This window comes from Streptomyces sp. NPDC104313 (assembly GCF_055583985.1).
This window is the reverse complement of record NZ_JBVJMW010000008.1, coordinates 281,252-337,811: the sequence shown is the minus strand read 5'-3', so window position 1 is coordinate 337,811 and position 56,560 is coordinate 281,252. Positions and strand designations below refer to the sequence as shown.

Below are 56,560 nucleotides of genomic sequence, written 5' to 3'. Positions count from 1 at the left end.
TCGCCCCGGTCCGGACCGGCATCCGGTTTCCGGGCGAGGGCAAGCTTCATCCGCCCAGCCGCTACGCTGGACCCGTGGCAGTCGTCGATATTTCCGAAGAGCTGAAGTCCCTCTCCTCGACCATGGGGTCGATCGAGGCCGTCCTGGACCTGGATGCGCTGAGGGCGGACATCGCCGCGCTCGAGGAGCAGGCTGCGGCGCCGTCCCTGTGGGACGACCCGGAGGCGGCCCAGAAGATCACCAGCAAGCTTTCCCACCTCCAGGCCGAGGTCCGCAAGGCCGAGACCCTGCGCGGCCGCATCGACGACCTCGAAGTCCTCTTCGAGCTCGCCGAGGACGAGGGCGACGCCGACGCCCAGGCGGAGGCGGAGACCGAGCTGGAGTCGGTGAAGAAGGCGCTGGACGAGATGGAGGTCCGCACACTCCTCTCCGGCGAGTACGACGCGCGCGAGGCCCTGGTGACCATCCGGGCCGAGGCGGGCGGCGTCGACGCCGCCGACTTCGCGGAGAAGCTCCAGCGCATGTACATCCGCTGGGCCGAGCGGCACAACTACAAGACCGAGGTCTACGAGACCGCGTACGCCGAAGAGGCCGGCATCAAGTCGACCACCTTCGCCGTCCAGGTCCCGTACGCCTACGGCACGCTCTCCGTCGAGCAGGGCACCCACCGCCTGGTCCGCATCTCGCCCTTCGACAACCAGGGCCGCCGCCAGACGTCCTTCGCGGGCGTCGAGGTGCTTCCGGTCGTCGAGCAGACCGACCACATCGAGATCGACGAGTCCGAGCTGCGGGTGGATGTGTACCGCTCCTCGGGCCCCGGTGGACAGGGCGTCAACACCACGGACTCCGCGGTCCGTCTGACCCACCTGGCGACCGGCATCGTCGTCTCCTGCCAGAACGAGCGCTCGCAGATCCAGAACAAGGCGTCCGCGATGAACGTCCTCCAGGCGAAGCTCCTCGAGCGCCGCCGCCAGGAGGAGCAGGCGAAGATGAACGCGCTCAAGGGCGACGGCGGCAACTCCTGGGGCAACCAGATGCGTTCGTACGTCCTGCACCCGTACCAGATGGTCAAGGACCTGCGTACGGAGTTCGAGATGGGCAACCCCGAGGCGGTCTTCAACGGCGAGATCGACGGCTTCGTCGAAGCGGGCATCCGCTGGCGCAAGCAGCGCGAGAAGTAGCCTCGACGGTACGGAGGTTGGGCCCGGACGGGTGACTGTCCGGGCCTTCTTCGTTGCGGAGGACCTGTGCCCGATGCGTCACAGTCCGGCTTCCGCATAGCCGTCAGGAACCCCCATAAGGGTGTGTAGTGCACGGAACGGCCTTGACGTAACACTTAACTCTGGCCAGGGTGCTACAGCAGCATGCGTATGTCTGGGACGGGTGTGAACCGGGGGTGCCGGCGGGGTGACCGCGACACGACGTGGCCTTGCCAAGGGCGATTCCCCGCAGGCCCGCGACCCACATATGGCTGCTCCAATGACGAGATCGGCTACTGGGGGTAGCAACACATGACGAAGAAGACGCGTATGCGCGTCGCGCGGATCGCCGCTGGTGCGGTTATCGCCGCGGGTGCCTCGCTGACCGCAGCCGGTGCGGCGCAGGCGCTGGACATCGGCGTCGACACCGGCGTCGTCGACGCCAACGTCCAGCTGGGCGAGGGCGACGAGAACCCGATCGGCGGCGTTGACGTCGGCGGCGCTGCTGACGGCGGTGCTGATGGTGGTGCTGACGGTGGTGCTGACGGCGGTGCCGATGGTGGTGCTGACGGTGGCGCTGATGGTGGTGCTGATGGTGGTGCTGACGGTGGCGCTGATGGTGGTGCTGACGGCGGTGCCGATGGTGGTGCTGACGGCGGTGCTGACGGCGGTGCTGACGGCGGTGCTGACGGCGGTGCCGATGGCGGTGCTGACGGCGGTGCTGACGGCGGTGCTGACGGCGGTGCCGATGGCGGTGCCGATGGCGGTGCTGACGGCGGTGCTGACGGCGGTGCTGACGGCGGTGCCGATGGCGGTGCCGATGGTGGTGCTGACGGCGGTGCCGATGGTGGTGCTGACGGCGGCGTCGACGGCGGCTCCGGCAACAACGGCGGCTCCGGCAACAACGGCGGCTCCGGCAACAACGGCGGTTCGGGCAACAACGGCGGCGGCGACCAGGGCGGGACGAGCGCTTCCGGTTCGACCTCTGGTGGCTCCACCGGCGGCTCCACCGGCGGTTCGACCGCCGGTGGTTCGACCGGAGGCGGCTCCACCACCGGTGGCGACGCCGCCGGCTGCACCGTCGACCTCGACGGCGCGCAGTGCACCGACAACACCGACACCGACAGTGTCGGCAACAAGCCGGTCGAGCAGAGCAAGGGCAAGGAAGAGCTCGCCGAGACCGGTGCGGCCGAGACGACCTTCCTGGTCATCGGCGCCGCGACGATGATCGCGGGCGGCATCGGCTTCCGTATCCTGCCGCGCCTCGTCGGCGGCGGTCGCACGGTCGCCTAGGTCCGGCAACGCGCCGTAGCGGTCCGTAGCGGACCGTACCGATGCGTAGCGGGCGCTGTTCAGGCCCGTGCACGGCACGGCACAGTACGAGGAAGGGCCCGGGAGGGCTGGATCGCCTCCCGGGCCCTTCCGTGCGCCCGAACCGCTCAGGCGGCCGTACGCATACGTCTGTCAGCCCCTACGGGCGGATGTGGGGCGGCCCTGGGGGCCGTACGGGCCGGATCAGGCCGCTTGGTGCGCCAGCAGCGCGAGCGCGGTCAGCAGCACCACCATCAGGGCGATCAGCATGGCGGGGTTCATCCCGGCCAGCGGGCCCTGGCCCTGCTCCTCCAGCATCTGCTGTCGCACGGCACGGCAGACGCGGCAGCGGCCCTCGCTGACGGGGGACGCGCAGTTCGCGCACACCAGTCGGTCATAGGTCATGCGCATTCCTCCTCCCGCGCGGCGGAGCCGTTTGCCGGCCTTCTCTCCGCACAACGCTCACGGAAACGCAACCGTTCCCCCCACCACTGTGCCAGCTCGCGGCGATTTCGGCGCGGCCCGCCGGACAAGGTCCGTCACGACCCGGTTCGTTCCAGCGGCCGATCCGCCATAAAACGCCCATTGCCGGACGCCGCCTGCACGCGTGAGCCCGGTTCGCGTATGGTCACGCTCACCTACTCCCGGCCGACCGTGGTGCATCCGTGATCCGATTCGACAACGTCTCCAAGACCTACCCGAAGCAGACCCGACCGGCTCTGCGCGATGTCTCGTTGGACATCGAGAAGGGTGAGTTCGTCTTCCTGGTGGGGTCCTCCGGCTCCGGCAAGTCGACCTTCATGCGACTGATCCTGCGCGAGGAGCGCGCCAGCACGGGCATGGTCCATGTGCTCGGCAAGGATCTCGCGCGGCTGTCCAACTGGAAGGTGCCGCAGATGCGCCGCCAGCTGGGGACGGTCTTCCAGGACTTCCGCCTGCTGCCCAACAAGACGGTCGCCGAGAACGTGGCCTTCGCACAGGAGGTCATCGGCAAGCCGCGCGGCGAGATCCGCAAGGCCGTGCCCCAGGTCCTCGACCTCGTCGGCCTCGGCGGCAAGGAGGAGCGGATGCCCGGTGAGCTCTCCGGTGGTGAGCAGCAGCGCGTGGCCATCGCCCGCGCCTTCGTGAACCGCCCCATGCTGCTGATCGCGGACGAGCCGACCGGCAACCTCGACCCGCAGACCTCCGTCGGCATCATGAAGCTGCTGGACCGGATCAACCGGACCGGCACCACCGTGATCATGGCGACCCACGACCAGAACATCGTCGACCAGATGCGCAAGCGCGTCATCGAGCTCGAGCAGGGCCGTCTCGTACGCGACCAGGCACGCGGCGTCTACGGCTACCAGCACTGACCGAGGGGCTGCGGCCCTTCGTGCATGTCGAGCATCGAGTACTGAAAGGACGCCATGCGCGCCCAGTTCGTCCTGTCGGAGATCGGCGTCGGTCTCCGCCGCAACCTCACGATGACCTTCGCGGTCGTGGTCTCCGTCGCCCTCTCGCTCGCCCTGTTCGGCGGTGCGCTGCTGATGCGCGAGCAGGTCAGCACGATGAAGGACTACTGGTACGACAAGGTCAACGTCTCGATCTTCCTCTGCAACAAGAACGACGCCAAGGACATGCCCAAGTGCGCCAAGGGGGCTGTCACCAAGGAGCAGAAGGACCAGATCAAGGCCGACCTGGGGAAGATGGACGCCGTCGAGACGGTCCACTTCGAGACGGTCGACGAGGCGTACAAGCACTACCAGGAGCAGTTCGGCGACTCCCCGATGGCGGGCAACATCACGCCCGACCAGATGCAGGAGTCGTACCGCGTCAAGCTGGACGACCCGCAGAAGTACAAGGTCGTCGCCACGGCCTTCGCCGGGCGTGACGGGGTGCAGTCCGTCCAGGACCAACGATCCATCCTGGACCAGCTCTTCGAGCTGATGAACGGCATGAACGCCGTCGCGGTCTACGTGATGATCCTGATGCTGGTCATCGCGTTGATCCTGATCGTCAACACCGTGCGCGTCTCCGCGTTCAGCCGGAGACGTGAAACGGGCATCATGCGCCTCGTGGGGGCCTCCGGCTTCTACATCCAGGCCCCCTTCATCATGGAGGCGGCCGTCGCGGGCCTGATCGGCGGCGTACTGGCCTGCGCGATGCTGCTCGGCGGACGGTACTTCCTGATCGACGGCGGCCTCGCGCTCCAGGAGAAGCTGAACCTGATCAACTTCATCGGCTGGGACGCGGTCCTCACCAAGCTTCCGCTGGTGCTCGCGATCGGTCTGCTGATGCCCGCCGTGGCCGCTCTGTTCGCGCTGCGCAAGTACCTGAAGGTTTGAGTGCTCCACCGGCTGAAGCCGGAGGATTCCTGGCTCACGCTGCCCAGCAGCCCGGCGGGCTGTCAGGTCTTCCGCGATCAGCACCAGCCGGGTCCAGACCAGCCCGGACGAGCATCACGCGTGCGGAGTTCTTGTCCCTGGGAGACACGGCTCCGCACGCGGTGCAGGTGTAGGTACGTTCCGACAGCGGAAGTGCGTGCTTGGTTCTCGCTCCGCAGTGTCCGCAGTCCATGGTGGTGTGCGCAGGGTGCACCAGATGCAGGGTGCGCCGGTGCTTGCGTGCCATGTTGATCAGTTCGCGCTTGGTGGCCGAGATGGCCGCGTCGGCCGCTTTGCGGGCCATCGTCGACTTGGCGAGGAACTTCGGCCTGAAGTCTTCCACCGCGAGCTGGTCGAAGTCCATCACGACCTTCTTGGCCCACTTACGCGCGGTGTCCTGCCGTTGCCGGGCAACTTTCTTGTGCACCTTCGCGGCGTGCAGTTCGGCCCGGCCGTACCTCTTCGAAGCGGCCTGTCCTCGCCGGGGTTTCCGCCGTGCCATCCTCCGCTGATGGTCGGCCGGCTTCCCGGCTTCCTTCTTCCCGTGTTCGGGATGGGAAAGGTCGTGAGCGCCGCTGGTGGTGGTCGCCGTCTCCTTCACTCCCCAGTCGATGCCGATATTCCGGCCCGTCTCCGGTAGGGGCTGCGCTTCGGTTCGGACGACGAAGGACGCGTACCAATGACCGAGGCTGTCGCGGTGGACGCGGACGCTGGAGGGCTGGCCCGGCAGCCGGCGTGACCACACCACCGTCAGGACGATGCCGCCTGCGAGGTGCAGACGGCCCTCCTTGAGGCGGAAGCCGCGCCGGGTGTAGCTCAGCGTCGGGGCGGAGAGATCCTTCTTCTTGAACTTTGGCATTCCCGCACGCCGCTTGACGGGTAGCCGGGCCTTGATGTCCTTGAGTCCTTTGGCGCGCGACCCGGCGAAATCGCGGATGATCTGCTGCTGCGGTACCGACCCGCCCTGACGCAGCCACTCCTGCCCAGCACGCCAACTCGTCAACATCTTGTCCAACCGAGCCGGGCCGCACTTCTCTCCGGCCCGGTGTGCCGCGCGAGACTCTGCGACGCACTGGTTCCACACCCAACGGCACCGGTCCCATTCGGACATCAGCGCAGCGAGGGCAGTGGACGACACCCTGAGTCGGTACGCGTACCGGGCATACCCAATACCTTCGACTTCCAGTGGTGTCGTCATGGTGCAAATTTAACACCACCATGACACCATGACTCCATGGATTCCGATATTCGGCTCACCCTCCGGCTCCCAGCTGCTCTCCACGCTCGGTTGACCGAGCACGCCAAGAGCGAGCGGCGGTCGCTCAATGCCGATCTCGTCTACCTCTTGGAGGGCGTACTTCCGGCATCTGCAGGTGTCGCTGCTCCGACCGGATGCGAACTCGCTGCTCCTGCCCGGCCCGGTGGGTATCCCGGTTCTCCCGAGGCGTGAACGGCCCGGTGCCATCCTGCTTCTGGTGACGTACGCCTCCTGGGGCGCACGGGCGATCACCCGTGCGCCCCAGGGGGCTTGTCCTAGACTCGGCGCCATGTCGGGTTGTTCGCACCGCTTCCGGCCCCGAGGTCTCTGCCGCGGGGCGGCCCTGACATTGGTCTTCGGGTGTGCCCTCGCCACCGCCGCCGCGACCGGTTCGCTGCCGCAGGACCCCGATCCCGGGGCCGGTCCGCAGACCCGTGCCGTCTCCTCCACCGTCGCCCCGGTCGACCGCGAGGAGATCGAGGACGCCGCCGCCGAGGCCGAGGCCGACGGGAAGTCCGTGAAGGACGCCGCCGAGGAGGTCGTCAGCCGCAGCGGGGACCGCTGGGGCGCGGTCTACGACGAGCGGGAGTACGAGGAGTTCGAGCAGGCCCTTGACGGCACGTACACCGGGGTCGGGCTCTCGGCCCGGCGCACCGACCGCGGTGACGTCACCGTCTCCCGCGTGCAGGCCGGCGGCCCCGCCGACCGGGCCGGGATCCGGGCCGGTGATCTGCTGCGGACCCTGGACGGCCGCACGGTCGGCAAGCGCCCCGTCGCGGAGGTCGTCGCGCTGCTGCGCGGCGACGGTACGGGAGCGGCCGAGGGTAGCCGGGTGCGGCTCGGTCTCGTCCGGGAGGGCCGGGGCTGGACCGAGACCCTTCGGCGGGCCCGGCTGACCACCGAGGCGGTCACCGTGCGACGGCTGGGTGCCGAGCCGTCGTCGGCGGTCCTGGTCAAGGTCGGGGCCTTCACCAAGGGCGTCGGGGCCGACGTCCGCGCGGCGGTCCGCGAGGCTCCCGACGGGGCCGGGATACTGCTCGACCTGCGCGCCAACTCCGGCGGACTCGTCGCCGAGGCCGTCGTCGCCGCCTCCGCCTTCCTGGACGGCGGGCTGGTCGCCACGTACGACGTGCGCGGGGAGCAGCAGGCCCTGTACGCCGAACACGGCGGTGACACGGACCGGCCGGTCGTCGTCCTGGTCGACGGCGGCACGATGAGCGCCGCCGAGCTGCTGACCGGTGCGCTCCAGGACCGGGGCCGCGCGGTCACGGTCGGTTCGCCCACCTTCGGCAAGGGCTCCGTGCAGATGCCCAGCGAGCTTCCGGGCGGTTCGGTGGCCGAGCTGACCGTCGGCCACTACCGCACCCCGGGCGGCCGGACCGTCGACGGCAGGGGCATCACACCCGACCTGGTGGTGGGGGAGAGGGCCCAGCAGCGGGCCGAGACGGTATTGAGTGGCCTCGGGGGTGGGTCGTAGTGCGAAAATGACCGCACTATGGCGAAGGAAAAAGACACCGGGCGCAAGATGATCGCGCAGAACAAGAAGGCGCGGCACGACTACACGATCCTCGACACCTACGAGTGCGGTCTCGTCCTCATGGGCACGGAGGTCAAGTCCCTGCGCATGGGGCGGGCCTCCCTGGTCGACGGCTTCGTCCAGATCGACGACCACGAGGCGTGGCTCCACAACATCCACGTACCCGAGTACGTCCAGGGCACCTGGACCAACCACACGGCCAAGCGGAAGCGGAAGCTGCTGCTGCACCGGGCCGAGATCGACAAGCTGGAGTCGAAGTCGCAGGAGACGGGCCACACGATCGTGCCGCTCGCGCTGTACTTCAAGGACGGCCGGGTCAAGGTCGAGATCGCGCTCGCGAAGGGCAAGAAGGAGTACGACAAGCGGCAGACGCTCCGCGAGAAGCAGGACACGCGGGAGACCAACCGTGCCATCTCGGCGGTCCGCCGGCGGCAGCGCAGCGCCTGAGCGGCCCCTCGCGGGGGAATACGCTGGCATCGTCCGGCGTTGGTCACGTACGATGGGCCGTGCACCTCAGCGAAGGTGCGCGTTTTGAAAAATCCACATGGGGATGATCGGTTTCGACAGCGGATGTCGAAGCAGGGGAAGCGAGTCGAGGAAGCGGCAATGATCTCGTAAACCATATGTCGCAAACAATAATCGCCAATTCCAAGCGCGATTCCTCCGCCTTCGCCCTCGCTGCCTAATTAGCAGCTAAGCGAAGACTCTGCGGAGTGTCAGCCCGGGGGTGATCCCGACCCGGATCCTGGCATCAACTAGGGATCTAAACTTCTCGGCCCGGCCACGGGGCCGAGAAGGAAATCAAACAGTGGCTGGGCCTGTCGGAGGCTTGTTCGCGTGACCTCCGGGGCCGAGAAAAGCGTAGCGAACTGCACTCGGAGAAGCCCTGGTTCCGCACCGTTGGACGCGGGTTCGATTCCCGCCATCTCCACCACCCCATGTAAGCCTCCGCCCCGCGAGTCCACTCGCGGGGCGGAGGCTTTTTCGCGCCCGGAACCCCTGGCCTCCCCGTGTTCCGTTATCGCGCGCGGTTCCCCTGCCGCCCGGAGCCGGGCATACAGGTTTCCGGAGGCCGCCAGTTCCGCGTGCGTACCGCATTCCACGATCCGCCCGGCTCCATGACCACGATCCGGTCGGAGAGGGCGAGCCGGAGCGGGGGCGAGGTGCTGGGCGCGGGCGGCGGCGAGTCCGTGGCCGCCCGCGCCGCGCGGTCCGCCCGCGCCGCCCCGGGTGCCGGGGCCCTCGGGGAGCGCGTCGAGCCATCCCGTCTCGCAGGGCCCCCTCGTCATACCGCTCGGCTCCCTCGACGTACCGCCGTACCCGCTCCCGCTCCCGCGACGACCAGGGCGAGGGCCGCCGCGGACATCGGGGCCACGTAGCCGGTGACCGTGCCCGCGTGCTCCACCAGCCAGCCGCCGGCCGCCGCTCCGGCCGCGATCCCGCCCAGCAGCGCGGTCACCGCGAGCGTCATGCCCTCGTTCAGCTGCTCCGGGCGCGTGGACCGCTGGACCAGCGTCATGCCCGTCACCATCGTCGGCGCGGTCGCGGCCCCCGCCACCAGCAGGCAGAGCGCCAGGAGCGGCAGAGAGGCGGAGCCGGTGGCGGCCAGCAGCGGCAGGGACATCAGTGCCGTCATCCCGGCCAGGCACAGCAGCAGCCTGAGGCGGATGTTCCGGGCGGGCCGCAGCGAACCGTAGACCAGGCCCGCCACGCACGACCCGGCCGCCTGGAGCGCCAGGATCGCGCCCCCGGCATGCGCGATGGAGACCACCTCCAGCGCCCCGAACACCGCGCCCGTGGCGAGGAAGACCGCCAGCAGGGCGGGCATCCCCGGTGTGCGCAGGGGCGAGGCCACGGTCCTCGTACGGGGGGTGACGGGCGGTTCCGTGGCGCGCTGGGCGGCGAAGAGCAGGACGCCGCTCATCAGGAGCAACGCCCCCACCAGGGTGCCCGCCTCCGGGAACAGCGCCCCGCAGAGCGTCGCGGCCAGCACCGGGCCCAGCATGAAGCACAGTTCGTCGGCGGCCTGTTCGAAGGAGTTCGCGGTGTGCAGGGTCGCCGGGTCGCCCCGGTGCAGATGCGCCCAGCGGGCCCGCGACATCCCTCCGGTGTTCGGGGTCGTCGCGGTCGCGGCGTAGGCGGCGAACAGCGTCCAGGCCGGGGCCTCGTGGTGCACGCAGAGCACCAGGGCCAGTGACCCCAGCACGGCCAGCGCGGTGGCGGGCACCGCGATCCGCGCCTGCCCGTAGCGGTCCACGAGCCGGGCGGTGAAGGGCGCGACGACCGCCGTCGCGGCCAGCCCGGTCGCGGTGACGGCCCCGGCCAGGGCGTACGAACCCCGGGAGCCGGCGATCATGATGACCGCGCTGACGCTGAACATTCCCATCGGCAGGCGGGCGATCAGGTTGCCCGCCGTGAACGCCCGGGCCCCGGGCGTGGCCAGCAGTCGGAGGTAGGGGTTCGACGGCCGCCGTCGACCGGCTCGACCGGCTCGCCCGGGGCTTTCGGCGCTCCCGGGCGCGGAGCGCGGGGCCGCGACCAACTGGCCGCCGGCGACCGTGAGCAGGGGAGTGAGCGGCGGCGCGGCGGCCCGGTCCGGGCGGGTGGCGGGGACGGGCCGGGGAGACGCGGGCGGGCGGGCGGCCGGGAGGGGGCGCGGCGTGACGGCCCGGCGGGACGGGGCCGGCCGGGAAGCGGGCTCCGGCCGGGACGCGGGCTGCGGGTCGGCGAGCTCCAGGCCGGCGGGCTCCGGGCCGGTGGCGAGGGGTATCGGCATATGACCAGGCTGGCCGTGCCCCGCCGCCCGGGTCCAACACCTACTCCGCGCCGATTCACGCTTCTGTGTTGTGAATGCCCCCGGCGCTGTAGATTCGCGATGTGCCCCCAGCCGACACCGACCCCCGTCTCCTGCGCGCCTTCCTCGCCGTCGTCGACGAACTGCACTTCACCCGGGCCGCCGCCCGCCTCTTCGTCGCACAGCAGGCGCTGAGCCGGGACATCCGGCGGCTGGAGCGCGAGCTCGGCGTCGAGCTGTTCGTCCGCACCACCCGGCAGGTCGCACTCACCCCGGACGGCGAACGCCTGCTCCCGTACGCCCGCCGCGTGCTCGACGCGCACGCCGAACTGGCCGGGGCCTTCAGCGGCGCGCCCGCCCGGCCGCTGCTCGTCGACCTGAACAGCGACGGGGCGACCGCCGCCCGGGTGCTGGCGCGGGCCCGCGAACTGCTGCCGGAGTGCGAGCTGATGGCCCGCTTCGAGTCCGGTCTCACCTGGGCCGCCGGTGAGATCCTGGCCGGCCGGCTCGACGCCTCCTTCGGCCGGGCCGCCGGACTGGCTCCCGCGGTGCGCGCGGGACTCTCCGTGCACCCCGTGCGGTACGAGCCGATGGCCCTCATGCTGCCCGTCTCCCATCACCTCGCCGCGCGGGAGGTCATCGCCCTGGCCGAACTGTCCGGAGAGACCGTCTACGCGGGGGCCGGTAACGAGCGGACGCGGGAGTGGACGGACCTCGCCGCGCTGCTGTTCGCCGAGTGGGGCATCACCCTGGCTCCTCCCGTTCCGCTCGCCGTGGGCGTGGCCGAATTTCAACGGGTCATGTCGAAGGGAGGACACCCCGTGCTCGCCGTCGTCGACTTCCCGGCGATGCCCGGAACGGTGCTGCGCCCGCTCGTCGACCCGATTCCGCTTTCGCCGCTGGCGCTGGTCTGGCGCAAGGGTCTGAACCACCCCGGCGTGGACGCGTTGCGGAACGCTACTGACCAGTTGGCGCATGCCGAGGGGTGGATGATCCCGCCGGCCGGCTGCTGGCTTCCCGAGGGCGATCGGTCACTGATGCGCAACCGTTCCTGATCAACTCCGTTCAGGGGCACTTGGGCGTCAATGTCGTGCGCTACATTCATCGTCCGGGCGCGGGAAGGCCGGGTTCATGGACGGGTGGGGGCCCAGTCCGACAGTAAAGAACCAGTCAATTCCGTGCGCCTGATTCTTGAGTGGGGGATGGGCTGTACTTGTGGACAATTGGCGCGAAGGTCAGAGAACCGGGCATACGCATGAGCCCGACGACGCGACGATCCAGCTCGACGGGCTGGGCCGTCAGCTCGCCGAACCGCCCGGCGAACCCGCCCCGCCGGACGGCTCCGACGGCCCCGTCTTCGTCGACGAGAGCGGCCGTCGCGGCAAGACCTTCCGACGCCTCGGGTGGGTCCTGGCCTCGGTCTGCGTCGCCTACGCCGTGACGCTGGTCCTCGCCGTCCTCGGCGGGAACTCCAGCGCCCCCTGGCTGCCCCTGTCCGGGACCGAGGAGAAGGCGAAGGCGGAGCGGGCAGAGGAGGCCCCCGCGCCCGACGACACCGTCGGCGGCCGGTCCGGCGACTCCCCGGAGCCCGGGCCCAGCGCCTCCGGCTCCGCGGCGGCTGAGGAGTCCGGCGCGCCCGTCGGCGCGGCCCCGTCGGCCACCTCCGTGCTGGTGCCCGCCGGATCGGCGAGCAGCGCCTTTGCCTCCGCCTCCGCCGGCCCGTCCCGTTCCCCCGGCGCGGGCGGTGCGGGCGGCGTCACGAAACCGGTCCCCGCGACCTCGGCCGCCCAACCACCGGTCGACCCCTCGCCGCCGTCCCCCGAGCCGGAGCCGTCCGGCCCGACGACCCCTCCCGCCGAGACTCCCGCCCCGCCGGTGCAAGAAGAGAGCGCCCCGTAGATGAACTCCCCCGCCACGCGGGGCAGGAACGGCAGATCGAGGAAGGCACCACGCGGCCGGAGCCGGTTCAGGCTCCCCATGCGCTACCTCCTGCCGACGACGTTCCTCGTCGCCCTGCTCGCGATGCTGATGCTGCGCGGATACGTGCACAGCGAGATCCTCGCCGACCACCGGGTCCGCGACGCCGACCACAAAACCGAGGTGCCCAGGGACGTCCGCTCCGGCGGACCCGTCATCGACGCCCGTTCCGGTGACGCGAAGACCCTGCGCGTACCCGACCGCCGGGCCGTCCTGACCTTCGACGACGGTCCGGACCCGGTGTGGACGCCGAAGGTCCTCGACAAGCTGAAGGAGCACGACGCCCGCGGCGTCTTCTTCGTCACGGGCAACATGGCCGCCCGGTACCCGGACCTGGTCGAACGGATGGTCGCCGACGGGCACGAGATCGGGCTGCACACCTTCAACCACCCCGACCTCTCCTACCAGTCCACCGGCCGCATCGACTGGGAGCTGTCGCAGAACCAGCTGGCGCTGGCGGGTGCGGCGGGCATCCGCACCTCGCTGTTCCGGCCGCCGTACTCCTCCTTCGCGTACGCCATGGACAACAGGTCCTGGCCGGTCACGGAGTACATCGGCAGCCGCGGCTACCTCACCGTCGTCAACGACACCGACAGCGAGGACTGGAAGCGCCCCGGGGTCGGCGCCATCGTCGAGCGGGCCACACCGAAGGGCGGCAAGGGCGCGATCATCCTGATGCACGACTCCGGCGGCGACCGCTCGCAGACCGTGGCCGCACTCGACACCCTGCTGCCGGACCTCAAGGAGCGGGGCTACACCTTCACCCGCCTCACCACCGCCCTCGACGCCCCCAGCGCGCACACCCCGGTCACCGGGTTCGCGCTGTGGAAGGGCAAGGCCTTCGTCTCCGCCGTCGCCGTGTCCGAGCGGGTCACCGGCGTCCTGGTCGTCGGCCTCGCCGTCATCGGCGTCCTGGTCCTGGCCCGCTTCGGGCTGATGCTGCTGCTCTCCTTCCTGCACGCCCGCAAGGTCCGCCGCAGGAACTTCGGCTGGGGCCCGCCCGTCACCCGCCCGGTCTCCGTCCTGGTCCCCGCGTACAACGAACGCGCCTGCATCGAGGCGACCGTGCGCTCCCTGGCCGCCGGCGAGCACCCCATCGAGATCATCGTCATCGACGACGGCTCCACCGACGGCACCGCCGACCTCGTCGAGGCGATGCGGCTGCCCCGCGTACGGGTCGTGCGCCAGCACAACTCCGGCAAACCCGCCGCCCTCAACAACGGTATCCGGCACGCCCGTTACGACATCGTCGTGATGATGGACGGCGACACCGTCTTCGAACCGGCCACGGTCCGCGAGCTGGTCCAGCCCTTCGGGGACCCCCGGGTCGGAGCCGTCGCGGGCAACGCCAAGGTCGGCAACCGCGACTCCCTCATCGGCGCCTGGCAGCACATCGAGTACGTGATGGGCTTCAACCTGGACCGCCGGATGTACGACGTCCTCGGCTGCATGCCCACCATCCCCGGGGCCGTCGGCGCGTTCCGCCGCGAGGCCCTGGACCGGGTCGGCGGGATGAGCGAGGACACCCTCGCCGAGGACACCGACGTCACCATGGCCCTGCACCGGGACGGCTGGCGCGTCGTCTACGCGGAGAAGGCCCGCGCCTGGACCGAGGCCCCGGAGTCCGTGCGGCAGCTCTGGTCGCAGCGCTACCGGTGGTCGTACGGAACCATGCAGGCCATCTGGAAACACCGCCGCGCGGTCATCGAACGCGGACCCTCGGGCCGCTTCGGCCGGGTCGGGCTGCCGTTCGTCTCCCTCTTCATGGTGCTCGCCCCGCTGCTGGCCCCCCTGATCGACGTGTTCCTGCTGTACGGGCTGGTCTTCGGCCCGACCGGCAAGACCGTCGCCGCCTGGTTCGGCGTCCTGATCGTCCAGGCGGTCTGCGCCGCGTACGCGTTCCGGCTGGACAAGGAGCGCATGGTCCATCTGATCTCGCTGCCGCTCCAGCAGATCCTCTACCGCCAGCTCATGTACGTCGTGCTGCTCCAGTCCTGGATCACCGCGCTCACCGGCGGTCGGCTGCGCTGGCAGAAGCTGCGCCGCACCGGCGCGGTGGAGGCCCCCGGCGGCTCGTCCGCCCAGCGCCCGAGGCAGGCCGCCGCCACCGGACCCCTCAGCGGCGACAGCATGGACCGAAGGCCCCTCGTATGACCGCCCCGCCCCTGCCGAGGGCTGTCGCCGCGGACCCCGCGGTCCCGCCGCCGCCCGCCCCCGCAGAGGGCGTGAAGCCCGTCCGCGACCGGTACTTCGACCTGCTGCGGGCCCTCGCCCTCTTCCGGGTCGTCCTCTACCACCTGACCGGCTGGGCCTGGCTGCCCATCGTCTTCCCGTCGATGGGTGTCATGTTCGCCCTGGCCGGGACGCTGATGGCGCGCTCGCTGAGGCGGCCCGCCGTCCAGGTGATCCGGGGCCGCGTCCGCCGGCTCCTGCCGCCGCTGTGGCTGCTCGGCGCGATCGGCGTCACCGGCATGCTCGCCCAGGGCTGGGGCCCGGACGCCGAGGGCCACCCCGGCTGGTGGTGGCAGCACCTGATGTACTGGGTGCTGCCGCTCAGCGATCCGCCGTACGCCTACGACGTGGCGGGCATCGACGGATTCCTCGGCGAGAGCTGGCCCGAGGAACTGGCCGGGCCGCTCTGGTACATCCGGGCCTACCTGTGGTTCGTGCTGTTCTCCCCGCTGATCCTGCGCGGTCTGCGCAGGCTGCCCTGGCCGACGCTGCTCGCGCCGCTCGCGCTCGCCGTCGTCATGCGGCTGGAGCTGTTCTCCACCACCGACCGCCTCGACTCCGCGATCACCGACTTCTCCACCTTCGGCGCCTGCTGGGTCCTCGGCATGGCCCACCAGGAAGGCGTCCTGAAACGGCTGTCCGCCTACGTCGTGCCGTCGATCGCCCCGCTCCTCGCGGGCGCGGGGCTGTGGTGGGCGAGCCACGAGGGCTTCCGCAGCGGCTTCGACCTGGACTCCATCCCGCCGGCCCAGGCCCTGTGGTCCTTCGGCTGCGTTCTGCTCCTGCTGCACTACAGCCCCTCCTGGACCGAGTGGCCCAGGCGGCTGCGGGCCTTCGACCGGCCCGTCACCCTGCTCAACTCGCGGGCCGTGACCGTCTATCTCTGGCACAACGTCTGCATCCTGACCGCCGCCACGCTCTACGACCGGCTCTGGTCCGTCGACGCCCTCAGCGAGAACGTGCCCTGGCTGCTGGAGAGTTGGGTGCCCGTCCTGCTGATCACCTGGGCCCTCGTAGCGCTCTGCGTCCTCGCCTTCGGCTGGGCCGAGGACGTCGCCGCCCGGCGCCGGCCGCAGTTGTGGCCGGACGGGCGTGCGAAGGGACGCCGCCGATGACCGGCCCAACGCCTTTGGGCGTATACGTTCGCCTCCCCCGCACCCGTGACCGCGATGGCCCGGCTGCGCTCGGCAGTGGGTGTGCCCCGGCTGATCCAGACGGTCGTCAAGCGGGGCTACCGGCTGGCGCTGGACCCGTCGGCGGGGACGAAGTACGGCCGCTGACCGCCCGGGGCCCGTACGGACCGCCCGGGGGCTCCGGTTAGCGTGACCGGATGAACGATCACCTCCACCGGATCGCCCCGGACGTGGCCTTCCGCCCCGTCACGATCACCGACGCGCCCGCCTTCGCCACGGCCTTCACCCGCAATCGCGCGTACATGCGCCGCTGGGAACCCGTACGCCCCGAGAGCTACTACACCGTCGAGGGCCAGGCCGCCCGGCTCACCGCCCTGCTGGCCGACCGGGACGCCGGACGGGCCATGCCCTGGGTGCTCGCGGACGACGACGGCCGGGTGATCGGTGCCTTCACGCTCTCCGGCGTCGAGCGGGGCCCCTACCGCAACGCCCGCCTCGGCTACTGGGTCGACGCGGACCACACCGGACGCGGTCTCGCCACCGCCACCGTCGGTGCGGTCTGCGACGCCGCCCGCGACCGGCTGGGCCTGCACCGCGTCGAGGCGGCGACCGTCACCGACAACGTCCGTTCCCAACGGGTGCTCGCCAAGGCCGGGTTCGAGCGGATCGGTGACGCGCCGGGCTATCTGCACATCAACGGCCGCTGGCGCGACCACCACCTGTTCCAGCGGCTTCTGCACGATGACCCGCCGGCCGACCGAGCGCCACGGTCGCCGTGACGGTCGCGTCCGCGTCCGTGTCCGTGTTCGTGTTCGTGTTCGCGGGAGCCTCGAGCACATGCACATGGCCGTCCAGCGGATGGTCGGGCGGCAGCGCCGGGATCACCCGCGCCAGCGCGTAGCCGCACTTCTCCGCCACCCGGCACGAGGCCTCGTTGTCCACCTGATGGATCAACTCCAGCTTGACCAGGCTCTGTTCGGCGAACTCCGTGAACGCCCAGTCGGACAGCGCCGTCAGTGCCCGTGACGCCACGCCCCGGCCGCGCGCCGCAGCCGTCGTCCAATAGCCCACCTCCGCACAGTCGTTGTGCGGATCCGGCCGCTTCAGCACGATGTTGCCGAGCGGTGCGCCGACCGGCGCGGGCAGGTCCTCCTCGCGCCACCGGCGCAGCCGCAGGCCGCCGGAGCCGATCGCGGCTCTCCCGTCGTGGTGGTCCATGGTGTCTCCCCCTCTGATCCGATGATCCGAGGCTGCCACGGCAGGGGGCGGGTCCCGCACCGGGGGTTCCGGCCGTGCCCCGACAGGGGCACTCTGGGGAGTGGCCGTTCGACCGGTGACCCAAGGCGGTGGCAGGAGCATGGCAGCGGGCAGGGGTGCGCGGAGGTGGCGGTTCGACGCGGGCCGGATCTGCCTCGACCTGGTGGCCACGGAGCCCGCGGGCGGGGTGCCCGGGACCTGCGAACAGCTCGGAGGGCCCGGGCCGCTGGCCCGGTGGCTGGCCGACGCCCGGCTCGTCCCGCCGGGCACCGTGCTGACAGCGCTGGACGACACCTGGGTGTCCCGCTTCCACGAACTGCGCTCCGCCGTCAGCCGTCTGATGGTGGCCCAGCTCGGTGGTCCCGAGGCCGAAGGGGCGCTGGAGCGGGTCAACCGCCTGGCGTCCGGGGCGCCTCCGGGGCCCCGTGCGGTGCGCGGCGCGGACGGCGGCCTGGTGCGGGCCCTGAGCACAGCACCCGACTGCGCGGGGCTCCTCGCCGTCGTCGCCCGGGACGCCGTGGACCTGCTCACCGACCCGGCCGCGCGGGCGGCCCTGCGTCGCTGCCAGGGCGAGGCCTGCCACCGCCTCTACCTGGACGCCTCGCGCGGTGGGCGGCGGCGCTGGTGCTCCGGCCAGGTCTGCGGCAACCGCGAACGGGTCGCCCGGCACCGGCGCAGGACCACGGGGGCCGCCGACGGGCATGGTCCGGAGAGGGAAATTCCGCCCGGCGTCGAGTGAACCGGCCCCTGTCCCTCTCCGGGACACCGGACGAGGCGTTGGAGCGGGCGCCGTACCGCGAACACGCCGCCCGTCGTACGTGCACGGTGGGGCGGCGATGGACCGCGCGGACATCGACCGCTCCGAGGTTCGAGGTGCGGACGTCCGGCGGGGAGCGGCTGGTGGAGATCGGAGACCGAACCGGGCCGCGCCCTGTCGCGTACCGCCTCATAACGCCGTGCCCCGCGCATCCCCGCGCATCCCCGCGCTTCCCCGCCCGACGCGACGCGCGATCACCCCCGGTCGGGCAGGTGCGCTGGGGGCCCCCTTCGCTATAGGGTTGACGGCTGCCCAGTGCACGTCAGAAGGGGGCCTCGGTGGCCGCGCAGGATGCCGCTGTCGAATCGCTGCGGGACCGGGAAATCGGTGTCGAGCAGGAGCATCTCGACTGTGTTTATCACCGCCTCGAAGAGAAGATCCACGAGGCGGAATTTCTTATGAACGACGCCGTCAAGCGCGGCCAGGTCGGTACCCCCGGCGCGCTCGCGGAGCGGGACGCCCAGGTGTTCCGGGCGGGGATCCACCTCAACCGGCTGAACAGCGAGTTCGAGGACTTCCTCTTCGGGAGGATCGACCTGCTGCTCGGCAAGGACGGGGAGCGCGGCCCGGACGGCGCGTACACCTCCGTCGAGCCGGCCGACGACACCGTACGGGAGGACGCCACCGCCGATATCGCCGAGACGCTCCACATCGGCCGGATCGGGGTCCTGGACTCCGAATACGCGCCGCTGGTGATCGACTGGCGGGCCCCGGCGGCCGCCCCGTTCTACCGGTCGACCCCGAAGGAGCCGGGCCGCGTCGTACGCCGCCGGGTCATCCGCTCCAAGGGCCGCAAGGTCCTCGGGGTCGAGGACGACCTGATGCGCCCGGAGCTGACGGCGTTCCTGGACGGCGAGAAGCTGCCGGTGATCGGGGACGGTGCGCTGATGGCGGCGCTCGGTCAGGCCCGCAGCCACACCATGCGGGACATCGTCTCCTCCATCCAGGCCGAACAGGACCTGGTCATCCGGGCGCCCGCCGCCTCCGTCACCGAGGTCACCGGCGGCCCCGGCACCGGCAAGACCGCGGTCGCCCTGCACCGGGCGGCGTATCTGCTCTACCAGGACCGGCGGCGCTACGCGGGCGGCATCCTGGTCGTCTCGCCCACCCCGCTCCTGGTCGCGTACACCGAAGGGGTGCTGCCCTCGCTCGGCGAGGAGGGCCAGGTCGCGATCCGCGCGGTCGGCTCGCTGTCCGACGACGCGGCGGGCCTCCAGGGCGCCACGACGTACGACGAACCGGCGGTGGCCCGGATCAAGGGCTCCTCCCGGATGCTCCACGTGCTGCGCAAGGCCGCCCGGGGCGCGCTGGAACAGGGCCGCCCCGCGACGCCCCGCGAAGAGGCGGGCCAGCTCGCCTTCGGCGAGGAGCCCGAACAGGGGGGTGCCGCCACGCCCCCGAACCGGCTGCGTGTCGTCGCCTTCGGGGCCCGGGTCGAGCTGGAGGCCGACGACCTCCAGCGGGTCCGGCACAACGCGCTGGGCGGCACCGCCCCGGTCAACCTGCTCCGTCCGCGCGCCCGCAAGCTGCTGCTGGACGCCCTGTGGAGCAGGTCCTCCGGACGCGGCCGGTACACCGACCCCCAGCTGGTGGCGGAGCTGCGGTCCTCGTTCGACGAGGACGTCTCCACCGAGACCCCGTTTCTGGAGTTCCTCGACGCCTGGTGGCCCGAACTGACGCCGCGCCGGGTGCTGGCCGCGATGGCCGACGAGCGGCGCCTCGGCCGCTGGTCCCGGCGCATCCTGAACCAGGGCGAGGTGCGCCGCCTGGCCCGGTCACTGAAGAGGCTGGACAAGGACGGCGAGGGGCCCCTCTCCGTCCACGACGTGGCGCTCCTGGACGAGCTCCAGGCACTGCTGGGCACCCCGAACCGGCCCCGGCGCAGACGCGAGGCGGATCCGCTGGACCAGCTCACCGGTCTCGAGGAGCTGATGCCGCAGCGCGAGGAGACCCAGTGGGAGCGGGCCGAGCGGCTCGCGGCGGAGCGCACCGAGTACGCGCACGTCATCGTCGACGAGGCGCAGGACCTCACGCCGATGCAGTGGCGCATGGTCGGCCGCCGGGGCCGGCACGCCACCTGGACGATCGTCGGCGACCCGGCCCAGTCCTCCTGGTCCGACCCGGACGAGGCGGGCGCCGCCCGGGACGAGGCGCTCGGCTCCCGGCCGCGCCGCCGCTTCACCCTCACCGTCAACTACCGCAACCCGGCGGAGATCGCGGAGCTGGCCGCGAAGGTGCTGGCGCTGGCGATGCCCGGGATGGAGTCCCCGGCCGCGGTCCGCTCGACCGGGGTGGTGCCCCGCTTCGAGCCGGTACGCGACGGGGACCTGGCCGCCAAGGTCCGCGAGGAGGCCGCGCGGCTGCTCGGGGAGGTGGACGGCACGGTCGGCGTGGTCGTCGCGATGAACCGGCGCGCCCAGGCCCGCGAGTGGCTCGCGGAGCTGGGGGAGCGGGTGGTGGCGCTGGGCAGCCTGGAGGCCAAGGGGCTGGAGTACGACGCCACGGTGGTCGTCTCGCCCGCGGAGATCGCGGACGAGTCCCCGGCCGGTCTGCGGGTGCTGTACGTGGCGCTGACCCGGGCGACGCAGCAGCTCACGGTGGTCTCGGGGGAGCGGGACCTGCCGGACGAGGACGGGGTGCCGGATCTGCTGAGGGACTGACGCCGGAGGTGCTTCCCGAACGGACGCCGGAGCTTTCGAACGGACGCCGGACGGGTTTCGCGAGTCGACCCCGGTCGGTCTCTCGCACGGGAATCACTTCTCGGGGGTGTTTGTTACCTTGGTACTGGCACCGGCTCGATCCAAGCCCCCGGGCCCAACCTTCGTCGCTTCGAGCGACCACTTGCCGCGAGGCGAGCATGGCGGGTCGGTGCCACCTGAGCGAAGAAGACAGACCCGCGTCACCTGTTGGTGGCGCGGGTCTGTTCTTGTTTTCACGGGCTCTGTTCCGGTCTCACGGGCCGCCCGGCCGGGTTCGGGTCCCGTTGGGGGTTCCGCCGGACGGGTGGTTTCTCGTATGGTGGAAACCACTTTCCGAAATATGACAGTCATTACCGGCTACCGGCCAGTAGGTGCGACGATCGGGAAGCGTGTCCGGAACGAAGGTTCCGGATGTGCGGCAATGAAGCTAAGGAAAGCGAAGGACTCGGTCATGGCAACGGCGCCCAGCGTCTCGTACTCGATGACGGTCAGGCTGGAGGTGCCCGCGAGCGGCACCGCGGTCTCTCAGCTCACCACGGCCGTGGAGTCCTCCGGGGGCTCGGTCACCGGCCTCGACGTGACCGCCTCAGGCCACGAGAAGCTGCGGATCGACGTCACCATCGCCGCTACCTCCACCTCGCACGCGGACGAGATCGTCGAAGGTCTGCGCGGCATCGAGGGTGTCACGCTGGGCAAGGTCTCCGACCGTACGTTCCTCATGCACCTCGGCGGCAAGATCGAGATGGCGTCCAAGCACCCCATCCGCAACCGTGACGACCTGTCGATGATCTACACCCCCGGCGTCGCCCGCGTCTGCATGGCCATCGCCGAGAACCCCGAGGACGCGCGCCGCCTCACCATCAAGCGCAACTCCGTCGCAGTCGTGACGGACGGCTCCGCGGTGCTCGGCCTCGGCAACATCGGCCCGATGGCCTCGCTGCCCGTGATGGAGGGCAAGGCGGCGCTCTTCAAGCGCTTCGCCGGCATCGACGCCTGGCCGATCTGCCTGGACACCCAGGACACCGACGAGATCGTCGCGATCGTCAAGGCCATCGCCCCCGGCTTCGCGGGCATCAACCTGGAGGACATCTCCGCGCCGCGCTGCTTCGAGATCGAGGCCCGGCTGCGCGAGGCCCTGGACATCCCCGTCTTCCACGACGACCAGCACGGCACCGCCATCGTCGTGCTGGCCGCCCTCACCAACGCCCTGCGCGTGGTGGGCAAGGACATCGGGGACGTGCGGGTCGTCATGTCCGGCGCGGGAGCGGCCGGTACGGCCATCCTGAAGCTGCTCATCGCCGCCGGCGTCAAGCACGCCGTCGTCGCCGACATCCACGGTGTGGTGCACGCCGGGCGTGAGGACCTGGTCGCGGCCGACCCCGACTCCCCGCTGCGCTGGATCGCCGACAACACCAACCCGGAGGGCGTCACCGGCACCCTCAAGGAGGCCGTCGTCGGCGCCGACGTCTTCATCGGCGTCTCCGCCCCGAACGTGCTGAACGGCGACGACGTCGCCGCGATGGCGGACGGCGCGATCGTGTTCGCGCTCGCGAACCCGGACCCCGAGGTCGAACCCGCGATCGCCCGTCGGACGGCGGCGGTCGTCGCCACCGGCCGTTCGGACTTCCCCAACCAGATCAACAACGTGCTGGTCTTCCCGGGTGTCTTCCGCGGCCTGCTGGACGCCCAGTCCCGCACCGTCAACACGGAGATGATGCTCGCCGCGGCCGGCGCCCTCGCCGATGTGGTCGCCGAGGACGAGGTCAACGCGAACTACATCATCCCCTCGGTCTTCAACGACAAGGTGGCGGGCGCGGTCGCCGGAGCCGTCCGCGCCGCGGCGAAGGCGGCCGCGGGCGCCGGAACGGCCCCCTCCGTATCCGTCTGATCCCACCGTTTCGGGGACCCCTCCCGGGGTCCCCGCACAACACCCCGGGCCGCACCCGCCCGTGCCCTACGGCGCGTCGTGGGTCGCGGCGCCCCAAACGCCCCTTTAGGGTGGGCGGGCAGTGGGCCCTGCGGGGCCCGGCATCCGCTGCGGACCGCTCGGCCAAGTCGACGGAGCGTCACCACGGGCAAACCGTGGCGCTTTTCATTGACCCCGAAAGGTTCCGGATTGGCTTTCCCGCCGCTGGTGGGGGCAGGATGCGTAATCGGGCGAGAGGGTCTGACATCAGACCCGGGTCCGGGGACTGTCAGAGGGCCCTGGCAGCATCGGCTTCGATCTCACGCCTCACAGGCAAGAAGAACACGGGAGTAACAACATGAACCGCAGTGAGCTGGTGGCCGCCCTGGCCGACCGCGCCGAGGTGACTCGCAAGGACGCCGACGCCGTGCTGGCCGCGCTCGCCGAGACCGTCGGTGAGATCGTCGCCAAGGGTGACGAGAAGGTCACCATCCCCGGCTTCCTGACCTTCGAGCGCACCCACCGTGCCGCTCGCACCGCTCGCAACCCGCAGACCGGCGACCCGATCAACATCCCCGCCGGCTACAGCGTGAAGGTCTCCGCGGGCTCGAAGCTCAAGGAAGCCGCCAAGGGCAAGTAACCCTCAACGGCGCAACAAGAGGGCGGCCACTCCCGACCGGGAGTGGCCGCCCTCGCGCATGCCGGAGGCACATGCGCCCCGCAGGAGCCCCCGCACCATGCCCGGGGCATCGCGGGGGCTCCTGCGGGCGCGGAGGGCTCAGGGGTGCATCCGCGCGCCCTTGAGGACCTTGTCCACGGCGTTGCGCGGCCCGTACACGGCGAGGCCCACCAGGTCCAGCGTGTCCCGCCCCACCGCCCGTACGGCCGCCCGGTTGTCCCGGTCATTCCCCGTGCCGAAGAGGTCCGCGGTGAACACGGCGGTCGCCAGCGACCGGGACAGGGCCCTGGTGTGGGCGGCGGTCACCGTCTCCTTCGCCCCCTCGAAGACCAGCACGGGCTGCCGGAGCATCGGCAGATACGCGGTGGAGTCGGCGTCCTCGTAGGGTTCGCCGATCACTTCGGGCACCGCCGTGCCCAGGCCGCTGACCAGGAAGGCGGTCACGTTCAGGCGCTGCCAGGACTCCAGGTCGTCACGGAGCAGCACCGCGACCTTCGTGTCGAAGCGGACGGGGGCGTTCTCGGCCGCCGGGCCCGCGACGATGGTCGTGGTCGCGGAGCCGGCCGTGGTCGCCGGGGTCGCCGTGGTTTCGATGGGGGCCGTCGTCGTGGTTCTCATGGTTCGAGACTGGCCGGTGGACCCGGACGCGGTCTTGTACGTTCTTGGCGTGGCGCCACAGCGGGAGGTCCAGGACGTCGCGGCCTGGCGTCCGGCCGTCGCCGGCGTCGTGGAGGTCTTCCACGCCCGCTTCACTGAGCACGCCTATCCCATGCACGTCCACGACGCCTGGACGCTCCTGATCGTCGACGACGGCGCCGTCCGCTACGACCTGGACCGCCACGAGCGCGGCACCCCGGACGGCACGGTGAGCCTGCTGCCGCCGGGGGTCCCGCACAACGGCTCTCCCGTGACCTCCGACGGCTTCCGCAAACGGGTGCTCTATCTGGACATGACGCTGCTCGACGCGAGCCTCGTCGGACCCGCCGTGGACACCCCGGACCTCGCCGACCCGCTGCTGCGCACCCGCGTCGGCCGGCTGCACACCGCCCTCGCGGACCCGGGCGACGCGTTCGAGGCGGAGAGCCGCCTGGCGTTCATCGGCGAGCGGCTGCGGGGACACCTGCGCCCCGGGGACCTCCCGGCGGGCCCGCCGCCCGGCCGCGGCGTCGCACGGGATCTGCGCGAGCTCCTCGACGAGCGGTCGCGCGAGGGGATCACCCTGGCCGAGGCCGCCCGTCTGGTCCACGCGCACCCCACCCATCTCGTACGGGCCTTCAGCGCGGCCTACGCCATCGCGCCGCACCAGTACGTGACGTCCCGCCGCGTCGACCGGGCCCGCCGCCTGCTGCTCGACGGGGTGCCGCCCGGCGAGGTGGCCGCCGCCGTCGGCTTCCACGACCAGTCCCACCTCACCCGGCACTTCAAGCGGATCGCCGGCACCACCCCGGCCCGCTATGCCCGCCATGCCCGCTCACGCGGCCTTCAGGGGCCCTTCTGACGCCCGACAGCCCGCCGCCCCGGCTCCGAGTCCGGAACCGGGGCGGCGGGTCGCTCACACGGGAACCGCGCGATGCGCGGTGCTGTGTGCGGCGGCACTGTGCGGCCTTCACGGCGCACGGGGACGGTCAGACGAGCGAACCGCCCGGCAGTTCGACCTTCGCGCCGAGCTTCTCCAGCTTCTCCATGAAGTTCTCGTAACCGCGGTTGATCAGGTCGATGCCGTGCACCCGGGAGGTGCCCTGCGCCGCCAGCGCCGCGATCAGGTACGAGAAGCCGCCCCGGAGGTCCGGGATGACCAGGTCGGCGCCCTGGAGCTTGGTCGGTCCGGAGACGACCGCCGAGTGCAGGAAGTTGCGCTGGCCGAAGCGGCAGTCCGAGCCGCCGAGGCACTCGCGGTACAGCTGGATGTGCGCGCCCATCTGGTTGAGCGCCGAGGTGAAGCCGAGCCGCGACTCGTACACCGTCTCGTGGACGATCGACAGGCCCGCGGCCTGCGTCAGCGCGACCACCAGGGGCTGCTGCCAGTCCGTCTGGAAGCCGGGGTGCACGTCCGTCTCCAGCGCGATGGCGTTCAGCGCGCCGCCCGGGTGCCAGAAGCGAATGCCCTCGTCGTCGATCTCGAAGGCCCCGCCGACCCGGCGGAAGGTGTTCAGGAAGGTCATCATCGAGCGCTGCTGGGCGCCGCGCACATAGATGTTGCCCTCGGTCGCCAGCGCCGCCGACGCCCAGGAGGCCGCCTCGAGACGGTCCGGGATCGCCCGGTGGGTGTAACCGTCGAGTTTGTCGACACCGGTGATCCGGATGGTCCGGTCGGTGTCCACGGAGATGATCGCGCCCATCTTCTGCAGTACGCAGATGAGGTCCTCGATCTCCGGCTCGACGGCCGCGTTGGACAGTTCGGTGACGCCCTCGGCGAGGACGGCGGTGAGCAGTACCTGCTCGGTGGAGCCCACCGACGGGTACGGCAGCCGGATCTTGGTGCCGCGCAGCCGCTGCGGGGCCTCCAGGTACTGGCCGTCCGCCCGCTTCTCGATGGTCGCGCCGAACTGGCGCAGCACCTCGAAGTGGAAGTCGATCGGCCGGCCGCCGATGTCGCAGCCGCCCAGGCCCGGGATGAAGGCGTGGCCGAGGCGGTGCAGCAGCGGGCCGCAGAACAGGATCGGGATGCGCGAGGAGCCCGCGTGGGCATCGATGTCGGCGACGTTCGCCGACTCGACGTGCGAGGGGTCGAGGATCAGTTCGCCCGGCTCGTCGCCGGGGCGGACGGTGACACCGTGGAGCTGGAGGAGCCCCCGGACCACCCGTACGTCACGGATGTCGGGAACATTGCGGAGGCGGCTGGGCCCGCTGCCGAGCAGCGCGGCGACCATGGCCTTCGGCACCAGGTTCTTGGCGCCTCGGACGCGGATCTCGCCCTCCAGCGGGGTTCCGCCGTGGACAAGCAGGACATCGTCTGTGCCGGTCATGTATCTCGCGTTCCGGAGTGGTCGGGCAGGGGGCCAACGAAAAGGGTAATGGCCTCCTACCCCCCTTCCGTAAGGCGAAGGGGGGTGTACGAACGTCATGAATCCGCCACAACACCCTCCGCGCATCCGATCTTGCGGAGGGTTACCGTCCGGATGGTCCGCCGCGTTCCCGCCCGGCGATGCGCTCCCTGTGCCTCCGTGCGCCCTGAGCTGCGCTCGCTCTCCTGAGGGCGGCATCACGGTCACTCGCCCCCCGTGGAGGGTGAAGATGCGGGATCATTCCTGCCATGACGGAGGTGTCCTCGCTCACAGGGCGGCTGCTCGTGGCCGCGCCCGCCCTCACGGACCCGAACTTCGACCGGGCGGTGGTGCTGCTCCTCGACCACGACGAGGAGGGCTCCCTCGGTGTGGTCCTCAACCGGCCGACCCCGGTCGGCGTCGGCGACATCCTCGCGCCCTGGGCCGGCCTGACCGGCGAGCCGGACGTCGTCTTCCAGGGCGGCCCGGTCTCGCTCGACTCCGCGCTCGGCGTGGCGGTGATCCCCGGCGACGAGGGCCCGCTCGGCTGGCGACGGGTGCACGGGGCGATCGGTCTGGTCGATCTGGAGACCCCGCCCGAGCTGCTCGGCCCCGCCCTCGGTTCGCTGCGGATCTTCGCCGGATACGCGGGCTGGGGCCCCGGTCAACTGGAGGGCGAGCGAGCCGAGGGCGCGTGGTACGTGGTCGAGTCGGAGCCCGGCGACGTCTCCTCCCCGTGCCCCGAACGGCTCTGGCGCGCGGTGCTCCGCCGTCAGCGCAGCGAGCTCGCGATGATCGCCACGTATCCGGACGACCCGTCGCTCAACTGAGGGACGAACCTCCGCTCGGCCGAGGGTGACCCTTCCCTCAACCGGAGGCCGTCTCTTTCAGTACCCTTGGCGGTTATGAGCACTCTTGAGCCCGATCGCGGGGCAGGTACGGGGACCCTCGTCGAGCCGACGCCGCAGGTGTCGAGGGGCGACGGCGACCACGAGCGCTACGCCCACTACGTCCAGAAGGACAAGATCATGGCGAGTGCCCTGGAGGGCACTCCGGTGGTCGCGCTGTGCGGGAAGGTCTGGGTGCCGGGGCGCGACCCCAAGAAGTACCCCGTCTGTCCCATGTGCAAGGAGATCTACGAGTCCATGGGCGCCGGTGGCGACAAGGACAAGGGCAAGGGTGGCGGCAAGGACAAGAAGTAGGTCCGCTCCCTCACTGACTGTCAGGCCCCCGGGGTGTGCGATGCCGCGCGCCCCGGGGGCCTTCCGCTTGCCCGGTGACCCTCGGTGACCGGGTGGTCGCGTTGCACGGGCTGCATTCGCTGGTTACAGAGTGGTCGAGACCACTTGTCGTCGCCGGAACGCGGATCTACTCTCCTGCCAGTTGTGCAGAACGAAACGCACGTTGCACATGATGCAACGCATGACCGGTAGGGGTTCCGGATGAAGCTTTCTGCCCGAATTGCCGCCCCGGCTGCGGCGCTTGTGCTGGCCGGCCTCACCGCCACCGCCTGCGCGCCGCAGACCTCCGACACCAGTGCGAAGGGTGACGACAAGAGCGGCACGCTCCGTGTCTGGCTCTTCCAGGAGGTCGGCAACAAGCCCAAGGAGAAGGTCGTCGACACGGCCGTCGCCGAGTTCGAGAAGGCCCACAAGGGGGCGAAGGTCGAGATCGAGTACATACCGGTCGACACCCGCGCGCAGCGGATCAAGGCCGCGTTCAACGACCCCAAGAGCGCCCCGGACCTCATCGAGTACGGCAACTCCGACACCGCCGGATACGTCAAGGACGGCGGACTCGCGGACATCACCGAGGAGTTCGGCGCCTGGGACGAGGCCAAGGACACCGACCCGATCGCCAAGCAGTCCGTCACCGTCGGCGACAAGGTCTACGGCGCGCCCTTCTTCGTCGGCGTCCGGGCCCTCTACTACCGCACCGACGTCTTCGAGGACCTCGGCATCGAGGCGCCCAAGTCGCAGGCCGAGCTGATCTCCACCGCCAAGAAGATCCGTAAGGCGAAGCCCGATCTCTACGGCCTCGCGGTCGGCGGCGCGTACACCTACGGCGCGATGCCCTTCATCTGGGCCAACGGCGGTGAACTCGCGGGCGAGACCGGCGGCACGTTCAAGTCCGGCATCAACAGTGAGAAGTCCCGCAAGGGCATCGAGGCCTACACCTCCCTGTTCGGCGACGACAACTGCCCGGCCGCCAAGTGCGCCTCCATGGGCGGCAACGCCACCGTGACCGCCTTCGCCTCCGGCAAGGCCGCCATGGCCATCGGCGGCGACTTCAGCCACGCGGCCGTCGAGGCGGGCGCGGTCAAGGGCAAGTACGCCGTCGTTCCGCTGCCCGGCGTCGCCAAGGACTCCATCGCTCCCGCCTTCGCGGGAGGCAACAACCTCGGCGTCCTCAAGAGCAGTTCGCACCGTACGCTCGCCGTCGATCTGATGAAGTCGCTCAGCGGCAAGAAGACCCAGGCCGAGATGTTCGACGCGATGGGCTTCCTGCCCACCTACACCGACGTCCTGGACAACGCCGCGAAGAAGGAGCCCTTCGTCGCCCCGTTCGTCCAGACCCTGGGCGCGGGCGCCAAGTTCGTCCCCGCCTCGCCCGCCTGGGGCCAGATCGACGCCTCGCTGATCCTGCCGACGATGTTCCAGGAGGTCGTCTCCGGCCGTAAGGACGTGGCCCAGGCCTCGGACGACGCGGCGAAGAAGATGGACACGGCCTTCACCGACGTGGGCTGACGATGACCACGCACACCACCTCACTCAAAGTGCCGCCCGCGGCCGGGAAGGGCGGCGCCCCGGCCGCCCGCCCGCCCCGGCGCGGCGGGTCCGTCTCGCCCGCGAACCGCCCCGGCTGGACCCCGTGGCTCTACCTCCTGCCGGCGCTCGTCCTGCTCGCCGGGCTGCTGGTCTACCCGATCTACCAGCTCGGCCTGATCTCGTTCCTGGAGTACACCCAGGCCCAGGTCAGCGGCGGCGAACCCACCACCTTCCAGGGCTTCGGCAACTACGCCACCCTCTTCAACGACGACCAGTTCTGGCAGGTCCTCCTCGCCACCGTGGTCTTCGCCGCGGCCTGCGTGGTGTCCACCCTGATCGTCGGCTGCGCGCTGGCCGTCCTGCTCACCCGCATCCGCGCCCTGCCCCGGCTCGCGCTGATGATGGCCGCGCTCGGCGCCTGGGCCACCCCCGCGATCACCGGCTCCACTGTCTGGGTCTTCCTCTTCGACCCCGACTTCGGTCCGGTCAACAAGGTGCTGGGACTCGGCGACTTCTCCTGGACGTACGGGCGCTACAGTGCCTTCGCCCTGGTGCTCCTCGCGGTCCTGTGGTGCTCGTTCCCGTTCGTGATGGTCACCGTGTACGCGGGCATCCGGGCCATCCCGACCGAAGTGCTGGAGGCCGCCTCGCTGGACGGCGCGTCCCAGTGGCGGATCTGGCGCACCATCATGGCGCCGATGCTCAAGCCCATCCTGATCGTCGTCACCATCCAGTCGATCATCTGGGACTTCAAGGTCTTCACCCAGATCTACGTCATGACCAGCGGCGGCGGCATCGCCGGCCAGAACCTGGTGCTCAACGTGTACGCGTACCAGAAGGCGTTCGCGTCCTCGCAGTACAGCCTCGGATCCGCGATCGGCGTCGTGATGCTGGTGATCCTGCTGGCCGTCACGCTGGTCTATCTGCGCCTGGTGAGGCGCCAGGGGGAAGAACTGTGAGCGCGTCCACCGACCGTGCCGTACACGAGCGTGCCGTACGCGACAGTGCCGTACGAGACCGTCCCGTACGCGGTGCCACGCGCGGAGCGGGCATCGCCAAGCTGCTGCGCGTCAAGCGGCCCGGCAGGCTGGCCGCGGAGGCCGCCGCCCTGCTGATCGCCGTCGCGGTCGCCTTCCCCCTCTACTGGATGGTGCTCTCCGCCTTCAAACCGGCCGGGGAGATCCAGTCCACCGACGCCCGCCCCTGGACGCTCGCCCCCTCGCTCGACTCGTTCCGCCGGGTCTTCGAACAGCAGGACTTCGGCCGCTACTTCCTCAACAGCCTGCTGGTGGCGGGCACGGTCGTCATCCTCTCCGCGCTGATCGCCTTCCTCGCCGCCACCGCCGTGACCCGCTTCCGCTTCAAGTTCCGCACCACGCTGCTGATCATGTTCCTGGTCGCGCAGATGGTGCCGGTGGAGGCGCTGACCATCCCGCTCTTCTTCCTGATGCGGGACTTCGGCCAGCTGAACACGCTCGGCTCGCTGATCCTGCCGCACCTCGCGTTCTCGCTGCCGTTCGCCATCTGGATGCTGCGCGGCTTCGTCAAGGCCGTCCCCGAAGCCCTGGAGGAGGCCGCCTACATCGACGGGGCCAGCCGCACCCGCTTCCTGTGGCAGATCCTCTTCCCGCTGGTCTTCCCGGGCCTCGTGGCGACCAGCGTCTTCTCCTTCATCACCACCTGGAACGACTTCCTGTTCGCGAAGTCGTTCATCATCAGCGACACCTCCCAGTCGACGCTGCCCATGGCGCTGCTGGTCTTCTTCAAACCGGACGAGAACGACTGGGGAGGGATCATGGCAGGCTCGACGGTGATGACCATTCCCGTACTGGTCTTCTTCGTACTCGTACAGCGACGCCTCGTCTCCGGACTGGGCGGAGCGGTAAAGGACTGATGGCATGGCACCCCGGAACACCGAGCACACGGACCACACGGACCACACGGACACCGTGGACACCGCGGCTCTCGGTCTGATCCCGGCCCCGCGCACCGTGACCCCGGCGGCCTCCGGGCCCTGCCCGCTGGGCCAGGACACCCCGCTGAACTCCGCACCGGGCACGGAGGGTGTCGCCCGCTGGCTGCGCACCACGCTCGGCGCGGCCACCGGACTGCCGCTGGCCGAGGGCACGGGCGACCGCGGCATCGTGCTCGCCCTCGACGAGGAACTGGCCCCCGAGGCCTACCGTCTCGCCGTCGAGACCGAAGCCGTACGCCTCACGGGCGGCAGCGCCGCGGGCGTCTTCCGAGGCGCCCAGACCCTCCGTCAGCTCCTCGGCCCGGACGCCTTCCGGCGGGCCCCCCTGGCCGCGGGCCGCGCCTGGGAGGTTCCGGCGGTCGTCGTCGAGGACGAACCCCGCTTCGGCTGGCGCGGCATGATGCTCGACGTCTCACGGCACTTCCTGCCCAAGGACGACGTCCTGCGCTATCTGGACCTGCTGGCCGCCCACAAGCTGAACGTCTTCCACTTCCATCTCACGGACGACCAGGGCTGGCGCATCGAGATCAAGCGCTACCCGCGCCTGACCGAGGTCGGCTCCTGGCGTTCGCGCACCAAATACGGCCACCGGGCCTCGGAGCTGTGGGACGAGACGCCCTACGGCGGCTTCTACACCCAGGACGACATCCGCGAGATCGTCGCCTACGCCGCCGAGCGGCATATCCGGGTCGTCCCCGAGATCGACATCCCGGGCCACTCGCAGGCCACGATCAGCGCCTACCCCGAGCTGGGCAACACCGACGTCGTCGACACCACCGCCCTCTCCGTCTGGGACACCTGGGGCGTCAACCCGAACGTACTCGCCCCCACCGACAGCACCCTGCGCTTCTTCGAAGGCGTCCTGGAGGAGGTGCTCGAACTCTTTCCCGCCGAGACCTCCCCGTTCGTCCACATGGGCGGCGACGAGTGCCCCAAGGACCAGTGGAAGGAGTCTCCGCTCGCCCAGGCCCGGATCGCCGAACTCGGCGTGGAGGACGAGGACGGGCTCCAGTCCTGGTTCATCCGGCATTTCGACGCCTGGCTCACCGAACGGGGCCGCCGCCTCATCGGCTGGGACGAGATCCTCGAAGGGGGCCTCGCCGAAGGGGCCGCGGTCTCCTCCTGGCGCGGTTACGGCGGCGGCATCGCGGCCGCCGAGGCCGGGCACGACGTCGTCATGTGCCCCGAGCAGCAGGTGTATCTGGACCACCGTCAGGACGGCGGCCCCGACGAACCGATGCCCATCGGATACGTCCGCAGCCTGGAGGACGTCTACCGCTTCGAGCCCGTCCCGCCGGGCCTGAGCGAGGAGGCGGCCCGTCACATCCTGGGCACCCAGGCCAACGTCTGGACCGAGGTCATGCAGAACCGGGCCCGCGTCGACTACCAGGTCTTCCCGCGCCTCGCGGCCTTCGCCGAGGTCGCCTGGTCCGTCCTGCCCGCCCCGGCCGACCGGGACTTCGCCGCCTTCGACGCCCGGATGACGGCCCACTACGCCCGGCTCGACGCCCTCGGCGTGGACTACCGCCCGCCGGGCGGCCCGTACCCCCGGCAGCAGCGCCCCGGCATCCTCGGCCGCCCGCTCGACGGAGTGCCCCCGGTGGTGTGACCCCCGCACCGCCCCGCCCCGGCCGCGGCCGTCCTCCGGGACCGCCGCGGCCGGCGCGCGTCCGGGGCCAACAACCCTGCCGGCACGCGCCGGAGCGAGACCGCGAACCGCGATAAGTCGCACAAGCCTCGCTGAAGAGTGGCAATTCACCCTCTCCGCCGAAGAGGTGCGAAACCGGAACATCTCGCAGGTCAGGGACGGATCCACCCTTCGCGGACCCTCGCGACGGTCCGATCGGAAGATGTGCCAGAGTTGCCACGTCCGGGCTGTGAACACGTACCGTACGGCGGAACAGGCGGGACAGCCGGGAGACCGGGAAGGGGCAGCTGGGTTGACCACGCACGCACCGCAGGCGATGCAGTCGGTGACGCTGCCGGCCTCGTTGGACGAGGCCGTGGCGGCACTCGGCGCCATGCCCGCAGCCGTTCCGGTCGCGGGGGGCACGGACCTGATGGCAGCCGTCAACAAGGGGCTCCTGCGCCCCTCGGGACTGGTCGGCCTCGGCCGGATCAGCGAGCTGCGCGGCTGGCACTACCAGGACGGCCACGCGCTCCTCGGGGCCGGTCTCACCCACGCCCGCATGGGGCGCCCCGACTTCGCCGCCCTGATCCCCGCGCTCGCCGCCTCCGCCCGCGCCGCGGGCCCGCCGCAGATCCGCAACGCGGGCACGCTCGGCGGCAACATCGTCACCTCCGCGCCCACCGGCGACGCCCTGCCGGTGCTGGCCGCGCTGGAGGCCGAGCTGGTCATCGCGGGCCCCGGCGGCGCCCGCCGCGAGATTCCCGTCTCCCACCTGCTGGCCGGGCGTGAACTGCTGGAGCCCGCGGAGCTGATCGGCTTCGTCCGCGTACCGCTGCTGCACGCCCCGCAGGTGTTCCTGAAGGCCACCGGTCGCACCGGTCCCGGCCGCGCCACCGCCTCGGTCGCCATCGTCCTGGACCCGGCCCGCCGGGGCGTGCGCTGCGCGGTCGGCGCCATCGCCCCGATGCCGCTGCGCCCGCTGGAGGCGGAGCGCTGGATCGCCTCGCTGATCGACTGGGACGGCGAGCGGGGCCTGGCCCCCGACGCGCTGGCCGCCTTCGGCGAGTACGTCGCCGCGGCCTGCGTCCCCGACCACGCACCACCGGCCGACGGATCAGAGGCCCCGCCGCTGTCCCCGGCCGTACTGCACCTGCGGCGCACCGTCGCCGCGCTCGCCCGACGCGCGCTGGGGAGGGCACTGTCGTGAGCAATGAGGAATTCCCCGACCAGCAGGGGCGACAGGGCCACTCCGAGGGCCCGGACCCCCGTTACGGCGGCTGGGAGCCGACGCCGCAGGGCGACGGGTTCGACGCCGACGCCACCGCGTTCGTCCACCTCCCGCCGGAGGACCTGGCGAACATCCCCCTGGCCGCGCCCGGTCAGGGGTACGTCCCGCCGATGATCCGGCCGCTGACCCCGGCCGCGGGCCTGGACCCGGCGGCGACGGGCAGTTGGGTGGTCCAGACGCAGACCCAGCAGGCACAGGCCGAGCAGCGTGCCCAGGAGGCCGCCGCGGCCCAGGATCCCGGCGCGGTCCACTGGCCGGACCCGAACCAGCAGGGCGGATACCGGGGCCCGTACCAGGACACGTCGCACGCCACGGCCCAGTGGAACTTCACCGAGGCCTTCGGCGATCCGGCGACGGCCCCGGAGACGAGGGCGGCCCCGGAGGCGACCGCGGCCCCGGAGGTGCGGGGCCCGGCGTCCGGGCACCCCGGCCACTTCGACCAGGCGAGCCAGCCCGACCAGGCGAGCCATCCGGACCAGGCGAGCCACACCGGCCACACCGGGCAGTGGACGATCCCGGTGGCGGACGGGGATCTCCCGGACGAATCGGGCGAGTTCCTGGCCTCGGCGCAGGCGCCGCAGTGGTACGCGGACAGCGCACGCCCGGCAACGCTTCCCGGCGGCGCCCCCGCCCCCTGGGCGACACCGGAACCGGAGCCGGCGGCCGACCCCGTAACGATGGCGGAGCAGACCCCGGAAACGGAGTCCGCGACGGACGGACCGGCGACGGACGGACCGGCAGAACAGACAGCCCAGACGCCGGACGCGGAGACCGCCGGTACCACCACCGCCGACATCGAGGGCCTCGCCGCCGAGGAAGCCGAGACGACACCCGACACGGCACCCGCTCCCGGGGTCGACGTGAACACCGTGCCGAACGCGGCAGCGGCACCGGACGGAGTCCCGGACACGACTCCGGAAACGGCACCGGGCTCCGGCCCGGAAGCGGACCCGGAGACGCGTCCGGAAACGGACCCGGAGGCCGGCCTCACCCCCGCCCCCGCTCCTGCCCTCCTCGACGCACCGAGCGAGCACCCGTCCGCGTCCTACCTGCTCCATGTGAACGGCGTGGACCGCCCGGTCAGCGACGCGTGGATCGGCGAGTCCCTGCTCTACGTGCTCCGCGAACGCCTCGGCCTGGCCGGGGCCAAGGACGGCTGCTCGCAGGGCGAGTGCGGGGCCTGCAACGTCCAGGTCGACGGCCGCCTGGTCGCCTCCTGCCTGGTCCCCGCGGCCACCGCCGCGGGCAGTGAGGTGCGTACGGTCGAGGGCCTCGCCGTCGACGGCGAACCGTCCGACGTCCAGCGCGCCCTGTCCGCCTGCGGAGCCGTCCAATGCGGCTTCTGTATCCCCGGCATGGCGATGACCGTCCACGATCTGCTGGAGGGCAACCACGCCCCCAGCGAGCTGGAGACCCGCCAGGCGCTCTGCGGCAACCTCTGCCGCTGTTCCGGCTACCGGGGCGTACTCGACGCGGTCGCGGACGTCGTCGCGGCCCGGGAGGCGAGCGCCGAGGCAGTCCAGGACGGGGCCCGCATCCCGCACCAGGCCGAGCCGGGCGCCGGCGGCGTGCAGCAGGGACCCCACCCGCACGAGGGAGAGGCGCTGTGAGGCACGCCCGCGGCACCGCCGTACGACACCAGCACCAGCACCCGCACCACGTGAACCCAGGGCCCACCTCCCGTCGTCGCACCGGCGGGTCGAACGACAAGGAGGCGGCGTGAGCAGCGACGCGGCCACCGCGACCAGCACCGGCCTGCCCAGGATCGACGCCATCGGCGGCGGGACGGGCGCGGGCTCCGGCCCGGACGAGGACCGGCCCCCGCTGGGCCTCGGCGCCTCACTTCCGGCCACCGACGCCCGCGCGAAGACCGAGGGCACCTTCCCGTACGCCGCGGACCTCTGGGCCGAGGGCCTGTTGTGGGCGGCCGTGCTGCGCTCCCCGCACCCGCACGCGCGGATCCTGTCCATCGATACCTCGGGGGCCGAGGAGATGCCCGGGGTGCGCGCGGTCGTCACGCACGAGGACGTACCGGGGGAGGCGAACTACGGCCGCCACGTCGTGGACCGCCCGGTGTTCGCCTCCGACCTGGTCCGCCACCACGGCGAGCCGATCGCCGCCGTGGCCGCCGACCACCCCGACACCGCACGGCTGGCCGCCGCCGCCATCGCCGTACGGTACGAGGTGCTGGAGCCGGTCACGGACCCGGAGAAGGCGTTCGCGGCGGAGCCCCTGCACCCCGACGGCAATCTGATCCGGCACATCCCGCTGCGCTACGGCGACGCGGAGGCGGCGGGCGAGGTCGTCGTCGAGGGCCTGTACCGCATCGGCCGCCAGGACCCGGCCCCGATCGGTGCGGAGGCCGGCCTGGCCGTGCCCCGCCCGGACGGTGGCGTGGAGATCTACACCGCCTCCACCGACCCGCACACCGACCGCGACCTGATCGCCGCCTGCTTCGGCCTGGAACCGGACCGGGTCAAGGTCGTCGTGACCGGGGTGCCGGGCGCGACCGGCGACCGCGAGGACCCGGGCTTCCAGATTCCGCTGGGGCTGCTCGCGCTGCGCACCGGCTGCCCGGTGAAGCTGGCCGCGAGCCGCGAGGAGTCCTTCCTCGGCCACACCCACCGCCACCCCACGCTCCTGCGCTACCGCCACCACGCGGACGCGGAGGGCCGGCTGGTCAAGGTGGAGGCCCAGATCCTCCTGGACGCGGGCGCGTACGCCGACGCCTCATCGGAGTCGCTGGCCGCCGCCGTGGCCTTCGCCTGCGGCCCCTACGTCGTCCCGCACGCCTTCATCGAGGGCTGGGCGGTCCGGACGAACAACCCGCCGTCGGGCCATGTGCGCGGCGAGGGCGCGATGCAGGTCTGCGCGGCGTACGAGGGCCAGATGGACAAACTGGCCGCCAAGCTGGGTGTCGACCCGGCCGAACTGCGCCTGCGCAACACGCTCTCCACGGGCGACATCCTGCCCACGGGCCAGACGGTGACCTGCCCGGCTCCCGTGGCCGAACTGCTCCAGGCCGTCCGCGACTACCCCCTCCCCGCCCTCCCCAAGGACGCCCCGGAGGACGACTGGCTGCTGCCGGGCGGTCCCGAGGGCGCGGGAGAGCCCGGTGCGGTGCGCCGGGGTGTGGGCTACGGCCTGGGCATGGTCCACATGCTCGGGGCCGAGGGGAAGGACGAGGTGTCCACGGCCACGGTCCGGGTCCACGACGGCGTGGCCACGGTGATCTGCGCGGCGGTGGAAACGGGCCAGGGCTTCACCACGCTGGCCCGCCAGATCGTCCAGGAGACCCTGGGCATCGAAGAGGTCCACGTGGCCGCCGTCGACACCGACCAGCCCCCGGCGGGCCCGGCGACGCACGGCCGCCACACCTGGGTGTCGGGCGGAGCGGTGGAGCGCGCGGCGAAGATGGTCCGCACCCAGCTCCTCCAGCCGCTGGCCCACAAGTTCGGCATGTCCACGGAGCTGCTCCAGATCGCCGACGGCAAGATCACCTCGTACGACGGGGTGCTGTCCACGACGGTCACCGAGGAGCTGGACGGCAAGGAACTCTGGGCCACCGCCCAGTGCCGCCCCCACCCCACGGAACCGCTGGACGAGTCCGGCCAGGGCGACGCGTTCGTCGGCCTCGCGTTCTGCGCGGTACGGGCGGTGGTCGACGTCGACATCGAACTCGGCTCCGTGCGGGTGGTCGAGATGGCGGTCGCCCAGGACGTGGGCCGTGTCCTGAACCCGGCCCAGCTGGCGGTCCGCATCGAGGCGGGCATCACCCAGGGCGTCGGCGCGGCCCTCACGGAGAACCTTCGTACCGCCCGCGGCCTGATCCGCCACCCCGACCTGACCGGCTACGCGCTCCCGACCTCGCTGGACGCTCCGGACATCCGCATCGTGAAACTGGTCGAGGAACGCGACGTGGTGGCCCCCTTCGGCGCGAAGCCGGCCTCGGCCGTCCCGGTCGTCACGGCCCCCGCGGCGGTCGCCGCGGCGGTCCGCTCGGCGACGGGCCGCCCGGTGAACCGCCTGCCCATCCGGCCGCAGGCGGCGGTGGCGACGCCCAGGTGAAGCGGTCTTCACTCCTTGCCCACCCCGTGCGGGGACGAACCCGATACGGTAAGCGGGCTGGTGGCCGCACCTCTCCGACGTAGCGGTCTACGCAAGCGGACTTGGGGAATTCGTGACGTTCGAGCAGGAATGGGCTGAACTGCGCGCGGCAGCGGCAGATCGAAGCGCCATGCGGATCAACAGTGCTCCGGCCGAGGGGGGCGGTGGCGCGTCCGACCTGGTGGTGAACCGGGACGATCTCGGCGCTATCGGGAATGACGCCTACGAGCTGAGGACGAAGCTCTCGAAGGACGGTGACCACGCCCGTCCTGCCACCTTCGACGCGGCCATCGCGCTCACCAACGGCAACTTCGCGAGCGGTTCGGCGGTGCTCAAGGTGCATGACTTCTGGCAGACCCATCTCAGGACCCTGCTGGATTCCTGTGCGCACATCTCGAACCACCTGGACTACACCAAGGCCCTGCACGCCAAGGACGATGTGAAGATCGGCGGGGACTTGGCATCGATATCCAAGCTCTCGGAATACATGAAGTAGGGCTCGGGGGAGCACGCACATGCTGAGTTACGAAGACATCGTCGAGGCCCCGCTGGGGAAGCTGAAGGCCGCGGCCGACGACTGGTCGAAAATGGCGACCAATCTGGACAAGCTCGCCACCCAGGCCACCGACGGGATGCAGGCGAAGGCGAGCAAGGCGAGCTGGGAGGGCCTCAACGCCGGGGTCACCAGGGAGTTCATCGGCAAGACCGCCAAGGAGGTCGCGGACGCCGCCGCCGAGGCCAAGGGCGTGAAGACGCTGCTGGAAGAGGGCCACACGGCCTTCAAGAAGGCCAAGGACGACCTGGTCAACATCCGGGACAACGAGGGGCCGGCGGCCGGCGTCAAGGTGGACGGCAGGGGCAAGGTGACGGCGCGTTCCCCGATCTCCGAGGACAGGGCGGCGCGCCACGACCCCGACTTCAGCAAGTATCTCCAGCAGGAGAGGGAGAACATCGAGTCGTGGCAGCGGCGGATCGACCTCATCGTCGACAACTGCAACGACACCGATGTGACCTTCAAGAACTCCCTTGAGGCCAACGTCACCGACCGCAAGGACTTCAGCGCCCCGAAGTACACGAAGTTCGACCAGGAGGAGGCGGGCCGGGCCGCCGGTCTGGCAGCCAAGGGCCGCGACCTCACCCACACCGAACTCCAGTCGCTCAACGAGCTGTTGCGTGACAACGGAAAGTCGGTGGAGTTCTCCAAGGCGTTCTACGAGAAGCTCGGCCCGGAGAAGTCGCTCGCCTTCTTCGGCCAGCTCTCCACGGATACGCACAAGGGTATGAAGGTCGACAAGGAGCGGCTCAAGGACGTCCAGGAACTCCAGAAGAACCTGGGTCTGAACCTGGCCACCGCCTCCCACGACAAGGCCTTCACCGAGCAGTGGGGCCCCGAACTCCGCAAGATGGGCACGGAACGCATTCCGCTGGCCAAGTACGACAGCAGCGGGCCGTACGGATACCAGCTGCTCGGCGGCATCATGCGGTATGGGAACTACGACCCCAAGTTCCTCAACCCCATTGCCGAACACGTAGTCCAGTTGAGGCAGAAGGACCACGGCTTCTTCTACGGATCGAAGGGCATGCCCGGCGGGCCGGAGAATCCGCTGAACCCCTCGGGCGTCAACGGATCCGGCTACGACCCGGTGAACAGCATGATGGAAGCCCTGGGGCACAGCCCGGAGGCCGCGAAGCAGTTCTTCTCCGCCGAACCCACCGCGTACAACGAGGACGGCACCCCGAAGAAGGGTGACGCTGATCTCGGAAAGAACAAGGACGGGCAGGAGATCACCAGTTATCTGGACTTCTTCCAGAACAAGGACTACGACCCGTTCTACGACATCACAGGTCACGATCGTGACGACATGAAGAAGTCCATGGAGTACATGCCTGATGCGCTGGGGAAGGCCCTGGAGGCGGCGACTACCGGGCATGCCTGGGACGACCCATCACCCACGCTGAAGCGTGACGAGGTGACGGCGGGCATCATGAAGGAGGTCATCGACAGCTACGGTTCGGATTCGGACCTGCTCGGCCGACATGAGGCGCTGAAGGACAACTTGGGTCGTATGGGGGCCGCGTACATCGACGACCTCAACTACTCCACGTACAACTTCGGGTCGGCGGGTGACGAACTCGGGCGCGACGAACTGTTCGCGAACAGCAGCGATGGTTCCCAGCGGACCGACTTCGGCGAGGCCGCGACGCGCCGGTTCATGGGTGTGGTGGCAGCCGATGAAGAGGGCTGGAAGACGTTGTCCTCGGCACAGCAGGTGTACGAGGCGAGTGGACTGAAGGCATTCGGGGCCGAGCGCCAGGACCTCGGACTGCACTTCGGATACGGCGGGGCGAAGGTGCACGGAATTCTCGACGAGGCGCGTATCGAGGGCATCCACCAGCAGTTCAAGGGCGACGAGGATGCCAAGGTGCTGCAGATGGAGAAGGAAGCCGAGTGGAGGAAATTCGGCGTCAGCGCCGGAGTAGGCGCTGTGGTGGGGGTCGGCACCGCAGTGGTCCTGGGTCCCGCTGCGGGAGTCGTCGCCGCCACAGCGGTTCCTCTCGTCATGGATACCGCAACCGCGGCAATCAGCACCGGATACGCCGGTGAGACGATGGAGTACCTGAAGCAGCGCGAGTACAACAACAATGACGAAGCGTTGACCGGGATCGACAAGTTCAAGGCCGAGGGGGAGCGCGGAGCTGTCACGCCCCTGCTCAACTATGCGGACGAGATCGGGATGTCTGCTGATGAGAAGCGGCAGCTCGGCTTGGACATCGAGACGTATTACGGGAACGGAAAGACCGCGGTCAGCGACCAGGGGAGGGTCAAGTGATGAGGCTGCGCCGCTACGGGAGACGGATGACGGCCATCGCGGTTCTGGCCATCGGCGGTCTTCTCGCGGGGTGTTCCGGGGGCGAGGAGCGCGCGGAATCACCGGGACTGGGGCAGTGCAGGACGTTGCTCGGTGCTGAGAACGTGGAGGCCGCTGTCAAGACGACGGGCGGCGGCGATGTCGAGGTGAGCGGTACACCTCGGGCCGACGCGTTGGCGGATCGCCTCGTACGGGAGGCGAAGCAGTGGCAGGAGTCGGATCTCCAGCACACCCGCTACACCGGTTGCAGACTGGACGCCTTCGAGGGTGACCGGATCAGCGGCACCGTCGATGTGTCGGCGAAGTGGTCCCTCCTCTCACTGGGAATGATGGACAGCCCGAAGTACAGCCGGACGTGGCGGCGGGCGAACGAATCGGTGTACGTGGAACCGGAGCCCGGCCCGGCTCGCATGAGGTTGATCGCGGTATGCGCCGTACCCGGCACCATCGCCTCCCAGCCGTCCGATCTGCCGCTTCAGTTCGACGTGGCGGGGGCGAGTCTGGGAACGGAGCTCCGGTGGGAGCTGCTCAGTGCGTTCGCTCGGTCGGTCGTGGCGGAGATGGGTTGCGCGAAGCCCCCGGTCATTCCCTCCGCGCTGCCCGCATCCTCCTGAGGAGGCCTCCAGCCGTGACCGCGTCGGTGTCGCCGACGCGGTCGTCGCTGGATCTCTCGCGTTCGCCGTGGGCGGCCGCGCCGACGACGAGCGGACCGACGCGGGGCAGCGGCCCCGCGCTCGGTGAGCGGCCCCACACGTGCCCCCCGGCCTCCCGGTTCCGTGCGGGCCCTTCGCCTCCGTCGCCGGCGCGAGAAGCCGCCCGGAGCGACGGAGACTCCTGGACACTTTCGGGTTGGCCCGGAGAACTGGACAATGCCGCGGAGGGCCGAACCTGTCCGAAGGTTCGTACCGTTGTCCGACCAGGGGAGAGCTCTACGTGATCACCGAGCCGGAGTTGGTGGGCGATCCCGGGCCGGGCGGGCCCGCGGACGTGGTGAGCGGATTCGACCGGGAGCCCGCGACCGGGCGGCGCCGGGGGCAGGGGCCGCTGTGGGCCGCCGCCGGAGCGCTGGCGGCTTCGGCGGTGTGGGCGGCGGCGGTCTTCGCGTACGGGATCGGCGGCGACGAGAAGCCCGATCCGCGCGGCTACCGGGTGGAGTCCGACTCCTGCGCCGCGATGGAGCTGAAGGCGCTCTCCGAGGCGGCGGGGGAGCCGGACTCCGAGCCGGCGACCCAACTGGACGGCATCGAGCATCCCGCCCTCCACCGCATCCGCTGCACCGTCGACTTCAAGGAGTCGGAAGTCGCGGGCTGGACCATGGGCCTTCAGGCGTCTCTCACGGCCGAGCTGCACAAGGAGAGCGACCCGCGCCCCGAGTTCGAGGCGAGCAGCACGCTGACGGAGATCGAAGGCTCGGGCGTGGACCGGGTGGAGCGCGTGCCGGACCTCGGGGACCTGGCCTATCTGGTGGTCATGGAGGACAACTCCCTGCGGCTGACGGCGGTGGATGGAGGTGCCGTCGTGACGCTCACCCTGTTCGTCTGGACGTCCCCTCCCGACGATGCCACCGGCGAAGAGGGACTGCCGGACGTCGTGGACCAACCCGAGGTGCTCGGGTACCAGGGCGATCTGATCAGCGACCTGCGCGATGTGATGAAGGCGCTGAGGACGCACTGAGCACCGACCGCTGTACGCGCGCGGAGGTGGCCGCCCCCGTAGCGGGGACGGCCACTTCGCGGTGGAGACCGTGACCGGATTCGAACCGGTGTAACTCGAGTTGCAGTCGAGCCCCTGAGCCTCTCGGGCACACGGTCGGGTGCGGTGTTCCTTTGCCGTCGATGACGCTACGGGCCCTGGCCCGCCGCCTCAAGGAATCAGGCCCGCCCGCAACGCGACTGCCATACGCCGTTCACACCGGGGCCCGGGGCCTACGACCAAGGGCCGAGGGCGGTGCCGCACATGGACAGGGTTCAAACCGCTCCATGCCCCTTACGCTGGGCCCATGACCGCCCTCGAACCGCGTGACGGCACCGATGCCGCACACCTCGCGCCGCCCGCGACCGACGCTCACTCCCCGGACCCGCTGTCCGGCATCCCCCTCGCAGCCGTGGAAGGGGTCCTCGGGCGCACCTACCGGGCGCTCAGCATCGGCATCGTCTCCGTGGTGTTCCTCATCGCGTTCGAGGCCACGGCGGTCGGCACGGCCATGCCGGTCGCCGCACGCGAGCTGAACGGGATACCCCTCTACGCGTTCGCCTTCTCCGCGTACTTCACCACCAGCCTGTTCGCCATGGTCCTCTCCGGTCAGTGGGCCGACCGTCGCGGGCCGCTCCAGCCGCTCGCCACCGGGATCACCGCGTTCGGCGTCGGCCTGCTGCTCTCCGGGGCGGCCACCAGCATGTGGATCTTCATCGCGGGCCGGGCGGTCCAGGGGCTCGGCGGCGGGCTGGTGATCGTCGCCCTGTACGTGGTCATCGGGCGGGCCTACCCCGAGCGCATCAGGCCCGCGATCCTGGCGGCCTTCGCCGCGAGCTGGGTGATCCCCTCCGTCGTCGGGCCGCTCGCCTCCGGGACGGTGACCGAGCACCTCGGCTGGCGCTGGGTCTTCGTCGGCATCCCCGCCCTCATCGTGATCCCTCTCGCGCTGGCCCTCCCGGCGATCCGGCGGACGGCCTCCGGGCCCGCGGACCCGGCCGCCGCCACCGAACCGTACGACCGCCGCCGGATCCGGCTCGCCCTCGGGATCTCGGCCGGGGCGGGGCTGCTCCAGTACGCGGGGCAGGAGCTGAACTGGCTCGCGCTCCTGCCGGCCGCCCTGGGCGTCGCCCTGCTGGTGCCCGCCGTCCGCGGACTGCTGCCCACCGGGACCGTACGGGCGGCGACCGGGCTGCCCTCGGTGGTCCTCCTGCGCGGGGTCGCGGCCGGGTCGTTCGTCGCCGCCGAGTCCTTCGTACCGCTGATGCTCGTCACCCAGCGCGGGCTGTCCCCGACGATGGCCGGGCTCTCGCTGGCCGTGGGCGGGGCGACCTGGGCGCTCGGTTCGTTCGTGCAGTCCCGGCCGCGCATGGAGCCCCACCGGGAGCGGCTGATGGTGACCGGAATGGTGCTGGTCGCCGCCTCGATCGCGGTGGCGCCCTCTGTGCTGATCGAGGGGGTCCCGGTCTGGACCGTCGCCGTCGCCTGGGCCTTCGGCTGCTTCGGGATGGGCATGGTGATCGCCTCCACCAGCGTGCTGTTGCTGAAGCTGTCCGCCCCGGAGGAGGCGGGCTCCAACTCCGCCGCCCTCCAGATCTCCGACGGGCTCTCCAATGTGCTGCTGCTGGCCGGTGGCGGCGCGGCCTTCGCCGCGCTCGGCGGCGGCGCGGTGGGCGCGGCCGCGCACGGGGCGGCACAGGCCGGCGCCGCCGGCTCGCACCCGGGCGCGTTCGCCGCCGTGTTCCTGCCGATGGCGGGGGTGGCGCTGGTGGGGGCCTGGGTGGCTACGCGGGTGCGGGAGAGGTAGCGGCACCACGCGGTACCGGCCGGTACCATAAGCCTATGGCTGGTCTGAATCTGCGGTTCACCGAGGAAGAGCTGAACTCTCTGCGCGCCCGTGCCGAGGCAGAGGGCAGGAGCATGCAGGCATTCGCGCACGATGCGGTGATCACTGCCATAAACGAGCACTCGCGGCTCTTCAATGAGGCCGCGGACCATGTTCTGAAGGCGAGTGAGGAGCTCAACCGGAGGCTCGCCTGATGCAGTACCTGACCCTGCCCGAGCTGTTGAACCTGGCGGAGCGGCTCAGGACGGCGGAGGTGCGCGACTACGGGCTGCTGGAGTCGGCGCTGGCCAGACCGCAGGCGAGCGTGTTCGGTCAGGACGCCTATCCGGATGTCTGGCAGAAGGCCGCGGCTCTGATGGAATCCCTGGCCCGCAACCATGGACTGGTGGACGGCAACAAACGCATCGCGTGGTACGCGACCTGGGTGTTCCTCCACATGAACGGCCATCCGCTCGATCCGCGCTTCGATGTCGACGAAGCGGAGCGGTTCGTGTTGGCCGCGTGCCAGGGTGCCCTGGACATGCCCAAGATCGCCGAGCGGTTGCCGGGGTTCGCCCGACAGCCGTCCCTGTGAAGAGCGTCTCAACGGACTCGAACCGCGACTCGTTCGTACGGGTTCCCGGCCGGCCCACCGGTAGGGTGGCCCGGTTGTCGTATCGCGGGCCGGGCCGATCAGCGCCGGGTCCGGTGCGGACAGCGCCCCACGTACCCGAGAGCCCCGAACCGGAGACCGTGACTACTACCACCGCCTCCCACCATCTCTCACCCGCCTTTCCCGGCCGTGCCCCCTGGGGCACCGCCGGGAAGCTGCGAGCCTGGCAGCAGGGCGCCATGGAGAGGTACATCCAGGAGCAGCCGCGCGACTTCCTCGCCGTCGCGACGCCCGGCGCCGGCAAGACCACGTTCGCGCTGACCCTTGCGTCGTGGCTGCTGCATCACCATGTCGTGCAGCAGATCACCGTCGTCGCCCCGACCGAGCACCTCAAGAAGCAGTGGGCGGAGGCGGCCGCGCGGATAGGCATCAAGCTCGATCCCGAGTACAGCGCCGGTCCGCTGAGCAAGGACTACCACGGGGTCGCCGTGACGTACGCCGGTATCGGTGTCCGTCCGATGCTGCACCGCAACCGCTGCGAGCAGCGCAAGACGCTCGTGATCCTCGACGAGATCCACCACGCCGGTGACTCGAAGTCCTGGGGCGAGGCCTGCCAGGAGGCGTTCGACCCGGCGACCCGGCGGCTCGCGCTGACCGGTACGCCGTTCCGGTCGGACACCAACCCGATCCCGTTCGTCGCGTACGAGGAGGGCAACGACGGCATCCGCCGCTCCTCCGCCGACTACACCTACGGCTACGGCAACGCGCTCGCCGACGGCGTCGTCCGCCCGGTCATCTTCCTCAGCTACAGCGGCAACATGCGCTGGCGCACCAAGGCCGGCGACGAGATCGCCGCCCGGCTCGGCGAGCCGATGACCAAGGACGCCATCGGGCAGGCCTGGCGCACCGCGCTGGCGCCTACCGGTGACTGGATCCCCAACGTGCTCTCCGCCGCCGACAAGCGGCTCACCGAGGTCCGCAAGGGCATCCCCGACGCGGGTGGCCTCGTCATCGCGACCGACCAGGAGTCGGCGCGCGCCTACGCCAAGATCCTCAAGAAGGTCACCGGCGAGACGCCGACCGTGGTCCTCTCCGACGAGAAGGCCGCCTCGAAGAAGATCGACCGGTTCAGCGGGGACGAGTCGCGCTGGATGGTCGCGGTCCGCATGGTGTCCGAGGGCGTCGACGTGCCACGTCTCGCCGTCGGCGTGTACGCCACGACGATCTCCACGCCTCTCTTCTTCGCCCAGGCGGTAGGGCGCTTCGTGCGCTCCCGCCGGCGCGGGGAGACCGCGTCCGTGTTCGTGCCGACGATCCCGATGCTCCTCGACTTCGCCAACGAGATGGAGGTCGAGCGCGACCACGTGCTCGACAAGCCGAAGAAGGGCAGCGACGAGGAGAACCCGTTCTCCGAGGAGGACAAGCTCCTCGCCGACGCGGAGAAGCTGGAGGACGAGGAGACCGAGGAGCAGTTGCCCTTCGAGGCGCTGGAGTCCGACGCCGTCTTCGACCGTGTGCTGTACGACGGCGCCGAGTTCGGTATGCAGGCCCACCCCGGCTCCGCGGAGGAACAGGACTACCTCGGCATTCCGGGGCTCCTGGAACCGGACCAGGTCCAGCTTCTCCTCCAGAAGCGGCAGAGCCGGCAGATCGCGCACAGCCGCCAGAGGCCGGCCGAGGAGGCCGATCTCCTGGAGAAGCCCGCCGACGCCCGGCCCGTGGTGACCCACAAGCAGCTGCTGAGCCTGCGCAAGCAGCTCAACACGATGGTCTCCGCCTACACCCACCAGAGCGGCAAGCCCCACGGTGTCATCCACACCGAACTGCGCCGGGTCTGCGGCGGCCCGCCGAGCGCGGAGGCCACGGCCCACCAGATCCAGCAGCGCATCGTGAAGGTCCAGGAGTGGGCGACCCGGATGACGTGAGCGGGGGAGCCGTCCGTTTTCGTCGGCCCGTACGGAGGTGCCCTCTCCGTGCGGGCCGACCGCGTTCCGCGGCCTCGCGGCGACGACGCTCTCCCGTGATCCGCCGAGATGTTTCCGGCCGTCGCGGCGGGGAATTTTCTCGGTGGTTGTTCACGCATTGTTAACGTTGGTTCACATGTGTGGACGCGCCGCCCCCTTGGCGTCGTGACACGTGAACGCGCGTAGATGTTCGCTTTCCGGACGCCGTCCCGCTGACCGGCCCTTATGCGCGCGCCGTTCCGGGCCTCCGTGTCCGGAGACCGGATTCTGGACGAGGACTTCCGCTGAGCGGACCGGCTCGCTACTGTCCCCGCCATATGGACGCCCCGTGGCAACGCCGCCGCGGAGCGCAGCCGGTGCCTTGCCAGGCCGGCGGCCTCTCCGTGTGTCGCCGCTGGGACCGGCGTCGCAACCCGCCGGAGCAGGACCGTCGTCGCTCACCCCGAAGAGGAGAGGGCGTCGTGACAGCGGAGACCTCGCAGACGCTCGACCGAGGACTACGCGTCCTCAAACTGCTCGCCGACACCGATCACGGCCTGACGGTCACCGAGTTGTCCAACAAACTCGGCGTCAACCGGACCGTCGTCTACCGATTGCTCGCCACCCTGGAGCAGCACGCCCTGGTCCGCCGTGATCTGGGCGGTCGCGCCCGGGTCGGCCTCGGTGTGCTGCGGCTCGGCCGACAGGTGCACCCGCTCGTCCGGGAAGCCGCGCTGCCCGCGCTGCGCTCCCTGGCCGAGGACATAGGGGCCACCGCCCATCTCACGCTCGTCGACGGCAGCGACGCCCTCGCGGTCGCCGTCGTCGAGCCCACCTGGACCGACTACCACGTCGCCTACCGGGCCGGGTTCCGGCATCCGCTGGACCGGGGTGCGGCGGGCCGGGCCATCCTGTCCGCCCGGCAGACGACGGATGCCGGACACCCCGGCTACACCCTCACCCACGGCGAACTCGAGGCCGGGGCCAGTGGGGCGGCGGCGCCCCTGGTCGGCGTCTCGGGCGTGGAGGGCAGCGTCGGTGTCGTCATGCTCGCCGACGCCATACCGGAGCGGGTCGGGCCCCGCGTGCTCGACGCGGCCCGGGAAGTGGCCGACGCGCTGCGGTAGACCCGTACCGGAGACCCGTACCGGAGACCCGGAGGCGGGGGCCCGGAGGCCCGGGGGCCCGTACCGGCAGGGGAGTGGCCGACGCGCCTGCCGGAGCGCGGCGGTTAGATTGGGTGCGTGCTCACTCGTCTCACGCGCCCCCGCGTCCTCGCCCTCTGCGCGCTGCCCGTCCTCGCCCTCTTCGGTACCGCGGCCTTCGCACCGCTGCCGTTCACCCTGGCCCGGCCCGGGCTGACCGCGGACGTGCTCGGCAAGGACGACGGGCGGCCGGTGATCACCATCACCGGCGCCGAGACCCGGCCCACCGACGGGCAGCTGAGGATGACGACGATCCTCGCCACCGGGCCGAAGGCGGACGTCCGTATCGGCGAGGTGATCGACGGCTGGTTCCGGACCGACCGGGCTGTCATGCCGCGTGACTCCGTGTACCCCACCGGCGGCTCCGAGAAGGAGATCGAGAAGCACAACCTCGACGATATGAAGCAGTCGCAGAACGTCGCCGTCGACGCCGCCCTGAACTACCTGGACCGCGAGCCCGGTTCGATGCGGGTCGAGGTGGACCTCGGCGACATCGGCGGCCCGAGCGCCGGCCTCTTCCTCTCCCTCGGCATCATCGACAAGCTCGACGGCAACGGCTCCGGCGGCGACCTCACCGGCGGCCGTACCATCGCCGGTACGGGGACGGTCAGCGCGGACGGCAAGGTCGGCGCGGTCGGCGGCGTGTCGATGAAGGCCCAGGGTGCCCACCGGGACGGGGCGGGCGTCTTCCTCGTGCCGAAGGCCGAGTGCGCCCAGGCGGAGGCCGAGGCGCCCGACGGGCTGCGGATCGTGCCCGTCTCCACGCTGAAGGACGCGGTCGGCTCGCTCAAGGCCCTCCAGACGGGCGGGACGGTACCGGGCTGCTGACCCGCGGTTCCACGGAGGGTTTCTGTTCCTTCTCCGCTCGCGGCACAGAGGGCTCCGGGCGATCCGCTGTCTCCACCACCGGCGCGTCGTCCAGCGTCCGCCAGGACGGGAACACCAGCGGGCTGAGCGTGGCCAGGAAGTAGACCCCGCCCATCAGCAGCAGTGCCCCTCCCGCCCCGGCGCCCTCCACCAGCAGCCCGGCCGCGAGTCCGCCCAGCGGCATCGCGAACTCGCAGCCCGCCGTCAGCGCCCCCGCCACCCGGCTGCGCAGCCGGTCCGGCACGCGCTCGTAGATGACCGTCGTCAGGATCGGGTTCAGCATGCCGCCCGCGATCCCGCCCAGCAGCATCGTCACCGCGAGCGGAAGCGTCGTCCCGGTCACCGCCGCGACCAGGAACCTCGGCGCGCCGCACAGGATCACGCACACCGTGAACACCGCCCGGCGCGGGAACCGGTGCCCCACCGCCCCGTACAGCAGGGCCCCCGCCAGCCCGCCCGCCCCGAACATCGCGGTGAGCAGCCCGATGGCCCTCGCGCCGCCCAGCTCGCCCTCGGCGTGCACCGGGAGCAGTACCGCGTTCCAGCCCTGGTCGGTGCCGTTCATGAGCATCACCATGACCACGATCGCCAGCAGCAGCCGGTCGCCCAGCAGGTGGGCGTACCCTTCGCGGAGTTCGCCGCCGTAGGCGCGCAGGGAGACCGGGGCCTCGGCCTTCCGCGGTTCGGCCGCGCGCACTCCCCGCACCCCCCCGGCGATCAGCAGGGCGGACAGGGCGAACGTCGCCGCGTCCAGCAGCAGGACCGTCTCCGCGCCGGCGAAGGCGATGAGGACGCCGGCGAGCGCCGCGCCGACCATCCGGGCCCCGCGCGAGACCGCGTCGAAGAGGCCGGCGGCCCGGGGCAGTGTGGTGCCCGCGTGCTCGGCCAGGTCCGGGATCAGGACGTAGCGCGCGGTGTTGCCCGGGGTGTGGGCGAACCCGTTGAGCGCCATCAGCACGCACAGCATCCAGAAGCCGAGGACCCCGGCGAAGTGCAGCAGCGGGATCGCCGCGATGGCCGACGCGCACACGGCGTCGGAGGCGATGGCGACCCGACGGCGGCCGATCCGGTCGATGACCGGTCCGCCGATCAGCGCGGCGACGACGATCGGCAGGGTGGCGCAGAAGGCGACGAACCCTGCCCGGCCCGCGCTGCCGGTGGTCTCCAGGACGAACCAGGGGACGCCGATCAGGGTCAGTGAAGTGCCAGCGGTGGATATGGAGTTGGCCGCGAGCGTGGCGGCGAGCGGGGTGCGGTTCCCCATGGCGCTGTTTCCCCCGAGTCGGTTAGGTCGTCGTTATGCGGCACGGAAGGCGCCGGTGCGGGGAGCGGGCGCGGTCGCCTCCCGGCTCTGGGCCGTCAGTCGCAGGCCGACCTCGACCAGGGTCCAGCCGACCCGGGTGCGCAGGCTGGTGCGGGGGAGGCGGAACGCCGTTGCCTCCCCCTGGAGTTCGGACGCGCGGGTGGCGTGCAGGAGGTGGTGTACGTCGGCATGCATGAAGGGATTCCCTTCGGGAGGGCGGCTGTTGGCGGCGCGGTGTTCATTCGGAGGAGCGCGGGAAGGTGTGCAGGTGGGTCCGGACGACGGCCGAGCCCTCGGTGTCGTCGGGGACGCGGCCCCGGTAGCTCTCCACGAGCTCCTGGGCCTTGCGGGCCAGCTCCAGTGCCAGCTCCGGGGTGAGGCGGATCGTGAAGTCGCTCATGTCCCAGCCGCGTTGCCATTCCTCCGGCCAGTCGTCCATCGTGCCCAGCCAGGTGTTGAGCTCCTGGGCGTGGCTCGTGGCCGTCTCGTGGAGGAGGAAGTCGATGGCCCCGCGTACCTCCGGGTCGGCGTGCGTGCGGAATTCGGCGCTCTCGACGGTCGAGCCGTCGTGGGCCGCCCGCCACCAGCGTTCGCGGCCCTTGCCCAGCTCCGGGGCGTCCTCGACCATCCCGGACTCGGCCAGCCGGCGCAGGTGGTAGCTGGTCGCGCCGCTCGACTCGCCCAGCCGCTCTCCGAGCTTGGAGGCGGTGGCGGGGCCGAAATCGCGCAGCGCTTTCAGCAGCCGCAGCCGGAGGGGGTGCGCGATGGCCCGCAGGGTGCGGGCGTCGACGTTGTGGATCTTCCGGTCGGAGCCGTCGTAGCGGTAGGGGCGGACGTCCTCGTTCTCTGCCATGGTTCGAAGATAGAGATGCAAAGAGTGCTTTGCAAGGCTTTTTTGCAAGGAATCGTTTGCAACGACTCTTCGTGACTCATCCCTTCGCGACTCATCCCTCCTTGATGAACCCCTCCGCCACCAGCCAGTCCTTCGCCACTTCGTGCGGGTCCTCGCCGTCCACGTCCACCTTGGCGTTCAGCGTCTGCGCGACCTCGGTCGTCAGCTTCTTCGCGAGCGGGTCCAGCAGCTCCGCGATCACCGGGTACTTCTCGAAGGTGGCCTCGTGGATGACCGGGGAGGCGTTGTAGTTGGGGAAGAAGTGCTTGTCGTCCACCAGGACGTCCAGGTTCATGGCCTTGATGCGCCCGTCGGTGGTGAACACCTCGCCCAGCAGGCAGGAGCTGGACGTGGAGACCTGGGTGTAGATGATCCCGGCGTCCATCTTCCGGATGTTGCCGGCCGGGATCCTCATCCCGTACTTCTTCTCCATGCCGGGCAGCCCGTCGTCGCGGGAGGCGAACTCGTTCTCCACACAGATCGTCACCGCGCCCGGGTCCTTCTTCGCCAGGGCCGCCACGTCCGAGAGCGTCCTCAGCCGGTACTTCGCGTTGTTCTTCTTGCTGATGGCGAGCGCGTACGTGTTGTCGAGCGGGGCCGGCGGCAGCCAGATCACCCCGTTGCCCCTGTCCTCGTCCCGCACCGCCTCGTACTGCTTCTCCGGGTCGACGATGGGGTTCGCGTGGCCGAGGTAGGTGATCCAGCCGGTGCCGGTGTAGTCCCACTGCGCGTCGGCGTCGCCGTTGATGATGGCCTCGCGCGCGCTGATCGAACCCGGCAGGTTCGTCCGGTCCAGGACCGCCGCCCCGGCCGCCTTGAACACCAGGCCGGTCATCTGGCCCAGGATGATGTTCTCGCTGAAGTTCTTCGACGTCACCGTCAGCGTCGCGCCCTTGAGCGGCTCGCCCTGCCCGACCGACCCGGGCGATACGTCGTCCACCATCGGCGAACCGCTCTTGAGCCCACAGCCGCCCAGGAGCAGAGCCAGGGCCAGCGCTCCGGCCGCCCGAGCCCCGAGAGACACCCGGCGCGTCCTCCTCATCACTCCTCCAGCCCGCGCGGCGTCAGCGCCAGTTCGGCCAGCGAGGCCAGCCAGTCCACCAGCAGGGCCAGCACCACCGTCAGCACCGAGCCGATGATCAGCACCGGCATCCGCTGCGTCTGGATCCCCGAGGTGATCAGGTCGCCCAGTCCGCCGCCCCCGCCGAACGTCGCCAGCGTCGCCGTGCCGACGTTCAGGACCAGTGCCGTACGCACCCCGGCCAGGATCAGCGGCACCGCGAGCGGCAGCTCCACCTTCATCAGTACGCCCCGCCCGGACATTCCCATCCCGCGCGCCGCCTCGATCATGTTCGGCTCGATCACCCGCAGACCCGCCACCGTGTTGGAGAGCACCGGCAGCACCGCGTAGATCACGATGCCGATGATCGCGGTCCGCGGGCCGATGCCCAGCCAGATCACCAGCAGCGCCAGCAGACCGATCGCGGGCGTCGCCTGCCCGATGTTGGCCAGCGCGGTGAACGCCGGGGCCGCCTTCCGCAGCCGCCGCCGGGTCAGGGCGATGCCCAGCGGGATCGCGATGATCAGCACCCAGAACGTGGAGATCGCCGTCAGCCGCACGTGCTGCCACCAGCGCAGCTGCACATTGCCGCCGGAGAGCGAGTTCTCCGCGATCGAGTCCAGGTGGATGTTGGTGATCCATAGGTAGGTGACGACCACGATGACCACGAGCACCACCGGCAGGACCACCAGCTTCCGCCAGGTGAACCGGCGCTCCGGCCCCGCCGGGGCGGGGGACGGGTCGCTCTCCTCGTCGTGGAACGCGTGGCCCTTGACGTCGTGTTCGCCCGGCGGCCGGGCCGGGGTGGCCGGGCCCTTGCCGGAGCCGGACGGATGGCTGGGGCTCATACTCCGCCGCCATCCCCTTCCAGCGCCTGCTCCGTCCGGTGGACGCGCAGCTCCTCCAGCTCGTGCTGGTGCTCCATCGCGGTCAGCCGGTCGGCCTCCAGCAGCTCCTGCACGTTGTCCATCAGCGTCTTCATGTCGACGACCCCGATGAACTCGCCGCGCCGCCCGGTCACCGCGACCCGGCCGCCGCTGTCGGTGAGGACCGCCTCCAGCGCGTCGTGCAGGGTGGCGTCCCGGGTCACGGTGTCGTGCACCAGCTGCCCGGCCCGCGCCAGCGAACCGCGCGCCCGCATCAGGTCGCCGCGCCGCAGCCACTTGTACGGGCGGTTCCGGCGGTCCAGCATCAGCAGCTCGTTGTGCGGGCCGCTGCGCAGCTTGTTGAAGATCGACTGGAGCGGGTCCTCGACCGTCACCGTCGGGAAGTCCGCGATGCCCACATCCCGTACGCGGGTCAGGTTCAGCCGCTTGAGGGCCGCGCCCGCGCCGACGAAGCCGGAGACGAAGTCGTCCGTCGGGTTGGTGAGGATCGCCTCGGGGGTGTCGAACTGCGCGATGTGCGAGCGCTCCCGGAGCACCGCGATCCGGTCGCCGAGCTTGATCGCCTCGTCGAAGTCGTGGGTGACGAACACGATCGTCTTGTGCAGCTCGTGCTGGAGCCGGATCAGCTCGTCCTGGAGGTGGTCACGGGTGATCGGGTCGACCGCCCCGAACGGTTCGTCCATCAGCAGCACCGGGGGGTCGGCGGCCAGCGCCCGCGCCACCCCCACCCGCTGTTGCTGCCCGCCGGAGAGCTGGCGCGGATAGCGGCCGTGGAACTCGCGCGGGTCCAGGCCCACCAGGTCGAGCATCTCCTCCACCCGGTCCTTCACCCGGGACTTGGACCAGCCGACCATCTTCGGGACCAGGGCGATGTTGTCCGCGACCGTCATGTGCGGGAAGAGGCCCGACGACTGGATGGCGTAGCCGATCTTGCGGCGCAGCTTCACCGGGTCGATGTCGGTGACGTCCTCGTCGTCGATCCGGATCCGGCCCGACGTCGGCTCGATCAGCCGGTTGATCATCTTCAGGGTGGTGGACTTCCCGCAGCCGGACGGCCCGACGAAGATCACCGTCTCGCCCGCCCTGATCTCCATCGAGACGTTCTCGACGGCCGGGTTCGGGTTGCCCGGGTAGTTCTTGGTGAGGTTGTCCAGCTGGATGGTGGCCCCGGAGGTGGCGGCGGTCCCGCCCGCGGTGACGGCCCCGGTGTCGGTATCGGTCTCAGGCACGGATCCCCCTCGGGATGGTCAGCCGTCCCAGCAGGACGTACGCGGCGTCGAAGAGCAGGGCGAGGACGACGATGCCGAGCGTGCCCGAGAGGACCTGGTTGATCGCGTTGGCGCTGCCCAGCGAGGCGATGCCCCGGAAGATCTCGTTGCCGAGGCCGGGCCCGGAGGCGTACGCGGCGATGGCGGCGATGCCCATCAGCATCTGGGTGGAGACCCGGATCCCGGTCAGGATCGGCGGCCAGGCGAGCGGCAGCTCCACCCGGCACAGCCGTGCGAGCCGCGACATCCCGATGCCCGTCGCCGCGTCGACCAGGGACGGATCGACGCCCCGCAGTCCGACGATGGCGTTCCGGACGATCGGCAGCAGCCCGTACAGGGTCAGGGTGATCACGGTCGGCGCGACGCCGAGGCCGACCAGCGGGATCAGCAGACCGATCGCGGCGAGGGAGGGGATGGTGAGGATCGTGGCGGTGGAGGTGATGGCCAGCGAGCCGCCCCAGCCGCTGCGATAGCTCACCACCCCGATGACCACGCCCAGCGCGGTGGCGATGACCATGCACTGGAAGACCACGCTGACGTGCTGGAACGCATCCGTGAGGAGCTGCTGGTGGCGGGTGTTCAGATACTCCCAGAAGCTCACACGGCACTCCTTCGGATCAATGACGCCCCGGGGCGTCAATGATCGGATCGGTCGGTGTCCTCGGCCGCCTGTTCCACCAGCGGGATGATCCGCAGCGGAACCGGGTTCTCCATGACGATCGCCGTGGAAGCCCGGACAATGCCATCAAATCCGACAACCCGGTCGATCACCCGCTGAAGATCGGCGTTGGAACGGGCCACCAGACGGCAGAACATGTCGCCGTGCCCGGTGGTGGTGTGGAGCTCCAGCACTTCCGGTACGCCGCCCAAATGGGCCCGTACGTCGACCCCTTGGCCCTGTTTGATCTCCAGCGTGGCGAACGCGGTGACCGGGTAGCCGAGCGCCGCCGGATCCACGTCGGGGCCGAACCCCCGGATGACGCCGTTCGACTGAAGGCGGTCCAGCCGCGCCTGTACGGTCCCGCGTGCCACCCCGAGTCGCCGGGATGCCTCGAGGACACCGATCCGCGGTTCGCGCGCCAGGAGCACGATGAGCCGCCCGTCCAGATGATCGATCGCCATGAGCCTGCCTTCGATGGTCACCCTGTACGAATAGTCCGGCCATCATGGCGATTCGCTGAACACATTGACCAGCCGATACGCGAACTGTTGCGCACCTTGCGATGTGGGGAGAGCCTTCGAATATGACTGAGACTCTGCACACCAGCCCCGAGACCGCCCGGCAGGCCGACCCCTTCCCGGTCAGGGGAATGGACGCGGTCGTCTTCGCCGTGGGCAACGCCAAGCAGGCCGCGCACTACTACTCGACCGCCTTCGGCATGAAGCTGGTCGCCTACTCCGGACCGGAGAACGGCACCCGCGAGACCGCGAGTTACGTCCTGACCAACGGTGCCGCCCGCTTCGTGTTCACCTCCGTGATCAAACCGTCCACCGAGTGGGGCACCTTCCTCGCCGACCATGTCGCCGAGCACGGCGACGGCGTCATCGACCTCGCGATCGAGGTCCCGGACGCCCGGGCCGCGTACGCGTACGCCGTCGAGCACGGCGCCCGGGGTCTCACCGAGCCGCACGAGGTCAAGGACGAGCACGGCACCGTCGTCCTCGCCGCCATCGCCACCTACGGCGAGACCCGTCACACCCTGGTGGAGCGCTCCGGCTACGAGGGCCCCTACCTCCCCGGCTTCGCGGCGGCCTCGCCGATGGTCGAGCCGCCCGCCAAGCGCACCTTCCAGGCGATCGACCACTGCGTCGGCAACGTCGAGCTCGGCCGGATGAACGAGTGGGTCGGCTTCTACAACCAGGTCATGGGCTTCACCAACATGAAGGAGTTCGTGGGCGACGACATCGCCACCGAGTACTCCGCCCTGATGTCGAAGGTCGTCGCCGACGGCACGCTCAAGGTCAAGTTCCCGATCAACGAGCCGGCCATCGCGAAGAAGAAGTCGCAGATCGACGAGTACCTGGAGTTCTACGGCGGCGCGGGCGTCCAGCACATCGCGCTCGCCACGAACGACATCGTCGCCTCGGTCCGCGCGATGCGCGCCGCGGGCGTCCAGTTCCTGGACACGCCGGACTCGTACTACGACACCCTCGGCGAGTGGGCCGGCGAGACCCGGGTGCCGGTGGAGACCCTGCGCGAGCTGAAGATCCTCGTCGA

At 70.7% G+C, this 56,560-nt stretch carries 51 protein-coding genes, 1 tRNA gene, 1 other RNA gene and 1 pseudogene (1 of these 54 only partly in view); 39 read left to right on the top strand and 15 right to left on the bottom strand.

Features of this window, described 5'->3' with window-relative positions; translation table 11 throughout:
- Positions 1 to 74: 74 nt before the first annotated feature.
- Together prfB and ACZ60Q_RS21290 are read left to right on the top strand one after the other, a co-directional pair.
- The gene (gene prfB, locus ACZ60Q_RS21295) at positions 75 to 1,181 is read left to right on the top strand and encodes a peptide chain release factor 2 (RefSeq protein WP_469636698.1); all 1,107 of its coding nucleotides are present in this window, start codon (positions 75 to 77) and stop codon (positions 1,179 to 1,181) included.
- Positions 1,182 to 1,511: 330 nt separating this feature from the next.
- Positions 1,512 to 2,492 carry an LPXTG cell wall anchor domain-containing protein gene (locus ACZ60Q_RS21290; RefSeq protein WP_469636695.1) on the top strand — a complete coding sequence of 327 codons (981 nt, stop codon included), beginning with the start codon at positions 1,512 to 1,514 and terminating at the stop codon, positions 2,490 to 2,492.
- Positions 2,493 to 2,714: 222 nt separating this feature from the next.
- On the opposite strand, the gene ACZ60Q_RS21285 is transcribed toward ACZ60Q_RS21290, so the two are convergent.
- Positions 2,715 to 2,915 (bottom strand): hypothetical protein, encoded by a 201-nt coding sequence (locus tag ACZ60Q_RS21285; protein WP_469636692.1) that lies wholly within the window; start codon positions 2,913 to 2,915, stop codon positions 2,715 to 2,717.
- A 260-nt stretch (positions 2,916 to 3,175) separates the two neighbouring features.
- Here ACZ60Q_RS21285 and ftsE point away from each other — a divergent pair, with 260 nt between their 5' ends.
- Positions 3,176 to 3,865: a cell division ATP-binding protein FtsE gene (gene ftsE / locus ACZ60Q_RS21280; protein ID WP_003968787.1), complete on the top strand. Its 690-nt coding sequence runs from the start codon at positions 3,176 to 3,178 to the stop codon at positions 3,863 to 3,865.
- A 54-nt stretch (positions 3,866 to 3,919) separates the two neighbouring features.
- Entirely contained in the window at positions 3,920 to 4,837 is a 918-nt protein-coding gene (gene ftsX / locus ACZ60Q_RS21275; RefSeq protein WP_469636688.1) for a permease-like cell division protein FtsX, read from the top strand.
- A gap of 34 nt (positions 4,838 to 4,871) precedes the next feature.
- Here the strand turns inward: ftsX and ACZ60Q_RS21270 are convergent, their stop codons facing one another.
- Positions 4,872 to 6,074: an RNA-guided endonuclease InsQ/TnpB family protein gene (locus ACZ60Q_RS21270; protein ID WP_469636685.1), complete on the bottom strand. Its 1,203-nt coding sequence runs from the start codon at positions 6,072 to 6,074 to the stop codon at positions 4,872 to 4,874.
- Positions 6,075 to 6,110: 36 nt separating this feature from the next.
- Here ACZ60Q_RS21270 and ACZ60Q_RS21265 point away from each other — a divergent pair, with 36 nt between their 5' ends.
- The 4 genes from ACZ60Q_RS21265 to ssrA all read left to right on the top strand — a co-directional run bounded on the left by ACZ60Q_RS21265 (position 6,111) and on the right by ssrA (position 8,605).
- Positions 6,111 to 6,326: a toxin-antitoxin system HicB family antitoxin gene (locus ACZ60Q_RS21265; RefSeq protein WP_469636683.1), complete on the top strand. Its 216-nt coding sequence runs from the start codon at positions 6,111 to 6,113 to the stop codon at positions 6,324 to 6,326.
- Positions 6,327 to 6,423: 97 nt separating this feature from the next.
- Complete coding sequence (locus tag ACZ60Q_RS21260) at positions 6,424 to 7,611, top strand: S41 family peptidase (protein WP_469636680.1); 1,188 nt, start codon at positions 6,424 to 6,426, stop codon at positions 7,609 to 7,611.
- 18 nt (positions 7,612 to 7,629) lie between these two features.
- Positions 7,630 to 8,118 (top strand): SsrA-binding protein SmpB, encoded by a 489-nt coding sequence (gene smpB / locus ACZ60Q_RS21255; protein WP_265601306.1) that lies wholly within the window; start codon positions 7,630 to 7,632, stop codon positions 8,116 to 8,118.
- A gap of 99 nt (positions 8,119 to 8,217) precedes the next feature.
- Positions 8,218 to 8,605, top strand: a transfer-messenger RNA (tmRNA) gene (ssrA, locus tag ACZ60Q_RS21250).
- A gap of 351 nt (positions 8,606 to 8,956) precedes the next feature.
- Here the strand turns inward: ssrA and ACZ60Q_RS21245 are convergent.
- The gene (locus ACZ60Q_RS21245; RefSeq protein WP_469636677.1) at positions 8,957 to 10,447 is read right to left on the bottom strand and encodes an MFS transporter; all 1,491 of its coding nucleotides are present in this window, start codon (positions 10,445 to 10,447) and stop codon (positions 8,957 to 8,959) included.
- A gap of 101 nt (positions 10,448 to 10,548) precedes the next feature.
- Here ACZ60Q_RS21245 and ACZ60Q_RS21240 point away from each other — a divergent pair, with 101 nt between their 5' ends.
- The 6 genes and pseudogenes from ACZ60Q_RS21240 (at position 10,549) to ACZ60Q_RS21215 (ending at position 16,586) form a co-directional block, all read left to right on the top strand.
- A complete protein-coding gene (locus ACZ60Q_RS21240) occupies positions 10,549 to 11,520 on the top strand; it encodes a LysR family transcriptional regulator (RefSeq protein WP_469636674.1) in 972 nt (323 codons plus the stop codon).
- A gap of 160 nt (positions 11,521 to 11,680) precedes the next feature.
- Positions 11,681 to 12,364 (top strand): hypothetical protein, encoded by a 684-nt coding sequence (locus ACZ60Q_RS21235; protein ID WP_469636672.1) that lies wholly within the window; start codon positions 11,681 to 11,683, stop codon positions 12,362 to 12,364.
- Positions 12,365 to 12,442: 78 nt separating this feature from the next.
- Positions 12,443 to 14,596 carry a bifunctional polysaccharide deacetylase/glycosyltransferase family 2 protein gene (locus tag ACZ60Q_RS21230; protein ID WP_469636670.1) on the top strand — a complete coding sequence of 718 codons (2,154 nt, stop codon included), beginning with the start codon at positions 12,443 to 12,445 and terminating at the stop codon, positions 14,594 to 14,596.
- Positions 14,593 to 15,789: an acyltransferase family protein gene (locus ACZ60Q_RS21225; protein ID WP_469636667.1), complete on the top strand. Its 1,197-nt coding sequence runs from the start codon at positions 14,593 to 14,595 to the stop codon at positions 15,787 to 15,789. The genes ACZ60Q_RS21230 and ACZ60Q_RS21225 overlap by 4 nt, the downstream gene beginning before the upstream one ends.
- A gap of 48 nt (positions 15,790 to 15,837) precedes the next feature.
- A pseudogene (locus ACZ60Q_RS21220) lies at positions 15,838 to 15,954 on the top strand (uroporphyrinogen-III synthase); the annotation flags it as partial.
- A 50-nt stretch (positions 15,955 to 16,004) separates the two neighbouring features.
- Positions 16,005 to 16,586 carry a GNAT family N-acetyltransferase gene (locus ACZ60Q_RS21215; RefSeq protein ID WP_469636664.1) on the top strand — a complete coding sequence of 194 codons (582 nt, stop codon included), beginning with the start codon at positions 16,005 to 16,007 and terminating at the stop codon, positions 16,584 to 16,586.
- Here ACZ60Q_RS21215 and ACZ60Q_RS21210 read toward each other — a convergent pair.
- Positions 16,501 to 17,025 carry a GNAT family N-acetyltransferase gene (locus ACZ60Q_RS21210; protein WP_469636661.1) on the bottom strand — a complete coding sequence of 175 codons (525 nt, stop codon included), beginning with the start codon at positions 17,023 to 17,025 and terminating at the stop codon, positions 16,501 to 16,503. The two genes, ACZ60Q_RS21215 and ACZ60Q_RS21210, sit on opposite strands and share 86 nt — an antisense overlap.
- 139 nt (positions 17,026 to 17,164) lie before the next feature.
- Here ACZ60Q_RS21210 and ACZ60Q_RS21205 point away from each other — a divergent pair, with 139 nt between their 5' ends.
- From ACZ60Q_RS21205 to ACZ60Q_RS21190, 4 genes are all read left to right on the top strand, one after another.
- The gene (locus ACZ60Q_RS21205) at positions 17,165 to 17,803 is read left to right on the top strand and encodes a CGNR zinc finger domain-containing protein (protein ID WP_469636659.1); all 639 of its coding nucleotides are present in this window, start codon (positions 17,165 to 17,167) and stop codon (positions 17,801 to 17,803) included.
- Between the two features lie 356 nt (positions 17,804 to 18,159).
- Positions 18,160 to 20,541: a HelD family protein gene (locus tag ACZ60Q_RS21200; RefSeq protein WP_469636656.1), complete on the top strand. Its 2,382-nt coding sequence runs from the start codon at positions 18,160 to 18,162 to the stop codon at positions 20,539 to 20,541.
- Positions 20,542 to 21,031: 490 nt separating this feature from the next.
- Positions 21,032 to 22,468 (top strand): NAD-dependent malic enzyme, encoded by a 1,437-nt coding sequence (locus tag ACZ60Q_RS21195; protein WP_469636653.1) that lies wholly within the window; start codon positions 21,032 to 21,034, stop codon positions 22,466 to 22,468.
- A gap of 376 nt (positions 22,469 to 22,844) precedes the next feature.
- Positions 22,845 to 23,126, top strand: coding sequence for an HU family DNA-binding protein (locus ACZ60Q_RS21190; RefSeq protein WP_003968811.1), 282 nt, complete (start codon positions 22,845 to 22,847; stop codon positions 23,124 to 23,126).
- 138 nt (positions 23,127 to 23,264) lie between these two features.
- On the opposite strand, the gene ACZ60Q_RS21185 is transcribed toward ACZ60Q_RS21190, so the two are convergent.
- Entirely contained in the window at positions 23,265 to 23,783 is a 519-nt protein-coding gene (locus ACZ60Q_RS21185; protein WP_469636650.1) for a DUF2000 family protein, read from the bottom strand.
- A 49-nt stretch (positions 23,784 to 23,832) separates the two neighbouring features.
- On the opposite strand from ACZ60Q_RS21185, the gene ACZ60Q_RS21180 reads away from it, so the two are divergent.
- Complete coding sequence (locus ACZ60Q_RS21180) at positions 23,833 to 24,663, top strand: helix-turn-helix transcriptional regulator (RefSeq protein WP_469636647.1); 831 nt, start codon at positions 23,833 to 23,835, stop codon at positions 24,661 to 24,663.
- Between the two features lie 127 nt (positions 24,664 to 24,790).
- Here the strand turns inward: ACZ60Q_RS21180 and murA are convergent, their stop codons facing one another.
- Positions 24,791 to 26,131, bottom strand: coding sequence for a UDP-N-acetylglucosamine 1-carboxyvinyltransferase (gene murA, locus ACZ60Q_RS21175; RefSeq protein ID WP_097866898.1), 1,341 nt, complete (start codon positions 26,129 to 26,131; stop codon positions 24,791 to 24,793).
- A 287-nt stretch (positions 26,132 to 26,418) separates the two neighbouring features.
- Here murA and ACZ60Q_RS21170 point away from each other — a divergent pair, with 287 nt between their 5' ends.
- The 13 genes from ACZ60Q_RS21170 (at position 26,419) to ACZ60Q_RS21110 (ending at position 42,461) form a co-directional block, all read left to right on the top strand.
- Positions 26,419 to 26,979, top strand: a complete 561-nt coding sequence (locus tag ACZ60Q_RS21170; protein ID WP_469636644.1) for a YqgE/AlgH family protein — start codon at positions 26,419 to 26,421, stop codon at positions 26,977 to 26,979.
- Positions 26,980 to 27,054: 75 nt separating this feature from the next.
- A complete protein-coding gene (locus tag ACZ60Q_RS21165; RefSeq protein ID WP_006124925.1) occupies positions 27,055 to 27,351 on the top strand; it encodes a DUF3039 domain-containing protein in 297 nt (98 codons plus the stop codon).
- 240 nt (positions 27,352 to 27,591) lie between these two features.
- The gene (locus tag ACZ60Q_RS21160; protein WP_469636641.1) at positions 27,592 to 28,896 is read left to right on the top strand and encodes an extracellular solute-binding protein; all 1,305 of its coding nucleotides are present in this window, start codon (positions 27,592 to 27,594) and stop codon (positions 28,894 to 28,896) included.
- Between the two features lie 2 nt (positions 28,897 to 28,898).
- Positions 28,899 to 29,876, top strand: coding sequence for a carbohydrate ABC transporter permease (locus tag ACZ60Q_RS21155; RefSeq protein ID WP_469636638.1), 978 nt, complete (start codon positions 28,899 to 28,901; stop codon positions 29,874 to 29,876).
- Between the two features lie 92 nt (positions 29,877 to 29,968).
- Positions 29,969 to 30,811, top strand: a complete 843-nt coding sequence (locus ACZ60Q_RS21150) for a carbohydrate ABC transporter permease (protein WP_469636821.1) — start codon at positions 29,969 to 29,971, stop codon at positions 30,809 to 30,811.
- Positions 30,812 to 30,815: 4 nt separating this feature from the next.
- Positions 30,816 to 32,501, top strand: coding sequence for a beta-N-acetylhexosaminidase (locus tag ACZ60Q_RS21145; RefSeq protein WP_469636635.1), 1,686 nt, complete (start codon positions 30,816 to 30,818; stop codon positions 32,499 to 32,501).
- Between the two features lie 331 nt (positions 32,502 to 32,832).
- On the top strand, positions 32,833 to 33,729 hold the full coding sequence (locus ACZ60Q_RS21140; RefSeq protein ID WP_469636632.1) for an FAD binding domain-containing protein: 897 nt from the start codon (positions 32,833 to 32,835) through the stop codon (positions 33,727 to 33,729).
- Positions 33,726 to 35,420, top strand: coding sequence for a (2Fe-2S)-binding protein (locus ACZ60Q_RS21135; RefSeq protein WP_469636629.1), 1,695 nt, complete (start codon positions 33,726 to 33,728; stop codon positions 35,418 to 35,420). Before ACZ60Q_RS21140 ends, ACZ60Q_RS21135 begins: the two co-directional genes overlap by 4 nt.
- A gap of 109 nt (positions 35,421 to 35,529) precedes the next feature.
- A complete protein-coding gene (locus ACZ60Q_RS21130) occupies positions 35,530 to 37,878 on the top strand; it encodes a xanthine dehydrogenase family protein molybdopterin-binding subunit (protein WP_469636626.1) in 2,349 nt (782 codons plus the stop codon).
- A gap of 112 nt (positions 37,879 to 37,990) precedes the next feature.
- On the top strand, positions 37,991 to 38,413 hold the full coding sequence (locus ACZ60Q_RS21125; protein WP_469636624.1) for a hypothetical protein: 423 nt from the start codon (positions 37,991 to 37,993) through the stop codon (positions 38,411 to 38,413).
- A gap of 19 nt (positions 38,414 to 38,432) precedes the next feature.
- Positions 38,433 to 40,748, top strand: a complete 2,316-nt coding sequence (locus ACZ60Q_RS21120) for a hypothetical protein (protein WP_469636621.1) — start codon at positions 38,433 to 38,435, stop codon at positions 40,746 to 40,748.
- The gene (locus ACZ60Q_RS21115; protein WP_469636618.1) at positions 40,748 to 41,401 is read left to right on the top strand and encodes a hypothetical protein; all 654 of its coding nucleotides are present in this window, start codon (positions 40,748 to 40,750) and stop codon (positions 41,399 to 41,401) included. The genes ACZ60Q_RS21120 and ACZ60Q_RS21115 overlap by 1 nt, the downstream gene beginning before the upstream one ends.
- Positions 41,402 to 41,720: 319 nt before the next feature.
- A complete protein-coding gene (locus ACZ60Q_RS21110; protein ID WP_469636615.1) occupies positions 41,721 to 42,461 on the top strand; it encodes a hypothetical protein in 741 nt (246 codons plus the stop codon).
- Between the two features lie 62 nt (positions 42,462 to 42,523).
- Here the strand turns inward: ACZ60Q_RS21110 and ACZ60Q_RS21105 are convergent.
- Positions 42,524 to 42,598: transfer RNA gene (locus ACZ60Q_RS21105), tRNA-Cys, on the bottom strand.
- A gap of 188 nt (positions 42,599 to 42,786) precedes the next feature.
- On the opposite strand from ACZ60Q_RS21105, the gene ACZ60Q_RS21100 reads away from it, so the two are divergent.
- The 6 genes from ACZ60Q_RS21100 to ACZ60Q_RS21075 all read left to right on the top strand — a co-directional run bounded on the left by ACZ60Q_RS21100 (position 42,787) and on the right by ACZ60Q_RS21075 (position 48,893).
- Positions 42,787 to 44,286, top strand: coding sequence for an MFS transporter (locus ACZ60Q_RS21100; protein ID WP_469636612.1), 1,500 nt, complete (start codon positions 42,787 to 42,789; stop codon positions 44,284 to 44,286).
- A gap of 35 nt (positions 44,287 to 44,321) precedes the next feature.
- On the top strand, positions 44,322 to 44,519 hold the full coding sequence (locus ACZ60Q_RS21095) for a hypothetical protein (RefSeq protein ID WP_006124909.1): 198 nt from the start codon (positions 44,322 to 44,324) through the stop codon (positions 44,517 to 44,519).
- A complete protein-coding gene (locus ACZ60Q_RS21090) occupies positions 44,519 to 44,899 on the top strand; it encodes a type II toxin-antitoxin system death-on-curing family toxin (RefSeq protein ID WP_469636608.1) in 381 nt (126 codons plus the stop codon). The genes ACZ60Q_RS21095 and ACZ60Q_RS21090 overlap by 1 nt, the downstream gene beginning before the upstream one ends.
- Positions 44,900 to 45,057: 158 nt before the next feature.
- Complete coding sequence (locus ACZ60Q_RS21085) at positions 45,058 to 46,842, top strand: DEAD/DEAH box helicase (RefSeq protein ID WP_469636606.1); 1,785 nt, start codon at positions 45,058 to 45,060, stop codon at positions 46,840 to 46,842.
- A 500-nt stretch (positions 46,843 to 47,342) separates the two neighbouring features.
- Positions 47,343 to 47,987 carry an IclR family transcriptional regulator gene (locus tag ACZ60Q_RS21080; protein WP_469636603.1) on the top strand — a complete coding sequence of 215 codons (645 nt, stop codon included), beginning with the start codon at positions 47,343 to 47,345 and terminating at the stop codon, positions 47,985 to 47,987.
- 117 nt (positions 47,988 to 48,104) lie between these two features.
- On the top strand, positions 48,105 to 48,893 hold the full coding sequence (locus ACZ60Q_RS21075) for a S16 family serine protease (protein WP_469636600.1): 789 nt from the start codon (positions 48,105 to 48,107) through the stop codon (positions 48,891 to 48,893).
- Here the strand turns inward: ACZ60Q_RS21075 and ACZ60Q_RS21070 are convergent.
- The 8 genes from ACZ60Q_RS21070 to ACZ60Q_RS21035 form a co-directional block, all read right to left on the bottom strand.
- On the bottom strand, positions 48,853 to 50,196 hold the full coding sequence (locus tag ACZ60Q_RS21070; protein WP_469636597.1) for an MFS transporter: 1,344 nt from the start codon (positions 50,194 to 50,196) through the stop codon (positions 48,853 to 48,855). The two genes, ACZ60Q_RS21075 and ACZ60Q_RS21070, sit on opposite strands and share 41 nt — an antisense overlap.
- A 33-nt stretch (positions 50,197 to 50,229) precedes the next feature.
- On the bottom strand, positions 50,230 to 50,430 hold the full coding sequence (locus ACZ60Q_RS21065) for a hypothetical protein (RefSeq protein ID WP_469636595.1): 201 nt from the start codon (positions 50,428 to 50,430) through the stop codon (positions 50,230 to 50,232).
- A 43-nt stretch (positions 50,431 to 50,473) separates the two neighbouring features.
- Positions 50,474 to 51,088 carry a helix-turn-helix domain-containing protein gene (locus tag ACZ60Q_RS21060; RefSeq protein ID WP_469636592.1) on the bottom strand — a complete coding sequence of 205 codons (615 nt, stop codon included), beginning with the start codon at positions 51,086 to 51,088 and terminating at the stop codon, positions 50,474 to 50,476.
- 91 nt (positions 51,089 to 51,179) lie between these two features.
- On the bottom strand, positions 51,180 to 52,169 hold the full coding sequence (locus tag ACZ60Q_RS21055) for a glycine betaine ABC transporter substrate-binding protein (RefSeq protein WP_469636589.1): 990 nt from the start codon (positions 52,167 to 52,169) through the stop codon (positions 51,180 to 51,182).
- Positions 52,169 to 53,035 carry an ABC transporter permease gene (locus tag ACZ60Q_RS21050; protein WP_469636586.1) on the bottom strand — a complete coding sequence of 289 codons (867 nt, stop codon included), beginning with the start codon at positions 53,033 to 53,035 and terminating at the stop codon, positions 52,169 to 52,171. The genes ACZ60Q_RS21055 and ACZ60Q_RS21050 overlap by 1 nt, the downstream gene beginning before the upstream one ends.
- The gene (locus ACZ60Q_RS21045) at positions 53,032 to 54,303 is read right to left on the bottom strand and encodes an ABC transporter ATP-binding protein (RefSeq protein ID WP_469636583.1); all 1,272 of its coding nucleotides are present in this window, start codon (positions 54,301 to 54,303) and stop codon (positions 53,032 to 53,034) included. Before ACZ60Q_RS21045 ends, ACZ60Q_RS21050 begins: the two co-directional genes overlap by 4 nt.
- Positions 54,296 to 54,943, bottom strand: coding sequence for an ABC transporter permease (locus ACZ60Q_RS21040; protein WP_469636580.1), 648 nt, complete (start codon positions 54,941 to 54,943; stop codon positions 54,296 to 54,298). The genes ACZ60Q_RS21045 and ACZ60Q_RS21040 overlap by 8 nt, the downstream gene beginning before the upstream one ends.
- A 35-nt stretch (positions 54,944 to 54,978) precedes the next feature.
- The gene (locus ACZ60Q_RS21035) at positions 54,979 to 55,464 is read right to left on the bottom strand and encodes an Lrp/AsnC family transcriptional regulator (protein WP_469636577.1); all 486 of its coding nucleotides are present in this window, start codon (positions 55,462 to 55,464) and stop codon (positions 54,979 to 54,981) included.
- 122 nt (positions 55,465 to 55,586) lie between these two features.
- On the opposite strand from ACZ60Q_RS21035, the gene hppD reads away from it, so the two are divergent.
- On the top strand, positions 55,587 to 56,560 hold the 5' portion of the coding sequence (gene hppD, locus ACZ60Q_RS21030) for a 4-hydroxyphenylpyruvate dioxygenase (protein ID WP_469636575.1). 172 nt of this gene lie beyond the right edge of the window; 974 of the gene's 1,146 nt are visible here — the first part of the coding sequence; its start codon is at positions 55,587 to 55,589; the stop codon falls past the right edge of the window.

Bases quoted from the DNA above. Each gene is read 5' to 3' on its own strand.
- ACZ60Q_RS21260 (WP_469636680.1), top strand. From the start codon at position 6,424: ATGTCGGGTTGTTCGCACCGCTTCCGGCCCCGAGGTCTCTGCCGCGGG.
- ACZ60Q_RS21065 (WP_469636595.1), bottom strand. From the start codon at position 50,430: ATGCATGCCGACGTACACCACCTCCTGCACGCCACCCGCGCGTCCGAA.
- ACZ60Q_RS21165 (WP_006124925.1), top strand. From the start codon at position 27,055: ATGAGCACTCTTGAGCCCGATCGCGGGGCAGGTACGGGGACCCTCGTC.
- ACZ60Q_RS21145 (WP_469636635.1), top strand. From the start codon at position 30,816: ATGGCACCCCGGAACACCGAGCACACGGACCACACGGACCACACGGAC.
- ACZ60Q_RS21185 (WP_469636650.1), bottom strand. From the start codon at position 23,783: ATGAGAACCACGACGACGGCCCCCATCGAAACCACGGCGACCCCGGCG.
- ACZ60Q_RS21100 (WP_469636612.1), top strand. From the start codon at position 42,787: ATGACCGCCCTCGAACCGCGTGACGGCACCGATGCCGCACACCTCGCG.
- ACZ60Q_RS21095 (WP_006124909.1), top strand. From the start codon at position 44,322: ATGGCTGGTCTGAATCTGCGGTTCACCGAGGAAGAGCTGAACTCTCTG.
- ACZ60Q_RS21195 (WP_469636653.1), top strand. From the start codon at position 21,032: ATGGCAACGGCGCCCAGCGTCTCGTACTCGATGACGGTCAGGCTGGAG.
- ACZ60Q_RS21290 (WP_469636695.1), top strand. From the start codon at position 1,512: ATGACGAAGAAGACGCGTATGCGCGTCGCGCGGATCGCCGCTGGTGCG.
- ACZ60Q_RS21160 (WP_469636641.1), top strand. From the start codon at position 27,592: ATGAAGCTTTCTGCCCGAATTGCCGCCCCGGCTGCGGCGCTTGTGCTG.
- ACZ60Q_RS21090 (WP_469636608.1), top strand. From the start codon at position 44,519: ATGCAGTACCTGACCCTGCCCGAGCTGTTGAACCTGGCGGAGCGGCTC.
- ACZ60Q_RS21265 (WP_469636683.1), top strand. From the start codon at position 6,111: ATGGATTCCGATATTCGGCTCACCCTCCGGCTCCCAGCTGCTCTCCAC.
- smpB (WP_265601306.1), top strand. From the start codon at position 7,630: ATGGCGAAGGAAAAAGACACCGGGCGCAAGATGATCGCGCAGAACAAG.
- ACZ60Q_RS21270 (WP_469636685.1), bottom strand. From the start codon at position 6,074: ATGACGACACCACTGGAAGTCGAAGGTATTGGGTATGCCCGGTACGCG.
- ACZ60Q_RS21120 (WP_469636621.1), top strand. From the start codon at position 38,433: ATGCTGAGTTACGAAGACATCGTCGAGGCCCCGCTGGGGAAGCTGAAG.
- ACZ60Q_RS21210 (WP_469636661.1), bottom strand. From the start codon at position 17,025: ATGGACCACCACGACGGGAGAGCCGCGATCGGCTCCGGCGGCCTGCGG.
- ACZ60Q_RS21230 (WP_469636670.1), top strand. From the start codon at position 12,443: ATGCGCTACCTCCTGCCGACGACGTTCCTCGTCGCCCTGCTCGCGATG.
- ACZ60Q_RS21050 (WP_469636586.1), bottom strand. From the start codon at position 53,035: ATGAGCCCCAGCCATCCGTCCGGCTCCGGCAAGGGCCCGGCCACCCCG.
- ACZ60Q_RS21060 (WP_469636592.1), bottom strand. From the start codon at position 51,088: ATGGCAGAGAACGAGGACGTCCGCCCCTACCGCTACGACGGCTCCGAC.
- ACZ60Q_RS21115 (WP_469636618.1), top strand. From the start codon at position 40,748: ATGAGGCTGCGCCGCTACGGGAGACGGATGACGGCCATCGCGGTTCTG.
- ACZ60Q_RS21035 (WP_469636577.1), bottom strand. From the start codon at position 55,464: ATGGCGATCGATCATCTGGACGGGCGGCTCATCGTGCTCCTGGCGCGC.
- ACZ60Q_RS21225 (WP_469636667.1), top strand. From the start codon at position 14,593: ATGACCGCCCCGCCCCTGCCGAGGGCTGTCGCCGCGGACCCCGCGGTC.
- ACZ60Q_RS21205 (WP_469636659.1), top strand. From the start codon at position 17,165: ATGGCAGCGGGCAGGGGTGCGCGGAGGTGGCGGTTCGACGCGGGCCGG.
- ACZ60Q_RS21055 (WP_469636589.1), bottom strand. From the start codon at position 52,169: ATGAGGAGGACGCGCCGGGTGTCTCTCGGGGCTCGGGCGGCCGGAGCG.
- ACZ60Q_RS21070 (WP_469636597.1), bottom strand. From the start codon at position 50,196: ATGGGGAACCGCACCCCGCTCGCCGCCACGCTCGCGGCCAACTCCATA.
- ACZ60Q_RS21170 (WP_469636644.1), top strand. From the start codon at position 26,419: ATGACGGAGGTGTCCTCGCTCACAGGGCGGCTGCTCGTGGCCGCGCCC.
- ftsX (WP_469636688.1), top strand. From the start codon at position 3,920: ATGCGCGCCCAGTTCGTCCTGTCGGAGATCGGCGTCGGTCTCCGCCGC.
- murA (WP_097866898.1), bottom strand. From the start codon at position 26,131: ATGACCGGCACAGACGATGTCCTGCTTGTCCACGGCGGAACCCCGCTG.
- ACZ60Q_RS21215 (WP_469636664.1), top strand. From the start codon at position 16,005: ATGAACGATCACCTCCACCGGATCGCCCCGGACGTGGCCTTCCGCCCC.
- ACZ60Q_RS21245 (WP_469636677.1), bottom strand. From the start codon at position 10,447: ATGCCGATACCCCTCGCCACCGGCCCGGAGCCCGCCGGCCTGGAGCTC.
- ACZ60Q_RS21155 (WP_469636638.1), top strand. From the start codon at position 28,899: ATGACCACGCACACCACCTCACTCAAAGTGCCGCCCGCGGCCGGGAAG.
- ACZ60Q_RS21190 (WP_003968811.1), top strand. From the start codon at position 22,845: ATGAACCGCAGTGAGCTGGTGGCCGCCCTGGCCGACCGCGCCGAGGTG.
- ACZ60Q_RS21285 (WP_469636692.1), bottom strand. From the start codon at position 2,915: ATGACCTATGACCGACTGGTGTGCGCGAACTGCGCGTCCCCCGTCAGC.